55 protein-coding genes (1 of these 55 only partly in view) are annotated in these 56,283 nt (G+C 70.6%); 25 read left to right on the forward strand and 30 right to left on the reverse strand.

The window, feature by feature from the left end:
• Positions 1-410: VOC family protein (locus tag Mth01_RS20845; RefSeq protein ID WP_308440824.1), on the forward strand; the 410-nt coding region annotated here is incomplete at its 5' end.
• Here the strand turns inward: Mth01_RS20845 and Mth01_RS20850 are convergent.
• Positions 403-1,116: a helix-turn-helix domain-containing protein gene (locus Mth01_RS20850; RefSeq protein ID WP_204017593.1), complete on the reverse strand. Its 714-nt coding sequence runs from the start codon at positions 1,114-1,116 to the stop codon at positions 403-405. The two genes, Mth01_RS20845 and Mth01_RS20850, sit on opposite strands and share 8 nt — an antisense overlap.
• Before the next feature lie 171 nt (positions 1,117-1,287).
• Here Mth01_RS20850 and Mth01_RS20855 point away from each other — a divergent pair, with 171 nt between their 5' ends.
• Both Mth01_RS20855 and Mth01_RS20860 read left to right on the forward strand, forming a co-directional pair.
• Positions 1,288-3,588: a nitric-oxide reductase large subunit gene (locus Mth01_RS20855; protein ID WP_204017594.1), complete on the forward strand. Its 2,301-nt coding sequence runs from the start codon at positions 1,288-1,290 to the stop codon at positions 3,586-3,588.
• 7 nt (positions 3,589-3,595) lie between these two features.
• The gene (locus tag Mth01_RS20860) at positions 3,596-4,177 is read left to right on the forward strand and encodes a hypothetical protein (RefSeq protein WP_204017595.1); all 582 of its coding nucleotides are present in this window, start codon (positions 3,596-3,598) and stop codon (positions 4,175-4,177) included.
• 20 nt (positions 4,178-4,197) lie between these two features.
• Here Mth01_RS20860 and Mth01_RS20865 read toward each other — a convergent pair whose 3' ends face one another.
• The 6 genes from Mth01_RS20865 to Mth01_RS20890 all read right to left on the reverse strand — a co-directional run bounded on the left by Mth01_RS20865 (position 4,198) and on the right by Mth01_RS20890 (position 9,356).
• The gene (locus Mth01_RS20865; protein ID WP_204017596.1) at positions 4,198-5,016 is read right to left on the reverse strand and encodes an ABC transporter permease; all 819 of its coding nucleotides are present in this window, start codon (positions 5,014-5,016) and stop codon (positions 4,198-4,200) included.
• A complete protein-coding gene (locus Mth01_RS20870) occupies positions 5,016-5,786 on the reverse strand; it encodes an ABC transporter permease (protein ID WP_204017597.1) in 771 nt (256 codons plus the stop codon). The genes Mth01_RS20865 and Mth01_RS20870 overlap by 1 nt, the downstream gene beginning before the upstream one ends.
• Before the next feature lies 1 nt (position 5,787).
• Entirely contained in the window at positions 5,788-6,687 is a 900-nt protein-coding gene (locus Mth01_RS20875; RefSeq protein WP_239089862.1) for an ABC transporter ATP-binding protein, read from the reverse strand.
• Between the two features lie 175 nt (positions 6,688-6,862).
• Positions 6,863-7,456, reverse strand: a complete 594-nt coding sequence (locus Mth01_RS20880) for a TetR/AcrR family transcriptional regulator (RefSeq protein ID WP_204017599.1) — start codon at positions 7,454-7,456, stop codon at positions 6,863-6,865.
• Between the two features lie 87 nt (positions 7,457-7,543).
• Positions 7,544-8,248 (reverse strand): ATP-binding protein, encoded by a 705-nt coding sequence (locus Mth01_RS20885; RefSeq protein ID WP_204017600.1) that lies wholly within the window; start codon positions 8,246-8,248, stop codon positions 7,544-7,546.
• Between the two features lie 520 nt (positions 8,249-8,768).
• Positions 8,769-9,356, reverse strand: coding sequence for a Uma2 family endonuclease (locus tag Mth01_RS20890; RefSeq protein ID WP_239089871.1), 588 nt, complete (start codon positions 9,354-9,356; stop codon positions 8,769-8,771).
• Between the two features lie 297 nt (positions 9,357-9,653).
• On the opposite strand from Mth01_RS20890, the gene Mth01_RS20895 reads away from it, so the two are divergent.
• The 3 genes from Mth01_RS20895 to Mth01_RS20905 all read left to right on the forward strand — a co-directional run bounded on the left by Mth01_RS20895 (position 9,654) and on the right by Mth01_RS20905 (position 12,166).
• Positions 9,654-10,148 (forward strand): ribosomal protein L7/L12, encoded by a 495-nt coding sequence (locus Mth01_RS20895; protein ID WP_204017602.1) that lies wholly within the window; start codon positions 9,654-9,656, stop codon positions 10,146-10,148.
• A gap of 182 nt (positions 10,149-10,330) precedes the next feature.
• Positions 10,331-11,404: a tyrosine-type recombinase/integrase gene (locus tag Mth01_RS20900; protein ID WP_204017603.1), complete on the forward strand. Its 1,074-nt coding sequence runs from the start codon at positions 10,331-10,333 to the stop codon at positions 11,402-11,404.
• A gap of 60 nt (positions 11,405-11,464) precedes the next feature.
• The gene (locus Mth01_RS20905; protein ID WP_204017604.1) at positions 11,465-12,166 is read left to right on the forward strand and encodes an HAD family hydrolase; all 702 of its coding nucleotides are present in this window, start codon (positions 11,465-11,467) and stop codon (positions 12,164-12,166) included.
• Here Mth01_RS20905 and Mth01_RS20910 read toward each other — a convergent pair.
• The 3 genes from Mth01_RS20910 to Mth01_RS20920 form a co-directional block, all read right to left on the reverse strand.
• Positions 12,156-12,932, reverse strand: coding sequence for a GNAT family N-acetyltransferase (locus Mth01_RS20910; RefSeq protein WP_204017605.1), 777 nt, complete (start codon positions 12,930-12,932; stop codon positions 12,156-12,158). The two genes, Mth01_RS20905 and Mth01_RS20910, sit on opposite strands and share 11 nt — an antisense overlap.
• Before the next feature lie 7 nt (positions 12,933-12,939).
• Positions 12,940-14,367: an adenylosuccinate lyase gene (gene purB / locus Mth01_RS20915; protein WP_204017606.1), complete on the reverse strand. Its 1,428-nt coding sequence runs from the start codon at positions 14,365-14,367 to the stop codon at positions 12,940-12,942.
• 129 nt (positions 14,368-14,496) lie between these two features.
• The gene (locus tag Mth01_RS20920; protein ID WP_204017607.1) at positions 14,497-17,670 is read right to left on the reverse strand and encodes an efflux RND transporter permease subunit; all 3,174 of its coding nucleotides are present in this window, start codon (positions 17,668-17,670) and stop codon (positions 14,497-14,499) included.
• A gap of 63 nt (positions 17,671-17,733) precedes the next feature.
• On the opposite strand from Mth01_RS20920, the gene Mth01_RS20925 reads away from it, so the two are divergent.
• A complete protein-coding gene (locus Mth01_RS20925) occupies positions 17,734-18,507 on the forward strand; it encodes an SDR family NAD(P)-dependent oxidoreductase (RefSeq protein ID WP_204017608.1) in 774 nt (257 codons plus the stop codon).
• A gap of 15 nt (positions 18,508-18,522) precedes the next feature.
• Here the strand turns inward: Mth01_RS20925 and Mth01_RS20930 are convergent, their stop codons facing one another.
• The 6 genes from Mth01_RS20930 to Mth01_RS20955 all read right to left on the reverse strand — a co-directional run bounded on the left by Mth01_RS20930 (position 18,523) and on the right by Mth01_RS20955 (position 23,303).
• A complete protein-coding gene (locus Mth01_RS20930) occupies positions 18,523-19,002 on the reverse strand; it encodes a pyridoxamine 5'-phosphate oxidase family protein (RefSeq protein WP_204017609.1) in 480 nt (159 codons plus the stop codon).
• 43 nt (positions 19,003-19,045) lie between these two features.
• Entirely contained in the window at positions 19,046-19,435 is a 390-nt protein-coding gene (locus tag Mth01_RS20935; RefSeq protein WP_239089863.1) for an NUDIX domain-containing protein, read from the reverse strand.
• Between the two features lie 89 nt (positions 19,436-19,524).
• Positions 19,525-20,277, reverse strand: a complete 753-nt coding sequence (locus Mth01_RS20940; protein WP_204017611.1) for an alpha/beta fold hydrolase — start codon at positions 20,275-20,277, stop codon at positions 19,525-19,527.
• Entirely contained in the window at positions 20,274-20,753 is a 480-nt protein-coding gene (locus Mth01_RS20945; protein ID WP_239089864.1) for a LysE family translocator, read from the reverse strand. Before Mth01_RS20945 ends, Mth01_RS20940 begins: the two co-directional genes overlap by 4 nt.
• Positions 20,754-20,998: 245 nt before the next feature.
• Positions 20,999-22,225, reverse strand: a complete 1,227-nt coding sequence (locus Mth01_RS20950) for a hypothetical protein (protein ID WP_204017612.1) — start codon at positions 22,223-22,225, stop codon at positions 20,999-21,001.
• 112 nt (positions 22,226-22,337) lie between these two features.
• Positions 22,338-23,303 (reverse strand): helix-turn-helix transcriptional regulator, encoded by a 966-nt coding sequence (locus tag Mth01_RS20955; protein WP_204017613.1) that lies wholly within the window; start codon positions 23,301-23,303, stop codon positions 22,338-22,340.
• Between the two features lie 72 nt (positions 23,304-23,375).
• Here Mth01_RS20955 and Mth01_RS20960 point away from each other — a divergent pair, with 72 nt between their 5' ends.
• From Mth01_RS20960 to Mth01_RS20980, 5 genes are all read left to right on the forward strand, one after another.
• Entirely contained in the window at positions 23,376-24,155 is a 780-nt protein-coding gene (locus Mth01_RS20960; RefSeq protein WP_239089865.1) for a DeoR/GlpR family DNA-binding transcription regulator, read from the forward strand.
• Positions 24,152-25,348: an MFS transporter gene (locus Mth01_RS20965; RefSeq protein ID WP_204017614.1), complete on the forward strand. Its 1,197-nt coding sequence runs from the start codon at positions 24,152-24,154 to the stop codon at positions 25,346-25,348. The genes Mth01_RS20960 and Mth01_RS20965 overlap by 4 nt, the downstream gene beginning before the upstream one ends.
• A 352-nt stretch (positions 25,349-25,700) precedes the next feature.
• A complete protein-coding gene (locus Mth01_RS20970; RefSeq protein ID WP_204017615.1) occupies positions 25,701-26,846 on the forward strand; it encodes a SagB/ThcOx family dehydrogenase in 1,146 nt (381 codons plus the stop codon).
• On the forward strand, positions 26,843-27,841 hold the full coding sequence (locus tag Mth01_RS20975; RefSeq protein ID WP_204017616.1) for an alanine racemase: 999 nt from the start codon (positions 26,843-26,845) through the stop codon (positions 27,839-27,841). Before Mth01_RS20970 ends, Mth01_RS20975 begins: the two co-directional genes overlap by 4 nt.
• Positions 27,838-29,088: an MFS transporter gene (locus tag Mth01_RS20980; protein WP_204017617.1), complete on the forward strand. Its 1,251-nt coding sequence runs from the start codon at positions 27,838-27,840 to the stop codon at positions 29,086-29,088. The genes Mth01_RS20975 and Mth01_RS20980 overlap by 4 nt, the downstream gene beginning before the upstream one ends.
• Positions 29,089-29,108: 20 nt before the next feature.
• Here the strand turns inward: Mth01_RS20980 and Mth01_RS20985 are convergent, their stop codons facing one another.
• On the reverse strand, positions 29,109-29,876 hold the full coding sequence (locus Mth01_RS20985; RefSeq protein ID WP_204017618.1) for a sulfite exporter TauE/SafE family protein: 768 nt from the start codon (positions 29,874-29,876) through the stop codon (positions 29,109-29,111).
• Between the two features lie 37 nt (positions 29,877-29,913).
• Positions 29,914-30,543, reverse strand: coding sequence for an AmiS/UreI family transporter (locus Mth01_RS20990; protein WP_204017619.1), 630 nt, complete (start codon positions 30,541-30,543; stop codon positions 29,914-29,916).
• A 241-nt stretch (positions 30,544-30,784) separates the two neighbouring features.
• Here Mth01_RS20990 and Mth01_RS20995 point away from each other — a divergent pair, with 241 nt between their 5' ends.
• Positions 30,785-31,390 carry a class I SAM-dependent methyltransferase gene (locus Mth01_RS20995; RefSeq protein ID WP_204017620.1) on the forward strand — a complete coding sequence of 202 codons (606 nt, stop codon included), beginning with the start codon at positions 30,785-30,787 and terminating at the stop codon, positions 31,388-31,390.
• A 51-nt stretch (positions 31,391-31,441) separates the two neighbouring features.
• On the opposite strand, the gene Mth01_RS21000 is transcribed toward Mth01_RS20995, so the two are convergent.
• A complete protein-coding gene (locus Mth01_RS21000) occupies positions 31,442-32,155 on the reverse strand; it encodes a hypothetical protein (RefSeq protein ID WP_239089866.1) in 714 nt (237 codons plus the stop codon).
• A 94-nt stretch (positions 32,156-32,249) separates the two neighbouring features.
• Between Mth01_RS21000 and Mth01_RS21005 the strand changes: the two genes are divergently transcribed.
• The 6 genes from Mth01_RS21005 to Mth01_RS21030 are packed head-to-tail and all read left to right on the forward strand — an operon-like array spanning position 32,250 to position 37,224.
• Positions 32,250-33,314: an AAA family ATPase gene (locus Mth01_RS21005; protein ID WP_204017622.1), complete on the forward strand. Its 1,065-nt coding sequence runs from the start codon at positions 32,250-32,252 to the stop codon at positions 33,312-33,314.
• Between the two features lie 4 nt (positions 33,315-33,318).
• Positions 33,319-34,248, forward strand: a complete 930-nt coding sequence (locus tag Mth01_RS21010; protein WP_204017623.1) for a DUF58 domain-containing protein — start codon at positions 33,319-33,321, stop codon at positions 34,246-34,248.
• On the forward strand, positions 34,245-35,192 hold the full coding sequence (locus tag Mth01_RS21015; RefSeq protein WP_204017624.1) for a VWA domain-containing protein: 948 nt from the start codon (positions 34,245-34,247) through the stop codon (positions 35,190-35,192). The genes Mth01_RS21010 and Mth01_RS21015 overlap by 4 nt, the downstream gene beginning before the upstream one ends.
• A gap of 18 nt (positions 35,193-35,210) precedes the next feature.
• Positions 35,211-35,819 (forward strand): class I SAM-dependent methyltransferase, encoded by a 609-nt coding sequence (locus Mth01_RS21020; RefSeq protein ID WP_204017625.1) that lies wholly within the window; start codon positions 35,211-35,213, stop codon positions 35,817-35,819.
• The gene (locus Mth01_RS21025) at positions 35,816-36,430 is read left to right on the forward strand and encodes a TrmH family RNA methyltransferase (RefSeq protein WP_204017626.1); all 615 of its coding nucleotides are present in this window, start codon (positions 35,816-35,818) and stop codon (positions 36,428-36,430) included. Before Mth01_RS21020 ends, Mth01_RS21025 begins: the two co-directional genes overlap by 4 nt.
• Positions 36,430-37,224 (forward strand): glycerophosphodiester phosphodiesterase, encoded by a 795-nt coding sequence (locus tag Mth01_RS21030; RefSeq protein ID WP_204017627.1) that lies wholly within the window; start codon positions 36,430-36,432, stop codon positions 37,222-37,224. The genes Mth01_RS21025 and Mth01_RS21030 overlap by 1 nt, the downstream gene beginning before the upstream one ends.
• 71 nt (positions 37,225-37,295) lie before the next feature.
• Here Mth01_RS21030 and Mth01_RS21035 read toward each other — a convergent pair whose 3' ends face one another.
• The 8 genes from Mth01_RS21035 to Mth01_RS21070 all read right to left on the reverse strand — a co-directional run bounded on the left by Mth01_RS21035 (position 37,296) and on the right by Mth01_RS21070 (position 46,944).
• The gene (locus tag Mth01_RS21035) at positions 37,296-38,531 is read right to left on the reverse strand and encodes a hypothetical protein (RefSeq protein WP_204017628.1); all 1,236 of its coding nucleotides are present in this window, start codon (positions 38,529-38,531) and stop codon (positions 37,296-37,298) included.
• 252 nt (positions 38,532-38,783) lie between these two features.
• Entirely contained in the window at positions 38,784-40,028 is a 1,245-nt protein-coding gene (locus Mth01_RS21040) for a multidrug effflux MFS transporter (protein ID WP_204017629.1), read from the reverse strand.
• 141 nt (positions 40,029-40,169) lie between these two features.
• On the reverse strand, positions 40,170-41,138 hold the full coding sequence (locus Mth01_RS21045) for an aldo/keto reductase (protein WP_204017630.1): 969 nt from the start codon (positions 41,136-41,138) through the stop codon (positions 40,170-40,172).
• Positions 41,139-41,169: 31 nt separating this feature from the next.
• Positions 41,170-42,279: a zinc-binding dehydrogenase gene (locus tag Mth01_RS21050; RefSeq protein ID WP_204017631.1), complete on the reverse strand. Its 1,110-nt coding sequence runs from the start codon at positions 42,277-42,279 to the stop codon at positions 41,170-41,172.
• A gap of 22 nt (positions 42,280-42,301) precedes the next feature.
• Positions 42,302-43,174: a branched-chain amino acid ABC transporter permease gene (locus Mth01_RS21055; RefSeq protein ID WP_204017632.1), complete on the reverse strand. Its 873-nt coding sequence runs from the start codon at positions 43,172-43,174 to the stop codon at positions 42,302-42,304.
• A 28-nt stretch (positions 43,175-43,202) separates the two neighbouring features.
• Positions 43,203-44,366 (reverse strand): ABC transporter substrate-binding protein, encoded by a 1,164-nt coding sequence (locus tag Mth01_RS21060; RefSeq protein ID WP_204017633.1) that lies wholly within the window; start codon positions 44,364-44,366, stop codon positions 43,203-43,205.
• 56 nt (positions 44,367-44,422) lie between these two features.
• Complete coding sequence (locus Mth01_RS21065) at positions 44,423-46,225, reverse strand: branched-chain amino acid ABC transporter ATP-binding protein/permease (RefSeq protein ID WP_204017634.1); 1,803 nt, start codon at positions 46,223-46,225, stop codon at positions 44,423-44,425.
• A complete protein-coding gene (locus tag Mth01_RS21070) occupies positions 46,222-46,944 on the reverse strand; it encodes an ABC transporter ATP-binding protein (protein ID WP_204017635.1) in 723 nt (240 codons plus the stop codon). Before Mth01_RS21070 ends, Mth01_RS21065 begins: the two co-directional genes overlap by 4 nt.
• Positions 46,945-47,118: 174 nt before the next feature.
• On the opposite strand from Mth01_RS21070, the gene Mth01_RS21075 reads away from it, so the two are divergent.
• From Mth01_RS21075 to Mth01_RS21090, 4 genes are read left to right on the forward strand one after another with little or no spacing between them, the layout of a single operon-like run.
• Positions 47,119-48,633: an amidohydrolase gene (locus Mth01_RS21075; RefSeq protein WP_239089867.1), complete on the forward strand. Its 1,515-nt coding sequence runs from the start codon at positions 47,119-47,121 to the stop codon at positions 48,631-48,633.
• A 6-nt stretch (positions 48,634-48,639) separates the two neighbouring features.
• A complete protein-coding gene (locus Mth01_RS21080; RefSeq protein ID WP_204017636.1) occupies positions 48,640-49,746 on the forward strand; it encodes a phosphotriesterase family protein in 1,107 nt (368 codons plus the stop codon).
• Positions 49,743-50,813, forward strand: a complete 1,071-nt coding sequence (locus tag Mth01_RS21085; protein WP_204017637.1) for a phosphotriesterase family protein — start codon at positions 49,743-49,745, stop codon at positions 50,811-50,813. Before Mth01_RS21080 ends, Mth01_RS21085 begins: the two co-directional genes overlap by 4 nt.
• Before the next feature lie 52 nt (positions 50,814-50,865).
• A complete protein-coding gene (locus Mth01_RS21090) occupies positions 50,866-51,888 on the forward strand; it encodes an alpha/beta hydrolase (protein WP_239089868.1) in 1,023 nt (340 codons plus the stop codon).
• A 140-nt stretch (positions 51,889-52,028) separates the two neighbouring features.
• On the opposite strand, the gene Mth01_RS21095 is transcribed toward Mth01_RS21090, so the two are convergent.
• A complete protein-coding gene (locus Mth01_RS21095; protein ID WP_204017638.1) occupies positions 52,029-53,015 on the reverse strand; it encodes an alpha/beta hydrolase in 987 nt (328 codons plus the stop codon).
• A 3-nt stretch (positions 53,016-53,018) separates the two neighbouring features.
• Positions 53,019-54,008 (reverse strand): aldo/keto reductase, encoded by a 990-nt coding sequence (locus tag Mth01_RS21100; protein WP_204017639.1) that lies wholly within the window; start codon positions 54,006-54,008, stop codon positions 53,019-53,021.
• Between the two features lie 75 nt (positions 54,009-54,083).
• Here Mth01_RS21100 and Mth01_RS21105 point away from each other — a divergent pair, with 75 nt between their 5' ends.
• Together Mth01_RS21105 and Mth01_RS21110 are read left to right on the forward strand one after the other, a co-directional pair.
• Positions 54,084-55,076 (forward strand): methyltransferase, encoded by a 993-nt coding sequence (locus Mth01_RS21105; protein WP_204017640.1) that lies wholly within the window; start codon positions 54,084-54,086, stop codon positions 55,074-55,076.
• Positions 55,073-55,822, forward strand: a complete 750-nt coding sequence (locus Mth01_RS21110) for an SDR family NAD(P)-dependent oxidoreductase (protein ID WP_204017641.1) — start codon at positions 55,073-55,075, stop codon at positions 55,820-55,822. The genes Mth01_RS21105 and Mth01_RS21110 overlap by 4 nt, the downstream gene beginning before the upstream one ends.
• Positions 55,823-55,919: 97 nt before the next feature.
• Here the strand turns inward: Mth01_RS21110 and Mth01_RS21115 are convergent, their stop codons facing one another.
• A protein-coding gene (locus tag Mth01_RS21115; protein ID WP_204017642.1) for a GntR family transcriptional regulator crosses the window boundary here: on the reverse strand, positions 55,920-56,283 show its 3' portion. 341 nt of this gene lie beyond the right edge of the window; only the last 364 of its 705 coding nucleotides appear in the window; its start codon lies beyond the right edge, outside the window; it ends in the stop codon at positions 55,920-55,922.

The raw sequence follows: 56,283 nt of genomic DNA on the forward strand, positions 1-56,283 counted from the left end.
GCGTGACCGCCATGGCACCTGCTTTCGACCTGGTCGGCCTCGTCGTGGCCGACATGGGCAAGTCCCTCGCGTTCTACCGGCGGCTCGGTCTCGACATCCCCGCCACGGCCGACACCGAGCCACATGTAGAGGTGACCCTGCCCGGCGGGCTCCGCCTGGCCTGGGACACCATCGAGACGATCCGCTCCTTCGACACCTGGACGCCGCCCACCGGCGACCCCCGGATCAGCCTCGCCTTCCGCTGCGCGGGTCCGGAAGAGGTCGACCAGACCTACGCCGATCTGGTCGACGCCGGACACGAAGGGCACCGCCCGCCCTGGGACGCGTTCTGGGGGCAGCGCTACGCGGTCGTGCACGACCCGGACGGCAACGGAGTCGACCTCTTCGCGCCGCTGACGCCCGCTACCTGACCAGTACGGTGAGCGGCGCTCCGGCCAGGGAGCGCACTTCGCGGGCGAGGTGAGCCTGGTCGGCGTACCCAGCGGTCGCCGCCACGGCCGCGAAAGCGGTGCCGGCGCGAGCCATGTCCAACGCCCGGTTCATCCGCAGGATGCGGCCCAGTGTCCGGGGTCCGTAACCGAAGGCGCTCAGGCACCGCCGGTGCAACTGGCGCTCACTGAGACCTGCGCCGCCGGCGATCTCGGCGACCGGAGCGCCGGCACGCACCCGGGCCACGATCCAGGCCGACATCGGATCCGGACCATCAGACAGGGACAGGCGGCGCAGCGACATCTCTTCCAGCGCCACGCCGAGCGAGGCGGACACCCCTTGGCCCAGTCGGCTCGGCTGGTCGGCGTTCAGCCGGTCGGCCAGCCGCCGCACCTCCCCGGACGGCCACAGGTCGGCCAGGGGGATCCGCCGATCACGCAACTCGTGCGCGGGCACCCCGAAGACGGCGGGGCCCGTGCCGGGCGCGAAGCGCAGCCCGACAAAGCAGTCCACCCGGTCCCGCGTCAGATGCGCCCGCGTGTCCGGTCCGGCCACCAGCAGCTCGCCGTCGGCCCAGATCACGTCGGTGCATCCGTCGGGGAGCACCCGCTGCACACCGTGGGGCACTGGTGGGATCCGCCACCACAGCACCGCTCCAGGCACTCGCGACGCCTTTTCCCGGTACATGCCCTGCAGTATCCCGCGGATCTCCATCAGCCAGCGCCCCGTACGCTTCTGGCCCGGACAGGTGCCGACAAGATGACCGACTTATGACTGAGATCCCCTTATCCCCATAAACCTCGCTGGTCGACGCTGAGTTAAACGCCTCTCGTCGCACGCTGGAGCGAGGTGAGTCAGATGACCGCACCACCTTCCACGGATGCCGTGCCCCACGGTCGGTTACTGATCCACAAAGCCTGGGTCCAAGTCGCCGTCCTCGTCATCCTGTTCGGATTCCTCGTCCTGGGCGTGCTGGCCTACCTCACCTACCGGGACGAACCGCCCATCCCGCGGCAGGTCGTCGACGACAAGGGACAGGTCCTGTTCACCGGCGAGGACGTCACCGCGGGCCAGCAGGTGTTCCTGCGCGCCGGCCTGATGGAGTACGGATCGATCTTCGGCCACGGCGCCTACCTCGGCCCCGACTTCACCGCCGACTACCTGCACCGCGCGGCCACCATCGCACGGCCGAACGAACCCGGTGGCGACGCCGCCCTCATCGCCGACTTCCAGGCCAACCGCTACGACCCCGCCACCCAGACCCTGACCTTCAGCGGCCCCCAGACCACCGCCTACCTCGCCAACGAACGGCACTACGCCGACTTCTTCGGCGACCCGACCACCGGCAAGGGCCTGCTGCCCCATGCCATCACCGACTCCGCCGAGATCCACCAGCTCACCTCCTACTTCGCCTGGTCGGCCTGGGCCGCCGCCGCCCACCGACCCGGAGCCGACCACTCCTACACCAACTCCTGGCCCCCAGAACCACTGGTCGGCAACAAACCCACCGCCGAGAACATCGTCTGGAGCGTGCTGTCCCTCATCGCGCTGCTGGGCGGCATCGGCGCCCTGTTCGGCGTCTACGGCCGCTACGGCGACCGGCTCGGCTGGCGCGGCCGGCAGGCCGACACCCTGTCGTTCCGTCAACCCGGCGAGGTCGCGCTCACCCCCGCCCAGCGGGTCACCGCACTCTTCTTCTTCGTGGTCGCCGCACTGTTCGTGGCGCAGTCGCTCCTCGGCGGCGCCTCCGAACACTACCGCGCCGACCTCGGCAGCTTCTTCGGAATCGACCTGGCCCAACTCCTGCCGTACAACCTCACCCGGACCTGGCACCTGCAGATGGCGCTGTTCTGGGTGGCGGCCGCCTTCCTGGCCGCCGGCATCTTCCTGGCGCCCATCATCGCCAGGCGGGAACCCCGCGGCCAGGACCGCCTCTCGCTGATCCTGCTCGGCGCGCTGGTCATCGTGGTCGTCGGCAGCCTGCTGGGGGAGTTCTTCAGCATCCGCGGCATGGTGCCTCCCAGTGCCCAGTTCATCGGCGCCAACCAGTACGAATACCTCGACCTGGCCCGCCTCTGGCAGATCCTGCTCACCGCCGGCATGGGCCTGTGGGCCTTCATCCTGTGGCGGGGCCTGCGCGGCCGGCTGCGCGGCGAGCACCGCGGCAACCTGCCCTGGATGTTCTTCTGGGCCGCCCTCGCCATCCCGGTCATCTACGCCGTCGGCCTCCTCAGCCGTACGCAGGACACCTTCACCTCCGCCGACTTCTGGCGCTTCTGGGTGGTGCACCTGTGGGTGGAGGACTTCCTGGAACTGTTCACCACCGTGATGGTCGCCTACATCTTCGTGCTACTCGGCGTCGTCCGCGAGAAGGTCGCCCTCACCGTCGTCTACCTCGACATCGTGCTGTACTCCGTCGGCGGCGTCATCGGCACCATGCACCACCTCTACTTCAGCGGCGAACCGGCCCAGCACATGGCCCTGGGCGCCTTCTTCTCCGCGGCCGAGGTCATCCCACTCACCTTCCTCACCGTCGAGGCGTGGAGCTTCCTGCAGCTCGGCGCCCGCCAGGAGTCCACCTCACCCACGCCGTTCCCGCACCGCTGGGCCGTGATGTTCCTCGTGGCCGTCGGCTTCTGGAACTTCCTCGGCGCGGGCATCTTCGGTTTCCTGGTCAACCTGCCCATCGTGTCGTACTACGAGATCGGCACCGGTCTCACCGCCAACCACGCCCACGGCTCCATGATGGGCGTGTACGGCATGCTCGCCATCGCGATGGCACTGTTCTGCCTGCGCTACATGATCCCGCCCCGGCTCTGGCCGGACCGCCTGGCCAAGATCTCCTTCTGGTCCCTGAACATCGGCCTGGCCTGGATGTGCTTCGCCACCCTCCTGCCGGTCGGCATCCTGCAGCTCTACCACGCCGTCCACACCGGCTACTGGCACGCACGCAGCCTCAAATACCTCACCAACCCGACGAACAGCCTGATCGAGTGGCTCCGCCTGCCCGGCGACGCGCTGTTCATCGTCGGCGGGGCACTGCCGTTCCTCTACATCACCTGGCTCGGCCTGCGCCACGCCGCCAAGGCCAAACCCGCCACCCCCGGAGAGCCGGAAGACCGACTCTTCACCGAGATCACCGGACCGGCCGGCAGGTGAGGCGGCCATGACCGAAATCACGACGATCGGCATCACGACCGAAGTCCTGCTCGCCGGCGGCTACGCCGCCCTGCTCATCGTCATCGCCTACGGCCTGGACCTGCTGGCCCGGCACGCTCACGGCCGGACCGAACGCTTCCGCACCGGGGGATTCCGCTACGACCCCGACCACGACCACTGGACCTGCCCGCAAGACCAACTGTTGCGGCCGCACGCATACGACCACCATCGGCGACTGGTCCGCTACCGCGCCCCCGCGGCCGCCTGCGCCGACTGCCCGGCCAGGATGCTGTGCACCGACTCCGACGACGGCCGCGAGATCACCCGCACGGTCGACCCCTGGCCCCACTCCGAGGCGGGACGGTTCCACCGCGGCATCGCCCTGACCCTCGTCACGCTCGCCACCGTGATCGTGCTGGCCGAACTGCTCCGCCACCACCACCCCGCAGAACTGATCACGCTCGGCGCCCTGCTGACCGCATGCCTGGCCACCGGCTGGCGGCTCACCGACCACCTGCGCGCCACCCCCGACGGCTTCCCCACTCCCGCCCACTACCAGGGCCTGCCGCCCACCCTCAAAGGCGATTAGGCGGTGAAACGATTAGGCGGTTAAACGCAGAGCATCCTGGTCAGGCGGCGAGAGGCCAACCACAACCCGCCGACGACCATCGCCGCCAGGTAGGCCGCGTGCCCGAGCGACCCCAGGCCGACCACCCCGAGACACAGCCCGCGCACCAACTCCACCGCGTGGTACAGCGGAGTGACCTGGATCAGGACCTCCATGACCAGCGGATAGTCCTGCACAGGGGAGAAGGTCCCCGAGAACAGGAACAACGCGAACTGACCGACGCTCATCAGGTCGAAGTCCTGCCAGCCGCGCATCAGCGTGCTGATCGCCATGCCGACCGCACCGAACGCCAACCCGACCAGCACGGACGCCGGGAACGCGGCCAGCGCCCCGCCGGGCGTGGTCAGCCCCATCGCCACCATCACGACCAGGAAAGCCGCCGTGTACACCGCGCCGCGGACGACTGCCCACACCAGCTCACCCACCGCGAGCTCGATCGGCCGCACCGGCGTCGCCAGCACCGCCTCGAAGGTCTTGGCGTACTTGAACTTGTGGAAGAAGTTGAACGTCGTCTCAGCAAGGACCCCCGTCATCGCCGACACCGCCAGCATCGCCGGAGCGACGAACGCCGCGTACGACATGCTCCGCCCGCCGACCGTGATGTCCCCGACCAGCGCGCCCACTCCGACACCGATCGACAGCAGATACAGCACCGGCTCGAAGAAACCCGACAGCAACACGACCCAGTACGACGGGCCGGACCGCAGCGCGCCCACATTGCGGTTGATCACCGCACCCACCCGGCCGGGGGAGACCCGGCCGACGGCCCTCGCGGGGGACGCCACGAACGTGGTCAGCATCAGTCCTCCAGCCTGCGCCGGAACGCGAGCACCGCCAGGGCCACGCCACCGACCGCCCACACCAGCAGATATCCCACATGCACGGCCAGCGGCCACGCGGTCGCCCGGCCGAGCGTCGCCGCCCGGCACATCTCGACCCCATGCCACATCGGCGACGCGTACGCCAGGGGCCGCACCACCGCGGGCAACTGCTCCACGGGAAAGAACACCCCGGCGAACAGCGTCGACGGGATCATCACGAGGCGGAACAACAGCGAGAAATAGCTGTCATGGTCGATCCGGGCGGCGAACGCCGTCACCGGCGCAGCGGTCGCCGCGATCAGCAACCCGCACACCACCGGGGTGGCCAGCGACCACGGCGAGTGCAGCCCGCCGAAGAACACCACGACCACCAGGAAGGCGAGCACCGCGGCCTCAGCCCGCAACACCAGGTAGAGCAGGTGCCCGCAGACCATGTCCACCGGCCGCACCGGTGTCGCACGCATCGCGTGATAGGCCCGGACGTACTTGAAGTCGCCCAGCACCGCGTACGTCGACTCACCCAGCGCGATCTGGAAGGCCGTCGAGGCGAGCACCCCCGGCACGATCCACGACAGGTAGTCGACGCCCTCGACCGAACCGACATAGCGCCCGACCCCGATGCCGATGCTGATCAGGAACAGCACCGGCAGGACGAAGGACGAGAAGATCGAAGCCTGCCACAGCCGGCGGTACAGCGTCAGTTGCCGGTTCAGCACGGCCAGCGTGGGATGCAGGGTTCCAGCCGTCATGTCAATCCACCAACGTCCGACCGGTCAGCTGGAGGAACACGTCCTCCAGGGTGGAGCGCCGCACCAGCACAGTGGACGGCGTCAGACCCCGCCGGTGCACCTCGGCCAGCGCCGCGTCCCCGTCGTCGGCGTAGACCAGCACCCGGTCGGGCAGCGGATCGATCCGCTCCCCGACGCCCGCCAGCTTCGCCGCGTAATCGGCGTTGAAATCCAACCCGTCGGGAAAGCGCAACTCGACCACCTCGGCCGTGGAGTAGGTCTCGATCAGCGAACGCGGCGACCCCTCCGCGATGATCTTCCCGCCGTCCATCACCACCAGCCGGTCGCACAGCTGCTCGGCCTCGTCCATGTAGTGCGTCGTCAACACCAGCGTCGTGCCACGCTGCTTCAGCCGGAACAGCCGCTCCCACAACAGGTGCCGGGCCTGCGGGTCCAGCCCCGTCGTGGGCTCGTCCAGCAGCACCAGGTCGGGCTCGTTGACCAGCGCCCGCGCGATCGTCAGCCGCCGCTTCATGCCACCCGACAGCGGCTCCACCTTGCCCTTCGCCCGGTCCGACAACCGCACGAACTCCAGCAGCTCATCGGCCCGGCGGTGACTCTCCGACCGCGACAGCCCGAAATACCGCGCGTACGTCGTCAGGTTCTCCCGCACCGTCAGATCGGGATCGAGATTGTCCAACTGCGGGCAGACCCCCAGCCGCGCCCGGATCGCGGTGCCGTCCCGCACCGGGTCCATGCCCAGGATGCGCAGCTCCCCGGAGGTCGGCACGGACACACACCCGATCATGCGCATGGTCGAGGACTTGCCGGCCCCGTTCGGCCCCAGGAAGCCGAACGCCTCGCCGGGAGCCACCTCCAGGTCGATCCCGTCGACCGCGGTGAAATCACCGAAACGTTTCACCAGGTCACGAGCGAAAATCAAGGGTTGATCAGCCACATCTGCCGACCCTAGCCAACGCCCCCGACAATTCCGCAACAGGTTTTCCCGCACCGCTGCCGACCCCCCTCGCAGGCCAACGCGGACGAGTTCACGCCCACGGCCTCCGCTTCGGCCCGAAGCGACGTCTGCCCTGCCATCACCCGCGCGCGATTCCCTCCCTGGAGGAGGACGGCCAGTTCTCCAGGGCGATATGGAGGGCATCCAGCCCCCGCTCCCAGGACGTCCGTACCGGACGGGAATGCCGGAACCCCGCAGACGCCTCGATGACGACGTAGCCGTGAAACGCACTGCGCAGCAGACGCACCGCATCGGTGAGGTCCGGCTCGGCCAGACCGTACGCGCGCAGCATCGCGGGCGGCGCCTCGATGAGGCTCCGGTGGCCCGGCGACCGGGCGAGCACCTCGGGAGAGATCTCCATCTGCGTCGCCGCGTAGCGACCGGGATGCTTCAGCGCGAACTCCCGGTAGGCGTGCGCGAAAGCGGTCAGCGCGTCCCTGCCGGCCCGGCCCGCGATCGCGGCGTTGATCCGCTCGGCGAAGTCGCGTGCGGCCAGCACCGCGACCCGCGTCCGAAGGTCCTGAACGCTCTTCACATGGGAGTACAGACTGGCGTCCTTCACCCCGAAACGCCGCGCCAGCGCCGAGATGGTGATGTTGCCGAACCCGACCTCATCGGCCAGATCCGCCGCCGCCTCCACCACCCGGTCAGCCGTCAACCCGGCCCGCGCCACCCCCCACCTCCGACAATCCTCAGTTTTCTAGGTAAATTCCTAATATACCTAGGCAGGGTGGGAAGGAGGAAATGCTCGCCTCTTGGCTCAGTCCAGGTCGCGCAGCCCCTGCAGGACCCGCAACAACGTATCCCGATCGGGCCCCTCCGCCCGTTCGGCCCGATGATGCCGCCGCACCCGCCGGGGCAGCGCCTGCGCCGGTACGGCGAGAGCCGCGGCCGGGGGAGAACCGACCGTTGCGACGGCCCGCACCGGAACAGAAACCTCCGGGGGAGCGCCCTCCCCGGCAGAAGCAGAATCGGCGGCGACCACAGGGGATGTCGGCAGCTCACACCACACGATCTTGCCCCGGTCCCGCGCCGTGTGATACCCCCAGCGCGTCGCCAGACAGTCCACGAGCTCGAGCCCGCGGCCGCCCTCCTCGAGTCCTCCATCGCCCGGACCGCCGTCACGGCGGGGGACCGGCGCGCCCGCGCTCGCGTCCCACACCTCGATGAACAGGCTGCGCGACCGCGCCGACAGACGCAGCCGTACCGCGACGCTGCGCAGCGTCACGGGGAACATCGACGACACGATCGGTGGACTGGACACCGCGTTGGTCGCCCGAACCGCGTTCGTCACCAACTCCGACACCAGCAACTCGGCCGTCTCGACCAGATGCGGCAACCCCCACAGCCCGAGCTGAGCGCACGCGAAGGCACGGGCACGGCGGGGTGCGGTCCAGCCGGAACCGAGCACCTTGTGCGCGGACCCGCCACCGTCGTCCCCCTTGGGGAAAGGAGATGTCAGCATGCCCGCGAAGGCATCCGGATGGCCCGGCCGCAGGCGGCCCGAGCGGCAAGCGTCGGAAATCGCATGGCTCCGATAATCCGCCATCAACCCGCGTGAGGTGACCGGGTTGACTCGATTGGACGGTATTTTCTTCCCGCGCTGTTAACTGTATTTCTCCTCGGAATGGGTTTCTTCCGCCCGCACGTCACCCCCCGGCTGGAGAGGCTCGCAAACCGTCGAAAACGATGTCGAGAAGCCGGCCGATCCAGGTATTCCAACGCTGACAGCGGTCCGTCCCGGGTGACCCGCCCGCGGCCGACGACTTCGAGGACCTCAGCGTGGACGACGTATCGTCGAATGGCCGTTCAACCCTCCCGGCACCTCACGCAAGGCGGCAAGACGCAGCGGGGGAGCGGCTTCACAGGCGCGGTGCCACCTCCAACTCAGACCTCGGATGTTGTTCAGCCTCATCGTCCGCCCGAACCGCGGGCCGGCTTCCAACAGCCCCACGACAGCCTGATCAACGCCATCCCGTGGCAACTCACGCGCCCGACAGGGAATCGAACCCGACATCAACCGGAACCGGGCCGTCCAGCGACAATCGGCGGGTGTGGAGGCACACCAGGTGGTACCTGCCTTCCGACAGGCGGTACTCCTCGATCAACTCCACTCCGTCGAGGGCCTCGTTCAGAAACACGATCAGATACACCGGGATCCCCGCCGCGGCGTAGGCGGCCTTCTTGTCGACCGTATCCGTCCGAAACGAGCTCTCCGGTGACACGATCTCCACAACCAGCACCACGTCACTGGCATACAAGCGTCGATCATCCGGCAGGCATCGATAGACGGTCACATCCGGACGTCGCAGATTCAACGGAACGTCACTGATCCGCACGTCGACGTCCGTCTCCACCATCAGGCACGGCTGAGGTTTACGTCCCTGCTCCAGCACCGCCGCCAAGCGTCGTCCCACACGGTTGTGCAGCCGCGAGGGACTCTCACACTTGACGATGTGACCGTCGATCACCTCGATGGTCCGGCAGAAGTCCTCCGGCAGCGCCGCGTACTCCTCCGCCGAGATCTGCGCCGGAATCCACCGGTACCAATCTTCAGGAGCGCCGCTCGACATCGTTATCACCGCCACCCAACTCCCAGACCACGCCCACCGAAGGAGAGCGGATCAGACCTCTTCCAACCCTTAAACGTTGCGACCACCGGCGAGGCTCCGGCCGTGAAAAGCCCCGGTCAGCCGAAGACAGCCTAACTCAGCGACACCGGACAGAACGATCACAGCCGACGGAGGGGGAGCGCCCGCGAACAGACTACTTGACATAATGTCCATTATCGCGCATCGCGTGATGCCTCCGGGAGAGGGGAGAAACCCGGTCCTGCGCCCGGTTCGGCCCAGACGTCAATCCGTTCATCTTTGGCCACCCGATGGGCGGAGTCGTACGATCACAGAGTGGTTGGATTAGGGACCTTTGAAGTTCTTTTCCTGTTACTCGGCGGCCTCGTGCTCGGAGCGGTGATCTTTGTGATCTTCGCCGCCGTCCGAGCGGGGGCACGGCCCGGCGGGCAGCTCGCCTGGCGGACGCCGGGCCTGTTGCCGCCCATTCCGGCCCACGTACAGCACGAGGTGCGGGAAATGTGGGCGGCCGGCCGGAAGATCGAGGCGATCAAGCTCATCCGGGAACGCACCGGGCTCGGCCTCAAAGAGGCGAAGATGATCGCGGAAACCCTGGGAGCCGGCCAGGCCGTGCCCGTCCACCCGGCAGGGTCCGCCCACCTCGCCGCACCCGATCTGGCGACGCGGGTACGCGAGCTCAAGGCGGCCGGCCGCATCGAACAGGCCGTGTTCCTGGTGCGCGGCGAAACCGGAATGGGACAAACCGAGGCTGAAGCATTCGTAAACACGCTCTAGACGTCATATCGGACAGAAGGTGAATTCTGTCGGGTATCGGGCACTTCTCCTCACTGGCGGCGCAGCATGCCAGCTGCACAAGCCCTGTTGTCCATCACCCGAGCGTCCATCTGCCCTCAAAGGTGAACGGTTCACCGCACACCGGGGGCTTACTGTCGGTCGTGATCGGTACTGTGTAGATCATGCTGCCCGCCCAGATGAACCGACTGACCGTGCAGGAGGCCGCCGACCGCTACGTGGAGCTGGTCCGGGCCAGGACACTGACCGGGGCCCTCTCCCCCGCCACCGCCGAAGTGTACGCACGGGACGTCGCCACGTTCGTACGCCTGGCCGGCCCGGAGCGGGTGCTCGACGACCTGACCGGTGAGGACATCGACGCAGCCCTGCTGGCCTTCGCCCGCAAACCAGACGAAAGACGCACAACAACGGCCCAACCACCCAGGCGCGACGCACCCGGAAAAGGGCTGCAGAGCGCGGCGTCGCAGGCGCGGTTCCGCCGATCGGTGTCCGCGCTTTTCAAACATGCGGCGGTCGCGGGGTGGGTGCATCTCAACCCGATGGCGGCCTCGTCTGTGACGGCACGGGAACGCGGCGGGCTGCGCCCGGAGCGCCGCGCCCTGACCAGGGAGCAGGCCGAGGGGTTGATCCAGGCTGCCCGATCCCCCGCCGCCGAGGCCGGCCCGGCGAAGCCGAAGCGGCGGGACCAGCGGACCGAGGTGCGCGACGCGCTGATCGTACTGCTGCTGGTCACGCTCGGACCGAGGGTGTCGGAGCTGGTCCGGGCCAACGTGGAGGACTTCTACACCAACGACGGGGTGCGCTACTGGCGGATCTTCGGCAAGGGCGGGCGGACGAGGGACGTCCCCCTCCCACAGGACGTCGCCCTGCTACTCGACGCCTACCTTCAGGCACGGCCGGGCGGCGGGGACGACAAGGCGCTGCTGCTGTCGTGGCGCGGACGCAGGCTGGCACGCGGTGACGTACAGGCGGTGATCGACCGGGTGCAGCAGCGGGTGGAGCCCGGGCAGCGCCGCGATGTGACCCCGCACGGCTTACGGCACACGACCGCCACGCACCTGCTGGCCGACGGCACCGACATGGACGCGGTGCGCCGGGTGCTGGGCCACAGCGACCTGTCGACTCTCGGCCGCTACCGCGACGAGTTGCCCGGTGAACTGGAGGCGGCGATGAACTTCCACCCCCTGCTCCGCCGCAACGCCACCCGGCCAGGCGCGGACGATTCCGGCGAGAGCTGAAAGCCGCGCGTGCGGCGAACGTTTCCGCCGGCTCCGTCCGGCCTGAGAGAATCGCTGCTTGTGATCAGGGCAATTCTGTTCGACCTCGACGAGACCCTCTTCGACCACCGCGATGCGGTTGCCCACGGCGTCACCTGCTGGACCGAGTCGATCTCCCCCGGCCATAAACTGCTGGCGCAGACCCCCTCGCTGTGGCGGGAACTGGAGGACAAGCACCTGCCTGCCTGGCATTCCGGGGAGTGCTCCTTCGAGGAGCAGCGGCGCAGGCGCCTGCGGGAGTTCTGCGTACGGCTCGGCCTGCCCGTGCCGCCGAATCTGGATGCGGCGTTCGCTGACTTCCTCACGCATTATGAGACCGCCTGGGCGGCCTTCCCCGACGCCGCGCCGGTGCTGGACGTCCTCCGCGACAGCGGCCGGGGGCTGACGCTGGCCGTGCTGACCAACGGGGTGCCCGTGCAGCAGGAGGCCAAGCTGCGCCGCCTCGGGTTGCTGGACCGGCTCGACCCGGTGCTGACGCCCGACTCGCTCGGCGGCCGTTTCAAGCCGGAGCCGGAGTGCTACCTGCGGGCTGCCGCGAAGTTGGGCCTGCGCCCGGATGAGGTGCTGCTCGTGGGCGACAATCTCGAACTCGACGCGATCGGCCCGACCCGGGTCGGCATGCACGGCGTCTGGCTGGACCGCCACCGCACCGGCCTGCGCGTGCCCGCTCCGGTCGTCACGATTGGCACGCTGACCGAACTGCCGGGCGTCGTCAATCGGTGACGACCCTGGATGACGCGACGCGCCGACGGGCGAAACCGAGCCGCTCATAGACGCCGATGGCGGTGTCGTTCCAGTCGTCCACCATCAGCGCCGCCCTGCCGTGCTCGGCCAGCAGCGCCTCGGTGACGAACCGGCAGACCCGCTCCCCCAGGCCACGCCGGCGGGCCCGTACGGCCGTCGCCACCCCGGCGATCAGGCCGACGCCCGGCGCGGACCAGGCATCGGCCGCGACGGCGAGCAGTTCGCCCCCGCTGCCGCGGATACCCGCCCAGCGGTGCACCCCGGCCAGGCCCGGAACGGCATAAGAGTCGGGATGGGCCGTTGTGAGCAGGTCCGCCACGCCGGGTTCGTCGTCGCCGTCCAACCATCCCGCCCGCTCGTACGGCTCCCGGGCGGACGGCTCCCGGGCGGGCGGTCCGAGTGCGTACGGCTCGGGCGGCTTGCGCGTCACCATCCAGGAGAAATTGGCTGAAAAGTGGATCTTCTCGATCTTCTGTGTCACTTCACGGACGACATCGGCGTCACCGAACGGCCGGAACGACGGACCCACCTCGGCCAGGGCATGCCGTACCAGCGGGATGGCGTGGGCGGCGCCGCCCCGGATGGCGAGCCGGTCGCCGCGAGCGATCTGTGGGCCGGCCACGGCGACGGCGTCGCCGTACGCCCAGGCCCGAACGCCGGGTTTCATGCCCTGGGCCGCCCACACGATCAGGTCATCGTCATCGGAGGCGGCCACGACATCCTCGATGCCCGTCAACTCCCGCACCGCGGGCTCAGAGGATGGCGCCGGGGGTGTAGGCGGCGGCCTCGGGATGGCGTGCGGCGATCTCGCCGATTCGCCCGGTGAGCTCGGCCACCTGGGCGGCGGCGCCGCCGGTGAAGGAGATCCGGTCGGCGAGCAGGGCGTCCAGCTCGGCCCGGCCGAGGGGGAAGCGGGAGTCGGCCGCGAGCCGGTCCAGCAGTTCGTTGGCGGCGCCCCGTGACCGCATGGCCAGCGCCGAGGCGACGGCGTGCTCCTTGATGATCTCGTGGGCGGTCTCCCGGCCGACGCCGGCCCGCACCGCTGCCATCAGCATCTTGGTGGTGGCCAGGAACGGCAGGTAGCGGTTCAGCTCGGCCTCGATGACGGCGGGGAACGCGCCGAACTCGTCGAGCACGGTCAGCATCGTCTCGATCAGGCCGTCGAAGGCGAAGAACGCGTCGGGCAGGGCGACCCGGCGGACCACCGAGCAGGACACGTCACCCTCGTTCCACTGGTCTCCGGCGAGTTCCCCGGCCATCGAGGCGTACCCGCGCAGGACGACGGTCAGGCCGTTGACACGCTCGCAGGAGCGGGTGTTCATCTTGTGCGGCATCGCCGACGAGCCGACCTGGCCCTCGGCGAACCCCTCGGTGACCAGCTCGTGCCCGGCCATCAGCCGGATCGTCTTGGCCAGCGACGACGGCGCGGCGGCCAGTTGCACCAGCAGCGTGAGTACGTCGTAGTCGAGCGAACGCGGGTAGACCTGTCCGACGCTGGTGAAGCGCCGGGCGAAGCCGAGATGGGCGGCGACCCGGTCCTCCAGCTGCGCCAGCCGCTCCTGTGAGCCGAGCAGGTCCAGCATGTCCTGGGCGGTGCCGACCGGGCCCTTGATCCCGCGCAGGGGGTAGCGCTCCAGCAGGCCTTCCAGCCGCGCGTACGCCACCAGCAGCTCGTCGGCCGCGGTCGCGAAGCGCTTGCCGAGGGTGGTCGCCTGCGCGGCGACGTTATGGGAGCGGCCGGCCATGACGGTGGCGGCGTGCTCGCCGGCCAGCCTGCCGAGCCGGGCGAGCAGCGCGACGACCCGGTCGCGGACCAGCAGCAGGCTGTCGCGGATCTGCAGTTGCTCGACGTTCTCGGTCAGGTCGCGGGAGGTCATGCCCTTGTGCACGTGTTCGTGGCCGGCGAGCGCGTTGAACTCCTCGATGCGGGCCTTCACGTCGTGCCGGGTGACGCGTTCGCGTTCGGCGATGGCGGCCAGGTCGACGAGGTCGGCGACCTTCTCGTAGTCGGCGATCGCCTGGCCGGGCACGGCGATCCCGAGGTCGGCCTGGACCTTGAGCACCGCGAGCCACAGCCTGCGCTCCAGCACGATCTTGTGCTGCGGGGACCACAGGCGGGCCAGCTCCGGCGAGGCGTAGCGGGCGGCCAGGACATTCGGGATACGCGGCTTGACACTCACGTTGGCACAGTCTATTGGCCGCCCTCTCACTGCTGTCATCGGGCGTTCCCCGGATGAGAACGCCCACGATCCGCGACCGCGCCGACCGCTCCTGACAGAGCGATGCGGTCAGCGCGGTCGCGGCGGTTGTCACTTGACCGGGGTGAGGGATTTCTCGTCGTAGATCGTCACCTCGGGGCCGTCCGCCCGGGTCTTGGGCGTACGGCGCTTCCGCAGCCGTTCCTTGGTGCGCTCGACCATCGTGTACAGGGTCGGCACCAGGACCAGCGTGAGCAGGGTCGAGGAGATCAGGCCGCCGATGACGACGATGGCCAGCGGCTGGGAGATGAAACCGCCGGAACCGGTCACGCCGAGCGCCATCGGGGTCAGCGCGCAGATCGTCGCGATCGCGGTCATCAGGATCGGGCGCAGCCGTCGCCGGCCACCCTCCATGACGGCCTCCACGATGCCCATCCCCTTGTCCCGGTACTGGTTGACCAGGTCGATCAGCACGATCGCGTTGGTGACCACGATGCCGATGAGCATCAGCATGCCGATCAGCGCCGGCACGCCGAGAGCGGTGTCGGTGACCAGCAGCAGCCCGAGCGCGCCGGTCGCCGCGAACGGGATCGACACCAACAGGATCAACGGTTGCACCAGGCTGCGGAACGTCGCCACCATGATCAGGAAGACGATCGCGACGGCCAGCAGCATGGCCAGACCGAGATCGGCGAACGCGTCCTCCTGATCGGCGCTGGCACCGCCGATCTCGTAGTGCACCCCGGCCGGCAGCTTCATCCCCTTGAGCTTGGCGTCCACCTCCGCGGTGATCGCGCCGAGATCCGCGGCCTCGGCCCTGCCGGAGACGGTCGCGGTCCGTGTCCCGTCCTGGCGGGTGATCTGCGTCGGGCCCGCGGCCTCCACCACGTCGGCGACGTCACTCAGCTTGGCCATGCCGGTCGCCGTCGGCACCTGGACGGCGCGGATCGCGGCCAGGTCGGTGGGCGCGTCACCGCCGCGCAGCACGATGTCGCTGGAGCGGCCGTCGACGTCGATCTGGCCGATCGGCGCGCCACGGAAGGCCTGCGCGACGACCTGGCCGATGCCGGCCTCGGTCAGGCCCAGGGCCGCCGCCTTCTCCCGGTCGACGTGGACCTCCACCCTCGGCGTGCTGTCTTCCAGGTTTGAGGCGACATCACGCAGGCCTTCGATGCCGGTGAGCGCGTCGCGGACGGAGACGGCCGCGGCCTTCAGCACGGCGGTGTCGGAACCCCGCAGGATGACCTGGACCTGGTCGGAGTTGAAGCCTCCGCCTCCCCCGCCGACGGTGATGTCGCCGACGCCCGGCACACCCTTGAGCCGGTCGCGCAGCGTCTGCTCCAGCACCGGGGTGTCGGTCCCTTCGGCGACCGTCACGGAGTACGTCGCGCGGTCGGCGGAGCCGCCCAGTCCGCCGAGCATCCGGTTTCCGCCGCCGACGGTCACCTGGTAGGACTCCACCCCTGTGAGGGACCCGAGGACCGCTTCGACCTTCTTGGCCGCCGAGTCCGTGGTGGCCAGATCCGTCCCGGTGGGCATCCGCTGGGTGATCTGCGTGGTGTCCATGCCGGAAGAGTCGAGGAAGTTCGTCTTCAGGTGCGGCGCCAGCGCCATCGTCCCGGCGAACACCACCAGGCCGATCAGCAGCGTGACCAGCCGCCTGCTGGTGGCGAACCGCAGCACCGGCAGATAGGCCCGTTGCAGGGGGTTGCGCAGCTCCCGGCGTTCGGCGTCCTCCCGCACCGCCTCGATCTCCTGCGCGGACATCGCGGGCGCCTTCAGGAACCAGTACGCCAGGACCGGGATCACGGTCAGCGCGACCAGCAGCGAGGCCAGCAGCGCCACGGTCACCGTGACCGCGAACGGGTTGAACAGCTCCCCCACCATGTCGCCGACGAACGCGATCGGCAGGAACACCGCGACCGTGGTCAACGTCGAGGCCGTCACCGCGCCGGACACCTCGCGCACCGCGGTGAGGATGGCGCGGCGTTTCTCCTCGCCGTAGGCGAGGTGCCGCTTGATGTTCTCCAGCACCACGATCGAGTCGTCGACGACGCGGCCGATGGCGATCGTCAACGCGCCGAGCGTCAGCATGTTGAGCGAGTAGTCGCCCAGCCACAACGCGATCAGCGCGATGATCACCGACAGTGGGATCGACACCGCGGTGACCAGCGTCGACCGCACCGACAGCAGGAACACCAGGATGACCAGCACGGCGAACGCCAGGCCGAGCAGGCCCTCGGTGGTGAGGTCCCCGATCGACCGCTCGATGTAGGGGGCCTGGTCGAACACCACGGTCAGCTCGGCCGCGTCGCCCAGGTCACGGGTCAGGTCGGGAACGGCGTCTCGTACCGCGTGGGAGATCCGTACGGCGTTGCCGTCCGGGGTCATCGTGATCGACACGCCCATGCTGGGGCGGCCGTTGGTGCGGGTCAGCGACGTGACCGGGGCGTCCTGCACGGCGACCGTGGCGACGTCGCCGAGCTTGACCGGCTTGCTCGGTTTGGCGGGCTTGGCGCGGGTGCCCGGCTGGGCGGGGGCGGCGGCCGGTGTCAGATACAGGTTCTTCAGGTCGTCGACACTGCCGATGCGGTCTCCGGTCTGCACGGTCAGCGACTTACCGTCGTCGGTCAGCGTGCCCGCCGGGATCGTCACGCCGTTGGCGCGCAGCAGATCCGGGATCGCCGCCGGTGACACGCTGGCCAGGACCATCTTGACCGGATCGGGCGTGATCACGACCTGCTTCTCGTGAGCGCCGCTGACGGCGACGTCGCGGACCCCCTCGATCGTCTGCAGCCGCGGCACCACGGTCTTGTCGATTTTTCCGGCCGTGCCCTGCTCGTCGCCGCCGTCGCTCACCGCGATGACCATGACCGGGATGTCGTCGGTGCTCCCGGCCACGATCTGCGGGTCGACACCGGCCGGAAGCTGAGCCTTGACCCGGCTCACCGCCTGCTGCATCTTGCCGATCACGGCGTCGACGTCGGTGCCGTACTCGTATTTCACCTGGATCTGGGCCAGGCCCTCCTTTGAGGTGGAGGTGATGCCGGTGAGCCCCGGGATGCCCTGGAAGCCGTTCTCGATCGGCTTGGTGACCCGCTCTTCGACGATCTCCGGGGCGGCGCCGGGGTAACTCGCCACCGCGAAAGCGGCGGGGAACTCCAGCGACGGGAAAAGCTGCTGCTTCAGGGAGGGGATCGCGAGAGCGCCGAACACGCCCAGCACGAGTGTGATCAATATCACGAGAGTGCGGTTGGCGAGGCTCAGCCTGGCCAGGGAGGTCATCGCGGGGAGCTCCTGAGTCGACGACGGGGGACGGCCAAACCCTAACTGCTAAGTTCCCGCGGTATGTCGTCCTACGTCGAGAAGCTGTTCACGCTCAACGGCCGGGTGGCGCTGGTGACCGGCGGCAGCTCGGGCATCGGGTACGCGATGGCGGAGGCGATCGGTCTGGCCGGGGCGGCCGTGATCCTGGTGGCCCGGCGTGCCGAAGCACTCGCCAAGGCCGTGAAGACGCTGGAAAAGCAGGGTGTGCGGGCCGCCGCCATCAGCGCCGACCTCGGCGACCGCGACGCCGTGGCCCGCGTGTGCGCGGAGGCTCCGCGCGTGTTCGGCGAGATCGACATCCTGGTCAACGACGCGGCCAACAACATCCGCAAGCCCATGGCCGAGCTCACTCCCGACGACTACGACCGGACCATCGCCGTCAACCTGACCGCGCCGTTCCTGCTCGGCCGGCACTTCGGGCCGCGCATGGCCGACCGCGGTTGGGGACGCATCATCAACATCGGTTCCCAGCAGTCGATCAGCGCGTTCGGTGACAGCGGTGTCTACGGCGCCTCCAAGGCCGGCATCTGCGGACTCACCCGCTCCCAGGCGGAGGCGTGGTCTCGGCACGGAGTGACCAGCAACACGATCATCCCCGGGTTCGTGCTCACCCCGCTGACCGCACCCGCCCGGGCCGTGCCCGGGCGGGTCGAGGCCCTCGCCGCGCGATCCATGACCGGCCGCAACGGCATCCCCGCCGACTTCGCCGGCACCGCCGTGTTCCTGGCCGGGGACGCCTGTGCGTACGTCACCGGCCAGACCATCTGCGTGGACGGCGGCTTCAGCGTCCACTGAGGCAACCGTTCACGCTCATTTGCGGTGGAGCACGCGGTGGCCGGCGCCCTCGTGCCACATCTCGATCACCAGGTGTTCCCCCGCCTCGTCCACGCCGGTGACCACCACCTCGCGCACGTCAACCCGGAAGAGGTGGAAGTCCTGCCCGCCCGGAGCATCGGTTCCCTCTTTGACCTCCGGGTCGGTGACCTCGACCGCCCGGCCGGCGAGCTTCGCGTCGCCGATCCACCTGCCCGGACTCGCCTCGTCGGGCTCCTCCGATGCGCTGTGGATCGCCAGCCTGGGGTCACGGCGCAGGTCGAGCGCCTTCATCGCGCCCGGCATCGAGCCCAGCCAGACCTCGCCGTCCTTGAACTCGACCTCGGTGCCGCTGATCCTCGGGGAGCCGTCCTTGCGGAGCGTCGCCATGGTCTTGTGCTTGGTCCTCCCCATGATCGCCAGCACGCGGGCGGCCAACTCGGGGATCTCCTTCTCGATGTCCTGCCACGTCGCCATGACGGGCATCCTGCCGTCCGCCACCGACATTTCCGGGAAGGCACTACACCGCTGAGGCGCCGAAGAGTTCGAGGGTCGCGGGAAGTTGGGAGTGCAGCGGATGCGGCAGCGCGTCCAGCGTGAACCAGGCGAGTTCGTCGAGCTTGTGCGGCTCCCCGAGCTCGACCGCGGCGGGATCCACCCTGACCGCGAAGACCACCGCGACCCAGTGGGAGGGCGGATCCCGCCGGACCACGTTGCGCACACCGATCTGGTGAAGCTCCAGCACGTCGGCTGAGTACTCCTCGCGGACCTCGCGGGCGACCGCCGCCTCGAACGTCTCGCCGAACTCCAGCGCGCCCGCCCCGCTGTCCCAGCTCCCCGGCTCGTCGCGTGCCCCTGCCCCGCGACGAGCCAGCAGGACCCGTCCCTGACCGTCATGGCAGACGAACACGCAGGAAACCCTGGGCACTGGTGATGGTTTGTCTGTTGTTTGAGTAGTTATGTTCTGCATAAACCGCCAACCTTTACAAAGTAGACTCATTAGAGGAGCTTGAGCAGCAGGGAGGTGACCTCGTCGGGACGCTCCAGGTTCGGCAGATGGCCGGCCCAGTCCAGCTCGACCAAGGTCGCGTCCGCCATGCTGCCCGCGATGTGCCGGGCGCTCTCTCGGAAGTACGGAAGGTCGCGCCCGCCGGCGACGACGAGGGCGGGTGCGCCGAGCAGCGACAGGTCGATGCGGCCGCGACGCCGTTCGGGCAGGGGGTCGGCCGCGAGCTGCGTCTCGAACGCGTGGCGCTGCATCTCGGCCAGTTGCTTGCGTGTCTCGTCGTCCGCCTCCGGGCCGAGCCAGGTCCGTACGTTCAGCTCGACCGCTCCCCCGATGTCGCCCGCCTCGATCAGGCGGTCCTCCTCCGCGTCGAACGCCTCCAGGTCGGGTGTCGGGGGCAGGTCGCAGCCCGCGTTGAACAGCACAAGCCGGGACACCAGATCGGGGTGCTCGGTCGCCAGCTCCAGCGCCACCCGGCCGCCGTAGGAGGATCCGACCAGCGTGACCCCGGTCAGGTCCAGCGTGGCCAGCACGGCCGCGACGTCCCCGGCGTCGGAGTAGGGACCGTCCGCCCGGCACGGCGTACGCCCGTGGCCGCGGAAGTCCATCCGCACCACGTGGAACGCGCCGGTCAGCGCCGCCCACTGCGGGTCCCACATCCGGGCGTCGGCGACACTGGAGTGCAGCAGCACCACCGGGTCGCCCGCTCCCCCATGCTGATACCAGAGCTCATGCGAGGTCGTCATCGTGCCTCCAAGGCGACGCGCACGCCGAGACCGATCAGCACCATCCCCGACACCTGCTCAATGCGGCGCCGTACGGCTGGCCGGCTGAAGACGGCCCCGACCCGGCCCACGAACCAGATCACGGCGAGGTACCACACCGTGTCGACCACGACCCAGATCACCGCCAGCAGCGTCAGCGTCGCCGGGACGTCCGCCCCGGCCGGGACGAACTGCGGGAGGAAGGACATGGCGAACACGGCGGCCTTCGGGTTGGCGCCGCAGGTCGCCAACCCCAGGACATACGAGCGCCGCCAGCCCCGCGCCGCCTCCGGCTCCTGCTGGCCCGGTCCGGCGTCTCGTACGGCACGGGCGCGCCGCGCCTTCCGCAGCGGGTGGGCCTGCCACAGCGACTGGACACCCATCACGACCAAGAGGACGGCGCCGACCGCTTTCATCACCGCGTACGCCACCTCCGAGGCCAGCACCAGCGCCGACAATCCGAAATCCGAAAACGGCCGCCATCGCCCACAGGAAGATGCCGGTCTCGTTGCCGAGGGTCGCGGCGACGCCGGAGGCGCGGCCCGCCCGGATCGTCTGACGCAGGATCACGGCTGTGCTGACACCGGGGACCATCGCGAGCAGGACGCAGGCACCTGCGAAGGCCAAAAGGAACACCCGCTCAGCCTGTCGATCTCGGTACCGGCGGCGCAACCGGTTTAACGGGTGGCCGTACGGCCGCCGGTCACGCCTCGCCGGGGCCGGTGACGATCAGCCGGTCGGTGGAGTTGTACGACGGCAGCATGGTTTGCGGACTGATCACCTTGCCCTCGATCGGAACGGATGAGGCGCCCACCCGGACGATCCGGGTGGTTCCGGGGATGAGCGTGGCATCTCCGGAGACCGTCCCGGTGAAATCCCCGAACGTCCGCCCGGCGGGGAGCTCTGGTGGTGCGGTCCCGGTCCACTTTCCGCCGCGGTGGTGCCACATCGGGCGGGACAGACCGTAGTCGAACCAGGCGCCTCCCCGGCCGTCGGGGATGATGCGCTCCAGCAGTGAGCGGTCTGGTTCTGTGAGCTTGCGCCACTTGCCCGCGTGCCGGTACAGCACGCCCCTGAACGACCCGTCGGTGACGTCATCGCAGGTCAGCCAGAGATCACCGCCCTTGCCGACGACGATGCCGGTGACGTTGAGGGCCTTGTAGTGGCGCGGCATGGCACGTTCGGGGACGGGCACCCGCTTGAGCGACCGGCCGTCCCAGCGCAGCACGGCGGGGACGCCACCGGTTGTGTCGTCGTAAACGGCTTTGCCGGAGTCGTACCGGCCGACCACCCACACGTCGTTCTTCCCGCGTGCGACGATCGTGGATATTTCCAGGTTCTTCGGAGTGGGCACAGTACGCCACCGGGTGCCGGTGTATCGGAGCAGCCCGTCGCGGGTCCTGCCGTTGGAGGTTCGGGTCGTCGTGGCCAGCCAGGCGCCGCCATCCCCTGTGGCGGCCATCGACTTGAGCGCGGAGCCGGAACCGGAACCGGAACCGGCGTGCATGGTCGTCCAGCGCCTTCCATCCCAGCGCACCGCGCGGAACGACGGCTTACGCGGGTTCGACCCGTGCCTGGTGATGGCCCACACGTTGCCCGGACCCGATGCCGACAACTCCAGGATGCCCCCGGGCGGCCCGGCGACCCGCCGCCATGCCGTGCCGTCGAAGTGTTCGAGGATCTGGGTGGCGGTGCCGCGGAGGACCTTCGGGGGCGTGGTCATGGCCGCGTCCTGTGCCCCGACCGCCCAGATGTCCGATGGACCCGCGGCGGCCACGACGTGGAAGACGTCATAGCCGTCGTGTGGGGACAGCTCGGCATATGACCAGGTCGACGGGGACTGCCGGGCCGGCGCGGCCGAGGCCGGCGCAGCGACCGCCATCCCTAACACGGCCGCCAGCAGCAGCGTGGCGCCTTTCCTTGGCAGCATGCTTCACTCCGGTCTCGTACGGCAGGCAGAAAGGATCATCGTAGCCAGCGCCATCCGCCGGACAGGTCGCTTATGTCTGCCAAGACGCCGCAGGTCGTGCCGAGGAGCACCCCTACCCGTACAGGCGGGACAGCTCGCTGATCGTGTCGGCCATGAGCGTGCGCAACTCGGCGGGCTCCACGACCTCGACCGAGGCCCCCAGGCGCAGCAGTTGCCAGCGCGCGTGGTTGAGCGATTCGACGGGCAGCGTCACGCGGGTCCAGCCGTCGGGGTCGGTGAGGCCGCCGGCCAGGGCCTTGTCGACGACGTCGCGGCCGAGCGTGTAGCGCAGCAGGTCCTCGATGCCGGGCTGGAGCCGTACGACCGCGTGGCCGGTGTACATGCGTGCGGCGAAGTCGGCGGCGAACCGTCTCCAGAACCCGGCGAGGTCGAAGTCCGGCGGCCGTTCGAAGCACTCGTCGAGGACCTCGGCCTCGAGGATCCGGCTGACGCGGTAGGTGCGGACGCTGCCGGAGCAGGCCGCCGCCAGATACCACGCGCCGCCCTTGAGGATCAGGCCATAGGGGTGCAGCGTCCGCTCCACCTCGGCCGGTCCCCATCTGCGGTAGCGCATCCGTACGACCCGGTCGTCCCAGACCGCCTCGGCGATGTCCGTCAGGAAGGGCGCCTCGTCGTTGCCCTGGTACCAGCCCGGGACGTCGAAATGGAACCGCTCGCGCATCCTGGCCGCCTGGGAGCGCGGCTCCGGCGGCAGCGCCGCCAGCAGCTTCAGCTCGGCCGCCGCGGCGAGATCGGCCAGGCCCAGCTCCGCGGCGGGGCCGGGCAGCCCGGCCAGGAACAGCGAGGACGCCTCGGCGGGGGTCAGGCCGTTCAGCCGGGTGCGGTACCCGTCGAGCAGCCGATATCCGCCGAGTGGTCCGCGTTCGGCGTACACCGGCACCCCGGCCGCCGACAGTTCCTCCACGTCGCGGTAGACAGTGCGTACGGAGACCTCCAGCTCGGCGGCGATCTGCGTGGCCGTCATGTCGCCGCGGGTCTGCAGCAGAAGCAGCAGGGACAGTAACCGGCTCGCGCGCACGCGATCCAGTCTGCCAGGTTTACGATGTAGATTTTGTTGCCTATAGCACATGTCATATGTTCGAATGCACACATGGAAAGTTCCGATCGCATTCGCGCGATCATGAACGCGTTACGCACGTCCGACAGCGTGTCGGTGACCCACCTGGCCGCCGAGCACGGCGTCTCCGAGATGACGATCCGCCGGGACCTGGACGAGCTCGCCCAGCAGGGCGTGGTGCGGCGCGTGCGCGGCGGCGCGCTGAGCCTGCTGCTGCGCGGTGAGGAACCGCCGTTCGGGGTCAGGGAGCGCGAGGCCGTCGAGGCCAAACGCCTGATCGGCGCGGAGGTCGCGAGCCTGCTCGCCGATGGTGAGGCCGTGCTGCTGGACGGCGGCACCACCACGCTCGAGGTCGCCCGGGCCGTGCGCGACCGGCGCCTCACCGTGCTGCCGCTGGCGATGCAGGCGGCGCAGGAACTGGCCGGCGCACCCCGCATCCGCCTCGTGCTGCCCGGAGGCGAGGTGCGGCCCGGCGAGATGAACTTCGTGGGGCCGCTCACCGAGACCTCGATCAGGGCGCTGCGCTTCGACACCGCGGTGATCGGCTGCTGCGGGCTGTCGGCCGAGCACGGGCTCACCGCGCACGATCTGCCCGAGGTCGCCGTCAAGCAGGCCGCGATCGCCTCGGCCCGGCGCGTGGTGATCGCCTGCGACTCCGGCAAGTTCGGCCGCACCGCCTTCGGCGCGGTATGCCCGTTGGACCGGCTGGACGTGGTGGTGACCGACGAGGCGATCCCCCGCGACCAGCACGACGCGCTCACCGCCGCCGGCGTCACCGTACGCGCCGTCGCCGTCCGGGCCGCCACCTCGTGAACGTCACGCTCGCGCCGTCCGCGCTGCTGCGCGCCCGCGTCGCCGTCTACGGGCTGTTCCTGCTGTCCGGGGCGGCCATGGGCGCCTGGACCGCCCGCATTCCGGCCATCAAGTCGGGCCTTCGGCTGAGCAACGGCGAGCTGAGCCTGGGGCTGCTCGCGATCGCCGCCGGCGCCATCACCGGCATGCAGCTCGTCGGCCGCCTGGTGGACCGGTACGGCAGCCGCGGCGTCGCGGTCCCGCTGGCCCTCGTCATGGGGGTCGTGCTGGTGTTCCCCGCCTACGCCCCCAACCTGGCGGCACTCGCTCTGGCGCTGTTCGCGTTCGGCGCGGTCTACGGCACCCTCGATGTCGCGATGAACGCCAACGCGGTCGTCGTCGAGCGTGCGTACGGCAGGCCGCTCATGTCGTCCTTCCACGCGGTGTTCAGCGTGGGCGGGTTCGCCGGCGCGTCGGCGGGTGGCCTGTTCGCCCATTACGAGGTGAGCCCGGGGATGACGTTCGCCGCGGTCGGAGCCGTGATCCTGGCCGTCGCGCTGCTCTGCGCCGGCTGGGCCGTACGGGACGAGCCGGACCGGCGGCCCGCCGCATCCGGGACAGGGAAACGGCCGAAGCGGCCGCCCATCGGCAGGGGTGTGCTGTTGCTGGGCGTCCTCGGTTTCTGCTGCATGATCGGCGAGGGTGCGGCCGCCGACTGGAGCTCGGTCTACCTGCGCGACAACCTCGGCTCCTCCCCCGGCTTCGCGGCCGCCGCATACGCCACCTTCTCGATCACGATGACCGCGGGACGCTTCGCCGGAGACGGGCTGGTCGCCCGGCTGGGCCCGGTCGCGCTCGTCCGCGGCTGCGGGGTCCTGGCCGGGGCGGGGCTCGGGATCTCACTCCTGATCGACCACCCGGTGGCCGGGGTGATCGGTTTCGGCCTGTTCGGGGCGGGGTTGTCGTGCATCGTCCCCCAGGTGTTCTCGGCGGCGGGCCATCGCGATCCCGCCCAGGCGGGACGGGCCCTGGCCGCCGTCGCCAGCCTCGGTTACGCCGGATTCCTCACCGGGCCCGTCCTGATCGGGGCCCTGGCCGAGCTGGTCGGTCTTCCCCGCGCCCTGTTCGCGCCGGCCGTGCTGGCGCTGTTCGTCGCTTTCGCGGCGACGTCGCTGCGGCCCCGGACACCCCTCGCCGCGAACCGGCCGACGTAGCGACGACCGGGCCCGCTTCTCATCCGCGAGGGACCCACGGGATGGGGCGGCGACCGCATGGACAGCGGTCGCGCGACCTGCCGTCCCCGAGTCGACATGCCCATTGACACGAACTATCTCCGAGTTTTACCTTCTATTCGGATAAATCCCCGACCGGCTCTTCAAATACGGAGGTCACCGCCATGTCTGCTGCGGAAACGAGCAAGTCAGAGACTCCTCTGGTGGCGTTCGAAGAACTCGGCGAGGACGAGTACTCGGCGCCGCAGACCTGCCTGAAGCCGGCCTTCTAGGGAATGTCGGGGAACCCTTCCACGCGATGTGGAAATCGTGTGCGGGAGGGCGTTTCTCCACGATGACGCGCGTCCGTGTGTCCCGCCTCGTCTTCTTCCACTGGCGAAATGGCCAAATGGTATGCGACGATCCGCTGAGACATCGCCAGTTCGCGCTGAGCGCGGCCGCGGAATCCCTGCTGCGGCCGCTTTCCCACTGGACCGATCTGCGCGAGCTGGACGGCGAACTCTCGGAGCTGGCACAGCGACTGCTCGCCGCGCATGTCCTCGTCGCCGAGGGATCCCCTGAGCATCTCCTCGAGGAAAGGGAAAGCCCGTGGTCCACCTGGGGCTCAGCGGCGACGTATTACCATCTCGCCACCCGCACCCGCCGCGATGACGCGTTCCTGACCGCGGCCGAGGACACCGCCGAGATCCGCCGCCGGGCCACGGCCCGGCCCTCGCCCTCCCCGTTCAAGACCCATGGCGGGCAGGTGGTCCGCCTGCCGGAGGGCGGGTCGCCCGACGGCGCCGACTTCGGGGCCGACTTCGGGCACGTCCTGCGGGCGCGCCGGACCACCCGCCGGTTCAGCGCGGCCGATCCCGTGAGCGCCGAGCAGCTGAGCGGCCTGCTGCGCTGGGTGGCCGGTCCGTTCCACCGGATAGACGTGCCGGGGGTCGGATCGGTCGTGCTGAAGACCAGCCCCTCGGGAGGAGCCCGGCACGCCATCGAGGTCTACCCCGTCGTGCTCAGCGTCTCCGGCGTGCCGCCGGGCGTTTACCACTACCGGGCCCAGGACCACTGTCTGGAGACCGTCAGACCGGGCAGACCTGACTCCGGCGAGCTCGTCCACTGGTGCGGCGGTCAACTCTACGCGGACACCGCGGGGGTTCTGCTGCTCTACACGGCCGTGCTCCGCCGGTCGGCCTGGAAATATCGAACAGGCCGGACGTACCGAACGCTCTTCATGGACCTGGGGCATCTCAGTCAGACCGCGTACCTCGTCGCCACCGCGCTGGGGCTCGGCGCGTTCTTCACCGCCGCCACCCGCGACGAGGCGATCGAAGAGGTCCTGGGCCTCACCTGGGAAGAAGAGATCTTCCTGGGGCTGACCGGGGTGGGCGTCCCGGACGAAACAGAGTCGCGGCGCCAGCGTGAGATGCTGGCGGGCGGCCCGGCCGGCTTCTCCTTCGCGATGGACGCGTGGGACGGGCTGGGAACCACATGACGGCGACCGCGCTGTTGGACGTCTCCCGGCTTGACGCGAACATCCGCCGATTCCATGCGAAAGCCGCTGCCGCGGGGGTCGGGGTCCGGGCGCATGTGAAGGCGCACCGCATGGTGGAGGTGACCCGGCGTCAGGCCGCGGCCGGCGCCGCCGGGATCGCGGTCACCTACGTGCGGGAGGCCCGGCGCCACCTCGCGGCGGGCCTGAGGGACGTCGTCATGACCTGGCCCTGGCTCGAGGAGTGGCGGTGGCCCCTCCTCGCCGAGCTGGGCCGCGACTGTGACCTGTCGGTACACGTCGATCGGGCGGACGGCGTGGCCGCGCTGGCGGCGGCGGCACGCGAGGCGGGCACCGTGATCGGGGTCCGGATAGAAGTCGGCGAACGTACCGGCGACCGGTCGATGACCCGTGACGAGGTACTGGCGCTGGCGGGAGCGGTGGAGGAACGACCGGAGTTGCGGCTCGACGGCGTCACCGGCTATCGCGCGCTGATGACTCCCGCGGAGGTGCGAAAGCGGCACGACATCGGACGCGGCCTCGCCCGGCTGCTGGTCGACCGTGCCGAGCATCTGCGCGCGCATCGGATCTCCTGCCCCGTGGTGGCGGTGGGCGGGACCCCCACGGCGGACGGAGCCCTCGAAGTCGACGGGGTGACCGAGATCTGCGGCGGAGCCTACCCCCTGTTGGACGCCGGCATGGCGGCCGCCGGCATGTGCGGCTTCGACGACGTGGCCCTGAGCGTCGGCGCCACGCTGCTGGGCGGGGGCCGTACCGACGCCGACGAGCTGCTGCGGGGTGCCGCGCAGCCCTGGGCGTCCCCGGAGGAGGTGGCGACGCTCGCTGACGGGACGCCGATCCCCGCGACCGCGGAGCCCGGCACGGTCGTTACGCTGCTCCCCGCCCACATCTGCCCGCTGATCGTGCGACTGCCCGGCGTGGACACCGCCGAAGGCCGGTGGAACGTGCACCACCTGCCAGACGAGGGGCCCCCTTGAACAAGCTCAACGTGCTCAAGGATGGCGGTTTCCGCTGGTTCTTCCTGGCCCAGTGCGCGTCGCTCCTCGGCGACCGCATGGTCGGCCCGGCCCTCGCCCTCGCCGTCCTCGGCCTGACCGGATCGGCGGCGGATCTCGGTTGGGTGCTTGCGGCGGCAGCGGTGCCCGAGGTCGTCTTCATGCTGGCGGGAGGCGTCATCGGAGATCGCTTTCCCCGGCAGACCGTAATGCTCAGCAGCGACCTCGTCCGCGCCGTCGTCCAGGCGGCGACGGCCTTCCTGCTGCTCACCGGCCGGGCCCAGGTCTGGCAGCTCATCTGTCTGCAGGTGGTGCACGGCACCGCCTCGGCGCTGTTCACTCCCGCGATCAGCGGGCTCGTGCAGGCGACCACACATCCCGGCAACCGTCAGGCGGCCAACGCGCTGCGCGGCATCGCCCAGTCGGCCTCCATGGTCGGCGGACCCGTGCTGGCGGGCCTGCTGGTGTCGCTGAGCAATCCCGGCTGGGCCGTCGCGATCGACTCGGCCACGTTCCTGCTCAGCGCCGTCTTCCTCTCCCTGGTGAGGCTGCCGCCGGGCGACCGCCGCATGCGGGCACGCCCCTTCCTGCGTGACCTCCTCGACGGGTGGCGGGCGTTCCGCAGCCGACGGTGGGTATGGGCCGTCATCATCGCGGCGTCGCTCATCAACATGCTCTACGCGGCCTTCATCGTGCTCGGGCCGATGGTGAGCAGGTCCTCCCTCGGCGGGAACCACGCGTGGGCGGTCCTTCTCACCGCCTTCGGCCTCGGCAGCCTGATCGGCGGGACGGTCTCGCTGTACGTCCGCGCCCGGTTCCCCCTGCGCAGCGGACTCGTCGTGGTCACATTGTTCGCCTTCCCCACCCTGGCGCTGGCCACCGGGATGCCGCTCGCTGTCGCCGCCGCGGGAGCTTTCTGCGGCGGGATCGGGCTGATGGTGTTCAACACCCTGTGGGAGACGACGCTGCAGCGGCACGTGCCCGCGGAGTCCCTGTCCCGCGTGAGCGCCTATGAGTGGTTCGGTGCCATGGCGTGCCAGCCGATCGGTCTCGCGCTCGTCGCCCCCGCCGCGGCGCGCTTCGGTCTCGCGCCGACCCTGTGGGCGGCCGGTCTGGCGCAGGTTCTGATCAGCCTGCTTCCGCTGGCGCTGCGCGACGTCCGTCTCATCCCCGCCGAGCCTCTGCCCGGCCCCGAGCCGGAGCCCGTCCCCCAACCCGGCCCGGTCTGATGAAACGGTCGGCGGCCCGGCTACGGGACGGCGAACTGGTCGTAGGCGAGTTTCGCGATCAGGGCGGTGACGACGCACAACAGGACGATCCGCACGAAACCTGAGCCGCGGTTGAGTGCCATCCGGGCGCCGATCTGGGCGCCGGCGATGTTGCAGGCGGCCATGCCGAGGCCCAGGGCCCACATGACGTGGCCCTGCAGTCCGAAGACGATCAACGCGCCGAGATTGGTCCCGGTGTTTATGATCTTCGCGGTGGCCGAGGCGTGGACGAAGTCGGCGCCCAGGATCGAGGTGAACGCGATGAGCAGGAACGTCCCGGTGCCGGGCCCGAGGATGCCGTCGTAGTAGGCGATCAGCACGCCGGCGGCGACGATCGCGGTGAGCACCCGCCGGCGGGTGCGCAGGTGCGGATGCGGCAGGCGTCCGAAGTCGGGGCGCAGCGTGACGAACGCGGCGACGCCCAGCAGCACGACCATGATCAGCGGGTTCAGCACCGCCCTGTCGAGCAGGGCGGCCGAGGCCGCGCCCAGGCCGGCGAAGGCCACCGCCAGCGCCCCGGCCGGTACGGCGACCGCCCGGTCGAGCTTCGTCCTCCGGGCGTAGGTGACGGCGGCGGAGGCCGTGCCGAAGATGGCGGCGGACTTGTTGGTGGCGAGCGCCTGCACCGGCGACAGCCCGGCCAGCAGCAGCGCGGGAAGCTGGAGCAGACCTCCCCCGCCGACGACGGCGTCCACCCAGCCCGCCGACAGCGCCGCAAGAAGCAGCACCACGATCTGGCCCGCCTCCACGCGGCGCGCCCTCCTTTACGTCGGCTTGCCCCAGAGCCTATCCGGCCACCGCGCGTGCGGCCTCCTCCCGCGCCGGCCGTACGGGAGTGCGTGCCGCCACCAGCCACAGCACGACGAGTGCGACGACCGCGAGCACCGCGGCGGCCAGCGCCGCCTCCGCCGAGTCGCGCCAGAGACCGGTGATCGCCAAGGCTGCCGGCAGCGCGGCCGTGAGCACCCCCTCGGTGATCGCGACCCAGCCGGTGAAGCGGGTGAGCCCGGTGCGGCCGAGCCCGAGCACGAGGAAGAACAGGAGCCACAGCAGCGCCCATGTGAGCCAGATGACCACGAACACCCGCTCGCCGGTCTGCCACAGGTAGGCGGCGTAGCCCACGGCGGTGAACGCGACGAACAGGGAGAACCAGCCGAGCCCCTCCCCCGGCCAGCCGGTCACGGCGTTGATGCCCGACCACAGGTAGGTGAAGCCGAACAGGTAGATCCCCGCGGCGCCGGCGATGATCGCCCTGTCGCCGGCGGAGGTCATGATGAGGAAGGTCGGCGTCACCACCTGCAGCGTGCCGACGAAGAAGTTGAGCGGGGCGGTTCCCTTGGGCGTGATCTTCCCGAGGAGCCCGAGACCGTTGATGATCAGCACCGCACCGACGTAGAACAGTCCCACGTCACTCATGCCATGTCCCTCTTTCCATGAAGGCGTCCCGGCGCGGAGTCGATGGTCGCGGAAGTCTCGGGACGCCCGGGTCGTCCGTGGGGACGCGGCGGAGACGATGCTATAGGCCCGCCCGGACTTCCCCCACCGTTCTTCCTGATGACTCTCACGAGTGGGACCAGGCGGTTCATCGACGTCCGCGGCTGGTCACCGAAGCCTGGCCGGGGCACGTACGGTTCCTCCGCTCCGGGAGAATGCAGGCATGGTTGAACAGAGCATCTGGATGCAGAAGGTCGCCGCCGACCCCGGTCACTCCGCCTGGTTCATCGAGCGCTTCCGTTCCATGGCTCGTGCCGGTGACGACCTCGCCGGGGAAGCCCGCCTCGTGGACGCCATGGTGCCGCGCCGAGCCCGCATCCTCGACGCCGGCTGCGGATCCGGCCGGGTCGGCGGCGTGTTGGCCGAGGCCGGCCACGACGTCGTCGGGGTCGACGTCGACCCGGCGCTGATCGAGGCCGCCGGGCACGACCACCCCGGGCCGCGATGGATGGTCGGCGACCTGGCCGAACTCGACCTGCCCGCGCAGGGCGTCACCGCGCCGTTCGACGCCATCGTCTGCGCCGGGAACGTGATGACGTTCCTCGCGCCGAGCACCCGTCGTGAGGTGCTGAAACGGTTCCGTGCGCACCTCGCGCCGGACGGCCGGGCCGCGATCGGCTTCGGCGTCGGCCGCGGCTACGAGTTCGGCGAGTTCCTGGCGGACGCCGCGGCCGGCGCGCTCGAACCCGACCTGCTGCTGTCCGCGTGGGACCTGCGTCCGTTCAGGGACGACTCGAGCTTCCTGGTCGCCCTCCTCCGCCCCGCGTGACCGAGCGGCCGAGCCCGGCGACCCCGGCCCCTCAAGGGTGACCCTGCCCCCTCAGATGGGTTCACCCTCGTCGTCGGGGCCGCCGGGCCTGGGGGAGGTGGCGGGCGACGGCTGCCCGGGCCGGGGCGTGGTCGACTCCCGCGGTGCCTGCGGTTCCGGCTCGGTGGGCTGGGGCGGCGGCGTGGGCACGAAGTTGGTCGCCGGCAGCGGCGGCCGCGGCTGCGGGTCGTGGCCGCCGCGGAACAGCAACTGCCACACCACGGCCGCCAGCGTGAGCGTGAGCGCGGCCAGCAGTGCCGACGCCAGCACCACGGACCTGCGGGTGGCGATCGGCGGCGGCGGAGGCCCCAGAGGGGCGGGCAGCGCCGGGGCTTCGTCGCCCAGCCAGTACGGCGCGAAGTCGGGCCCGCTCCACCGGCCGGTCAGCATGCCCGAGACCAGGATCCGGTCGAGGAACCGTTCGGCGCCGGGGCCGCCCGGGACGTACGGCACGGCCACCCAGGGGGCCTGACCGTCGTGCATGGCCACGACCGGCGGCAGGTCACCGCCGCCGCGCCGGCGGGCCGCGGCCCTGATGACGGTGACGAACCGGTCCCTGGCCGCGGCGTCGAGCGCGGCGCCGGTCGTGAGGACCGCCACCGACACCGCCCGGCCGTCCGGTCCCTGTCCGAGGTAGACCAGCCCGGCCGGCGCCCTGCCCAGGCGGGCCTGCAGCACGAACGGCCCCAGGCGGGGCGGGTCGTGGTGCTGCAGCGGCCTGCTCACCACCTCATCAAAACACAGCGGGTGTGGTCGTCCGGCGGTGTGGGCAGATGGGAGAGGATGGAACCTCGCACCCAGTCACGATTGAATAACCTTCATGACCGTTGCCAGTGAGCGTCCCGAGCCCGGCAGGGCCTCGGGTGGACGGGACGATGCCGCGGGGGCCGATCTGGAGTCGCTGCGCAGAACCGATCTGGAGTCGCTTCACAACGCGCTGGTCCAGGTCAGACGGGTGATCGTCGGGCAGGATCACATGGTCGAGCGGCTGCTGGCGGCGCTGCTGGCCCGGGGTCACTGCCTGCTGGAGGGCGTTCCGGGGGTCGCCAAGACGCTGGCGGCCTCGACGCTGGCCACGGTGGTGGGGGGCACGTTCGCCCGGGTCCAGTTCACCCCGGACCTGGTGCCGAGCGACATCGTCGGCACGCGTGTCTACCATCCGGGCACCGAGCGGTTCGACGTCGAGCTCGGGCCGGTGTTCGTCAACTTCCTGCTGGCCGACGAGATCAACCGGGCTCCGGCGAAGGTGCAGTCGGCGCTGCTGGAGGTGATGGCCGAGCGGCAGGTGACGCTCGCGGGGCGCACGCATCCGCTGCCCAGGCCGTTCGTCGTGCTGGCCACGCAGAACCCGATCGAGTCCGAGGGCGTCTACCCGCTGCCGGAGGTGCAGCGCGACCGGTTTCTGTTCCGGGTCAGGGTGGCCCATCCCAGTGCCCACGAAGAGCTGGAGATCCTGCACCGGATGAGCGTCCGGCCGCCGGTGCCCGAGCCGGTGCTCGACCCCGGGCGGCTGCTGCGGCTGCAGGACATGGCCGAGGAGGTCTCGGTGCACCAGCTCGTCGCCGACTATGTCGTACGGCTGGTCATGGCCACGCGGATGCCCGCGGAGTACGGCCTGGCGGAGCTGGCGGAGACGATCGAGATCGGCGTGAGCCCGCGGGCGACGCTGGGGTTGATCGCCGCGGGCCGGGCGCTGGCGCTGCTGCGGGGGCGTGACTACCTGCTGCCCGACGACGTGCGCGACGTGGCCGTCGACGTGATGGCCCATCGGCTGATGCTGACCTTCGACGCGCTGGCCGACGAGATCGATCCCGCGGAGGTGGTGCGCCGGATTCTGCAGGTCGTGCCGCCTCCCCTCGTCGTGTGGAACCGGGAGCGGCGGTGAGCCGATGAGTGGCGGGGTGAGTCCGGAGCGGGCGCTGCGGCGGCTGGAGCTCACCGTGCTGCGCCGCCTCGACGGGCTGCTGCAGGGCCGCCACCAGGGGCTGATCCCGGGGCCCGGCAGTGAGCCGGGCGACACCCGGGTCTACGTTCCCGGCGAGGACGACGTGCGCCGGATGGACTGGGCGGTGACGGCGCGCACCACCGTGCCGCACGTGCGGGATCTGATCGCCGACCGGGAGCTGGAGACCTGGGCTCTGGCGGATCTGTCGGCGAGCATGGACTTCGGGACGGCCGACATGACCAAGCGTGACCTGGTGGTGTCGGCCGTGGGCGCGATCGGGTTCCTGGCCGGTCGCGTCGGCGACCGGTTCGGCGCCTATGTCCTGCACGGCCACGACGTCCATCGCTATCCGGCGCGGCCCGGCCGGTCCGCGCTGTACGGGCTGCTGCACACGCTGCTGGCCGCCCCCGAGGCGGTGGGGGCGGCGGATCTGGGGCAGGCGATCGAGGTGATGTCGGCGGCGCACCGCAAGCGGGGCCTGCGGGTGATCGTTTCTGACTTCCTGAGCGGTTCCTCCCCCGAGGCCCCGGGGTGGGAGCGGCCGCTGCGCCGGCTGGCCGCCCGCCAGCAGGTGCTCGCCGTGGAGGTGATCGACCCGCGGGAGCTCGACCTGCCCGACGTCGGGCTGGTCACGTTCACCGATCCGGAGACCGGGCACTCCCGCGACGTCCACCTGTCGCGGCGGCTGCGGGAGCGGTACGCGGCCGCGGCGGCCGCGCAGCGTGCGGCCACCCGGGTCGCGCTGCGCCGCGCCGGGGCCGGGCATCTGGTCCTGCGCACCGACCGCGACTGGGTGGCCGACATCGCGCGGTTCGTGCTGGGGCAGTCGCGTGCCTCGCGGGGGCTGTCCGCGAGGCGGGGGGTGGTGCGGTGAAGTTCCTGTCGCCCGGCTGGCTGTGGCTGTTCGCGCTGCTCGCCGCGCTCGTGGCGGGGTATGTGGCGGTGCAGTTCCGGCGCCGCCGCTACACGGTGCGGTTCACCAACCTCGCCCTGCTGTCGCTGGTCGCCCCCGAACGGCCGGCGTGGCGGCGGCATGTCCCGGCCGCGCTGTTCCTGGTGATGATGAGTCTGCTGATCGTCGGTGCGGCGCGGCCGACCGGCGAGGTGCGGGTGCCCCGCGACCGTGCCACGATCATCATCGCGGTGGACATCTCGCTGTCGATGGACGCCGACGACGTCCCGCCGAGCCGGCTGGTCGCGGCCAAGCAGGCCGCCCAGCAGTTCGTCTCCGACCTGCCCGAACGGTTCAACGTGGGCGTGGTGACCTTCGCCCGGTCGGCCGCGGTGGTCGTCTCCCCCACCACCGACCACGCGGCGGTCACGGCGGCGATCTCCAACCTGACCACCCGGCCGGGCACCGCGATCGGCGAGGCGGTGTTCAACTCGCTCGACTCGATCAGGTCGTTCGACCAGCGGGCGGTGACCGATCCGCCGCCGTCGGCGATCGTGCTGCTGTCCGACGGGGACAACACCTCGGGCAGATCGGTCGGCGACGCGGTGGAGGCGGCGGTGGGGGCGAAGGTGCCGGTCTCCACGATCGCGTACGGCACGCCGGAGGGGACCGTGAACATCGAGAACCGGCCGGTGCTGGTGCCGGTGAACAAGGCCACGCTGAAGTCGCTGGCCGAGGGGACGGGCGGCCGGGCCTACACGGCGGAGTCCAGCAGCCAGTTGCGGGAGGTGTACGCGCAGATCGGGACATCGCTGGGCTACCGGCTGGTGCATCAGGAGATCACTCAGCGGTTCATCCTGGGGGCGGCCGCGGCCGGGCTGCTGCTGGCCGGGGCGGCCATGCTGTTGGGCTCTCGCATTCCGTAGCGTTGGTACGTTTGCCCCGTGGCGCATTACTTCGAGGAGAGTCCGGAGGCGGCCCGCCGGCCCGGCGTGGTCACGCTGGTCCTGCCGGACCTGCATCTTCGGCTGGAGACCGACAGCGGGGTGTTCTCCCCGGACCGGGTCGATCCCGGCACCCGGGTGCTGCTGGAGACCGTGCCGCCGCCGCCCGAGGAGGGCGACCTGCTCGATCTGGGCTGCGGCTACGGCCCGATCGCGCTCACCATGGCTTCGCGCGCGCCGCGGGCGACCGTGTGGGCGGTTGACGTGAACCGCCGATCGGTCGATCTGTGTGAGCGCAATGCGCGAAGCGCCGGCCTTGACAAAGTAAGGTCGATGCACGTGGACGAGGTTCCCGACGACGTCCGGTTCCGGGTCATCTGGTCCAACCCGGCGATCCGGATCGGCAAGCAGGCCCTGCGGGAGATGCTCACCCGGTGGCTGGACCGGCTCACCCCCGACGGCGCCGCCTTCCTGGTCGTACAGAAGCATCTGGGCTCCGACTCGCTGCAGCGGTGGCTGACCGACCAGGGCTGGCCCGTCGTGCGGCTGGCCTCCCGCTCCGCCTACCGCGTGCTGCGGGCGGGCGCCCGGCCGGTGGATGCGCGATGACGGCCAAACCGACCACCGGCAAATCGGGCACAGGCAAGGCGGGCACCGGGCGCAGGCAGCTTCGGCCGACCGACGTGAAGCGGCTCAACCGGGCCTGGCGGCGCGACACCCGCAGCCGGCTCACGCTGATCCTGGAGTCGGTGACCGGACCGTTCAACATCGGGTCGATCTTCCGTACGGCCGCGGCCCTCGGTGTGGAGACGATCTGGCTGGCGGGCAACGCCACCCCGCCCACCAACCCCAAGGCGCAGAAGACCGCCCTCGGCACCGACCGGCTGGTCGACTGGCACGAGGCGGTCCCGGTCCAGGAGGCGATCGGCGCCGCCAAGGAGCAGGGCTTCCGGGTCGTCGCCGTGGAGTTGACCGGTGACGCCGTACCGCTGCCCGAGGCCGTGCTGGGCGGCGACGTGTGCCTGCTGCTGGGCGGGGAGGACCACGGCTGCTCCCCCGCCGCACTGGAGGCGGCCGACGCGGTGGTCTACATCCCGCAGGTGGGCCGGGTCGGGTCGGTCAACGTGTCCATCGCGGCGGGGATCGTGATGGCCGAGGCCCGGCGCCAGGAGTGGGCCCAGAGGCGTGTGTCGCCGGAGACCTCGGCGGAGACCTCGTAATGCGGAAGTTCGACTTCCTCAACCATCCGGGGCCGCTCGCGTTCGCGCACCGCGGCGGAGCCGACGACGGCCGCGAGAACACGATGTCGGCCTTCGCCAGGGCCGTGGAGCTCGGCTACACCTATCTGGAGACCGACGCGCACGCGACGGCCGACGGGGTGCTGCTGGCCTTCCACGACCACACCCTCGACCGGGTCACCGATCGCAGGGGCCGGATCTCCGCGCTGCCCTACCGGGACGTGCGCCGGGCGCGGATCGACGGCCGGGAGGAGATCCCGCTGATCGAGGATCTCCTGGGGACCTGGTCGCACGTCAGGTTCAACATCGACGTCAAGGAGAGTCCGGCGATCGTGCCGCTGGCTCGGGCCATCCGCCGTACACGCGCCTATGATCGTGTCTGCCTGACGTCCTTCTCCGACCTGCGGCTCGCCCAGGCGCGTGGCGCGATCGGCCGGGAGGTGTGCTCGTCGCTCGGGCCGCGGGGGATCGTCGCGCTGCGCGCCGCCTCGGTCGGCAGCGGGTACGGCCGGCTGCTCTCCCGGCTCGCCCGGGCGGGCGTGCCGTGCGCGCAGGTCCCCCTCGGGCTGTTCGGCCTGCGGTTCATCACCCGGCCCCTGGTGCGTACGGCTCACGCCATCGGCATGCAGGTGCACGTGTGGACGGTGAACGACCCGGTCATCATGGGACGCCTGCTGGACCTGGGCGTCGACGGGGTGATGACCGACAACATCACCGGCCTGCGCGAGGTGCTCAGGTCGCGCGGCCAGTGGCATCCGAGCGCGGACGGCGGCTGACCAGGCCGCCGATCAGCGGCGGAGGTCAGCGGCGGAGGTCAGGGGCGGAGGCGGGCATTCGCCGAAACCGGTCACCGAGGCGGGCCGGCCGCGCCGTCGCCTCCGGCGGAGATGTAGATCACGGAGCTGGACGTGTAGCCGTTGCCGTTGTTCCTCTCGCCGGCGATTTCCACCTCGCCGAACACCATCACCTCGTCCGTCCCGGGAACCACCGCCAGGCCGCGCAGCCGGGCGGCCGTCCCCTGCGGCACGGGGATCGTGGAGACCTCCCAGCGGCCATCCGGGTAACGGGAGAGCACGACGGCGGACTCCGGTGAGTCGAAGAGCATGGGTGAGGCGATCACGTGGATCCGGCCGCGGGAATCCACGCAGGCCTGGCCGAACCGCCGCCCGGCCGGCACCGCGACCCGCTCCCAGCGACGACCGTTCCAGTGCGCCGCGAGGGGGTAGGGCTCGTTGGTCTCGCCCCGCTCCCCGAACAGCCAGACGTCGTCATCCGCGAGGGCGAGCATGCTCGTGATCGTGTACGTCCGCGTCTCGTCGTCGGGAGGCAGCGCGCCGTCGGTCGACACCTCGCGCCATTTCGCGCCGTCGAGGCGGGCGACCCTGTTCCCGCCGTAGGCCCACATCCCCGGCCCGGACACCGGGGCGACCCACCTGAGGTAACCGACTGGCAACCGCGTCTTCCGCCAGGGACCCCCGCCGGAGCGCGCGGCGGTCTCTGAGAGCCATGCGTTGGTGGGTTTCCCGACGTCATTCCCCATCAGCCACACCCCCCGGCGGCCGAGTGTGCGGACGGCGAAGATCTCAGCCGCCGGTGCCCGCACCTGGGACCACCGGTGCCCGTCGTAGCGCAGCACGTAGGTGTCGACATCTCCATGCACGGTGACCCAGATGTCATCGGGGGCGGACGCGCTCATGCTGCTGATCACGCCTTGGAGGCGCGGCAGGACGTTCACCTGCCGCCAGGACCGCCCGTTCCACCGCAGCGCGATCGGGAAGACCTCGCCCTCGTCGAGCGAGTTGGTCTCCCCGAACGCCCACCCGTCCGCCGGGCCGAACAGGATCGCCCCTTCCATCGCATCAAAATCGCCGTAGTCGAACATGTGCGTCAGCCGCCAGGACCGACGGCTGGGAACGGCCTGTGCCCAGCCAGGATTCGCGGGATCGGCCTGCGCCCAGCTGGGCGGCGCCGAAGGGGACGGGGCCGCCCGGCCGCCGGAATCACAACCACTCGCCGTGAACCCCACCGTGATGGCCATCGCCGCGAGCACTGCCGCGGTCGGCCTCCGCTCCTGAAAAGCCATGCCGGCCCCCGTCACTTCATCCCCTGCCCGTCCGTACGGACATCCCCGTGTCCGTACGGACGGTACGGTAGACCGGGCGACGACACCGGCGAAATGATCGAAATCGCTGGATATCGGAGGGAATCGTCTATCGTCCGCTATCGCGAGGAAGCGACGGGCACGCTGGACGAAGCGCGACCGCACACGCTCGAGGAACGACTGCGCGAGCTGAAGCTCTGTGAGGGGACCCGTTCTCCGGAGCGAGTGGACCGGTCACCGCACCACTCGCATGGCGACCAGCGCGACCAGCGCGGCGGCCGTGATCGTGAGTGTCATCGACAACGCGGTGGCCCCGCCCATGGAGACCAGCGGGGGCACCACCGCGCCGGCGAGGAACTGCAGCACGCCGAGGAAGGCCGAGGCGGTGCCCGCCCGCTCTCCGTGCGGGATCAGCGCCAGCGCGCTGGCGTTGGGCGCGACCAGTCCACCGCTGGAGACCATGAGGAACAGCCCGGACAGCAGCACGGGCAGCCCCCAGCCGGCCGCCACGCCGCCGAGGGCGATCACGCTCCCGGCCACGCAGACGACCAGGCCTGTCACCAGCATCGGGCGGGGCCCGTACCGGCCCACGAGCAGACCGTTGAGGTTGCCGGCCAGGACGATCCCCACAGAGTTCACCGCGAAGATCACGGAGAAGGCCTGCGGGCCGACCTGGTACTCGTGCTGCAGCACGAACGAGCTGAGTCCGATGTAGGTGAACAGGGTGCACGCGGCCAGCGAGAGCATCAGGCAGTAGCCGGTGAAGCTCCGGTCGCGGGCGAGCACCGCGAACTGACGCCCCGTCGCGCGTACGCCTCCGGAGTGGCGCTCGGCGGGATCGAGGGTCTCCGGCACGCCCAGCGCCGCCAGGACCAGCAGGACGCCGATGCCGGCAAGCACGACGAACAGCCCGCGCCAGTCCATGAACCGGGACAGCTGGGCCCCGGCGAGCGGCGCCGCGATCGGGGCCAGGCCACTGACGATCATGAGCATCGAGTACACCCGGGCCGCGGCGGCGCCGTCGAACAGGTCGCGGACGATCGCCCGGGCGATCACCAGCCCGGCCGCGCCGGCGAGCCCCTGGACCAGCCGAACACCGATCAGCGACCAGATGCCGGGCGCGAACGCGCACAGCAGCGAGGTCGCCGCGTAGGCCGCCACCCCGATGAGCAGCGGCTTTCGGCGGCCGACCCGGTCGCTCAGCGGGCCCGCCACGAGCTGGCCGAGCGCCAGCCCGACCAGGCACATCGACATGGTGAGCTGGGCGAGCGCGTCACCGGCGGCGAGGTCTCGCCCGAGCTGCGGCAGCACCGGGAGGTAGAGGTCCAGCGACAGCGGGCCGAACGCGGACAGGGCGCCGAGTGTGGCCAGCAGGCGCAGGCGCCGTGCCCCGGTCAGCACCGGACGCGCAACCTCTCGTGGTTGCTCGGCGCACCTCGTCCCGCTGTCGCCGCCGCTCAGGTCATCGCCCGGCTTCACCCTGTCCCCCGTTCCTCGAGTCCCCCGCCCTCGAGGTCCCCGCCCTCGAGGTCCCCACCCCTCGGGCCTCCGTTCGTCACGTTCGTCACGGAGGCCCGTCTGCTTCGCCGCATGGCCGGTGAGCATTCGCTCACCGGGCGGTCACGGCCCTTCGGGGTCGATCACGTCCTTGTCCACCCAGAACGGCTCCAGCAGCGACCTGAGGTGCTCGGCGCCGACCCGCTCCAGCAGCGCCAGCGCGCCGACGTTGTCGACCAGCTGCTCCATGCGGCTGGCGCCGAACAACACGGTGCAGGTGGCCGGGTGCGTCAGCGTGAAGGCGACGCACACCTGGGCCGGGGTGGCGTCCAGGTCTGCGGCGACCTTGGCGATCCCGGCGGCGGCCTCGACGATGCGCTCGCGCACGCCGCCGGGGTCGCGGCCGACCTCCCGGGACGGCTTGATCTTGCCGGCGAGGATGCCGCCCTCCATGATGTCGGAGGCCTCCAGCGAGACCCCCTGGGCGAACACCTCGGCGAAGGGCGCGCCGTCCGGGATCGACCGCCGGCACGGGCTGTATTTCAGCTGGGCCAGCTGCGGGCCGGGCGAACCCGCGGCCAGCGCGTGCCGCCGGATCGTCGTGATGGCGGTGGCCGACCAGTTGTTCACGCCCCAGCAGCCGATGAGTCCGTCGGCCTCCAGCTCGGCGAGGTCGCCGGCGAGCCGCTCCAGGTCCAGATCGTCGCGCCGGATGTCGCCGAGGACGGCGACGTCGGCCCGGTCGGTCCCGACGCGGAACAGCGCGCGCTCCATCTGCTCGCGCAGCGACATCTCGGGGTAGCCCTCCAGCCAGAGCTTCTCCGACAGCAGGTACTCGTCCCTGCCGACGCCGGCGGCACGGATGATCGCCGAGAACAGCACGTCGGTGAAGACCGGCGGGTGCCCGGGAAAGCCGTACACGCCGACGTCGAACAGGTTCACGCCCAGGTCGACGGCGTGGCGCACCATCGCCACGGCGTCGGCGAAGTCCATCCGGTCATAGGTGTGCCAGGACCCCAGGGACAGCACGGAGGCCTCAGGCCCGTGGGTGCCGATCCGACGCCGGGGGACGATCTTGTTATCCGCGGTCATCTGACTCCTCAATCCGCAATCGATGTGGTACTCAGGGCAGCCACGGGTGGACGACGGCCTTGACCTGCTCGAGCCGGGACATCGACTCGATCGCCGCGCTCGCCCCACCCAGCCCGACAGGCTCGCCGAACATCTCGTCCCAGTCGAAGCGCCCCTGGAAGGTGCGGAGGAACTCCACGGCCCGGTAGTAGTCGCCGACGTCGCCGTTGAGCGACCCGAGCACGGTCAGCTCCTTGCCCATGATCGTGCCCAGGGCGACCGGGTCGGGGCGCGGGCCGGTGCTGCCGCAGACGACGAACCGGCCGCCGAAAGCGGCCATGTCCACGGCCTCGCCGCCGACGCCGGGTGCGCCGGCGAAGTCGAGCACGAGATCGGCGCCGCGGCCGCCGGTGGCGTCCATCACCTGGGCGACGCGGCTCGCCGCGTCGCCGTCCAGCCCGATCGCGATGTCGGCGCCGAACCGGCGGGCCAGCTCGAGCCGGGCGTCGGGCGCGCCGATCGTGACGACGGTGCCGGCGCCGCCCAGGCTCGCCACCGCCGTGGCCACGAGTCCGAGTGCTCCGGCGCCCTGGATCGCCACGGTCGAGCCGGGGCGGATGCCGCCGGCCCGGTCGAAGGCGTGCAGCACGGTCTTGACGGCGCAGCCCGCGCTGGCCGCCCAGGTGTCCTTGACGTCGTCGGGCAGCACGACCTTCAACGCGCCGGGCGTGACGTAGGCGTGCTCGGCCAGGCCGGCCGTGGCGTACGGCCAGCGGTCCGAGCGCTGGAGGAATCCGTACCCGCGGTTGGCGCAGGCGACCGGCGCGCGCAGCACCGTGCAGCCGTAGCAGCGCCCGCAGACCGACTCCGACCAGCCGATGCGGTCGCCCACCTTGACCGGGCGGCCGAGGGCGTCGACGGTGTCGGGGCCGACAGCCTCGACGGTGCCCATCATCTCGTGGCCGAGCACCATCGGCAGCATGCCCGGCCATGACATGCCGCCGCGCCACAGATGGACGTCGGTGGCGCACAGCGTCGCGCAGCCGATCTTGACGAGTGCGGCGCCGGGCTCGCACTCGCTCGGCAGCGGCAACTCCTCCAGGGTCAGCGGCTCCCCGTGGACGCGCAGGACCGCGGCCCGGGTGACGGAAGGCAGTGACATGTACTCGTTTCTCCCGATTCTGCTATCTGCTGTGGGCGGTGTCCCACACCTCGCCGCGGCTGCGCCACCACAGCAGCACCAGCATCACGAGGAAGGGGACGACTCCGGCGTACTTCTGGATCTCGGCCACGGACCCGGCCGCGCCTTCCAGGCAGCCCATGAGCAGGCCACCGACGAGGGTCAGCGGCAGGCTGCGGAACGCACCGATCATGGCCACGGCCAGGGCCGTGGAGATGAGGTTGCCGAGCGTCGCGAAGTCGCCGCCGAGGCGCGGCGCCACCAGCACGATCACCAGGGTGGAGATGGCGCCGATGGCCACCCAGACGCCGATGGCGAGCCGGGGCGCCGGGATGCCGACGACCTGGGCGGTGGTCGGCCGCTCCGACAGCGCCTGCAGCCGCAGGCCGATGAGCGTCTTGCTGAGCAGCAGGCTCACCCCGACCGTGATCAGTACGGCGAAGCCCATCGAGACCAGCACCGCCTGGGGCACCACGACGCTGCCGACGGTGAAGGCGGGCGCGTCGAACGGCGAAGGGAAGCGGTGCGCGCCGGTGGTGTTGCTGCCGAACAGTCGCAGCCCGATCGCGATGATCGCGACGTAGACGGCGACCGTGACGGCGGCCTTGGTCCGCTCGTCATGCTGGCTGAACCAACTGACGAGCGCGGAGCCGAGCAGCGCGGACAGCGCGGCGCCGGCCGCCGCCCCGACCGGCAGCGCGAGCCACCCGGTCAGGCCGGCGTCCATCAGCGTCACCATCACGAAGGCGCCCACCGCTCCGCAGGCCGCCATCGTGAAGTTGACCACGGCGACGAGGCGGTAGGTCAGCACGACGCACAGGCCGAGCAGCGCGTACACTCCGCCGCTGGTCAGGCCGGCGACCACGGAATTCAGCATCGAGCACCTCCGGTACGGACGTCAGGGATCACTTCTTGCCCGGAACGATGAAGCCTTCGGGCAGGACCTCCCACTTGCCGCCGACGGCCTTGACGAAGCGGCTGCCCTCGATCGGGTTGTGGGCGTCGCCGGGGCCGAAGACGTAGGGGGTGCCGACCATCGGGTAGGTGATGGGCTGCATCTCCTTGAACGCCTTGGTCACCGACTCGCGGGTGATGTCACCCTTGATCGTCTTGAGGACCTCGACGAACATGTCGGCGGCCATCACGCCGCCCTGGCTGAACGCCGTCTTCTGGATCTTGTTGGCGTCGATGATCTTCGCCCAGCGGTCGTTGCCGGGCAGGGTCTCGTCGGTGTAGGGCTGCCACTCGGTGCCGGCGTAGACCTTGATGTCGGCGGGGACGACCTCGGCGTTGGCGTCGGTGTAGCTGTTGGCGGCGACGATGAAGTCGACGTCCTGCATGCCCTGGGTCTTGGCCTGGGCGGTCCACGGGCCGACCACACCGTTGTAGAGCACGGCCTGGCAGCCGGCGCTCTTGGCCTGGACCAGGTACTGCGTGGGGTCGCCCTGGCCGACCGCGGTGTTCTTCAGCGCGAGTTGCTTGCCGGTGATGCCCTCCCACTCCTTGATCGCGCTGTCGATGCCGGCGCCGGCGCCGGGCAGCGTGACGAACATCATGCAGACCTTGTCATGCCCCAGCGTCTCGGATGCGTAGTAGAGCATCGCCGTGATCAGCTTGAACGGGCCCGGGTTGACCGGGGCGATGTTCGGACTGGTGAAACAGGCGGGGTCGACGCCGACGGCGGGGATGGAGACGATGTTGTTGTTGGTGTAGGTCGCGCGGTTGAGGCCGCAGTCGACCGCGCTGGAGGAGCCGACCAGCGCCACGACGTTCTCCGACTCGATGAGGTCGATGGCGGCCTCGGTGGCCCGCTGCGGGTTCATCGCGTCGTCCTTGCTGATGAACTCGATCTTGCGGCCGTTGATGCCGCCGGCCGCGTTGACCTCGTCGAAGACCGCCTTGACCGCCTGGGGGACCTCGGGGGTCTGGAAGAGACCGGTCACGCCGTTGATCGCACCGACCTTGATCGGGCCGCTGGTGTCGCCGCCGTCGTCGGAGCAGGCGGTGGCGGCGAGGGCGAGAACCCCGGCGGCCGCGGTGGCCAGGAGGGAACGGTATGCGCGCTTCATGGGAGTTTCCTTTACTGGGGGGGAGGGAGGGGGCCGGACGGTGGTCCGGCGTGGAGTCAGGCTGTCGGTTCGGCTACGGGCTCGGCGCCGGTTTCTGCGCCGGTTTCTGTGCCGGGCACCTCGGCGGTGCCGAGGTAGGCGGCCATGACCGCCGGGTCTTCGAGGACGGCCTCGGTGGGGCCCGACGCGATGACGTGGCCGAAGTCGAGGACGGTCACCTGCGAGCACGCGGCCCGGACCAGTTCCATGTCGTGCTCCACGAGGAGGATCGACACGCCGAACCGTTCGGGCACCTGGGCGAGTCTCCTGCCGAGCAGGAGCGACTCGGCGGCCGACTGACCGGCGGCGGGCTCGTCGAGCAGGGCGACCTTGGGCCGGGCGGCGATGGCGGCGGCCACGTCCAGCAGGCGGCGGGTGCCGACATCGACGATGGAGACCGGGACCTCGCCCGGCGGGCAGCCGAAGAAGTCCAGCAGTTCGTCGGCCTCCGCCTTGGCCAGCCGCCGGCCCGCGCCGATCGTCAGGTACTCGTACTGGGTGAGCTCGGGGGCGATGACGGTGGTCTGGAAGGTGCGGCGCAGCCCGCGGCGCGCCCGGACACTGGGGGTCAGCTTGTCGATGGAGCGGCCGTCCAGCTCGACGGCGCCCTCGTAACCGGAGACGAAGCCGGTGACCGTGGCGATGAAGGTCGACTTGCCGGCGCCGTTGGGACCGATGAGCCCGACCACCGAGCCGGCGGGCACGGTCAGATCGACCGAGTCCAGGGCCACGACCCTGCCGAAGCGGACCGTCAGGTCCCGTACGGCCAGGCACGGCTCACCGGTCGCGGCCACCGGGGTCACCGCCGGGGTCACCGCCTGAGTGACTGCCGGGGCGGGGTCGGCGGGACCGGTCGCGTCCTTCACCTTGTCGAGCAGCCCTCGGGCGGCCCGCTCGCGCTTGCGGGCGCGGACCATGTCGGTCTGGCTGATTCCGCTGCGCAGGGCGAAGATCGCGAGCACGCCGAACAGCATGCCGCCGAGGTCCTGGGGCAGCTTCAGCTTGTCCATGATCGTCGCCATGATGGCGCCCATCACGCCGCCCATGATCGCGCCCTCGATGTTGTGCGGCCCGATCAGGATCGCCATCGCGAACATCGCGAGCGACTGGCCCATCGAGAAGTTGCTCGACACCACGAGCCCGAGCTGGCCGGCCAACAGGCCGCCGCCGATGCCCGCGATGAAGGCGCTGATCGCGAAGGCGGCGAGCTTGCTGCGGGCCACCGAGATGCCGTGCGCGGCGGCGGCCCGCTCCGAGTGGCGCAGCTCCAGCCAGGACATGCCCAGCCGGGTCCGGTTGAGGAGGGCCAGGCCGATCGCCAGGACGGTGAAGACGATGACCGCGAGGATGAAGTACCGCCCGTTGGTGGCGAACATCGACGGCCGCACCACGGTCTTCAGCTCGGAGGTGCCGGGGAACTGGTTGACGTTGAGCACCAGGTCGGCCGAGACGGCGAATCCGAAGGTGATGACGGCGAGGTTGACGCCGCGGATGCGCAGGGCGGGCAGGCCGATGGCCACCCCGACCGGGACGGCCGCCAGACCGCCGAGCAGCAGCCACAGCAGGAAGCCGCCGGGCGCGTCGGACAGGTTGAGCCGCATCACGACCCACGCGCCGATGGCCGCGAAGGACCACTGGCACAGCGACATCACACCGGCCCGGCCGACGATGACGCCGTAGCTCTGCATGATCACGCCGCTGACCACGGCGGTGATCGCAAGGTAGATCCAATAGGACGACAGCAGCGCCGGGACGGCGACGCAGGCCGCCACGGCGAGGCCGAGGCCGATCGCCGTCGAACGCACGTTGATCGCGCTCATCGTGTCTCGCTCTCCGTCGGTGCCTGGCCGAAATAGGCCTCGTGCAGCAGTGCGCTGTCGCCGCGCAGCTGGGAGCAGGGGCCGTCGAACACGACGCGTCCCTTCCGCAGGACGTACGCGTTCGCACCCACATCGAGCGCGAGGTGCGCGAACTGCTCGATGAGCAGCACCGCGATTCCCAGCCCGACGAGGTCGACGACCGCCCGCATCAGGCGCTGCACCACCACCGGCGCCAGGCCCAGGGACATCTCGTCGATGAGCACGACCTTGGGGTCGGCGACCAGCGCCCGGCCCACGACGAGCATCTGCTGCTCGCCGCCGGACAGATGCCCGGCCTGGAGGCCGCGGCGCTTGTCCAACTCGGGGAAGAGCCGGAAGACCGTCGCGGGGTCACCCTTGCCCGCCTGTGCGACCAGCAGGTTCTGCTCGACGGTGAGGGTACGGAACGTCGTACGGGCCTGCTCCACGTAGCCCAGGCCGGCCAGGGCACGCTTGTAGGTCGGCAGCCGCTCGATGGCCTGTCCACCCAGGCTGACCGTGCCTTTGGTCACCGGCGCCAGACCGGCGATGCCGTCCATCAGCGTGGTCTTGCCCGCGCCGTTGGCGCCGAGGACGACGGTGACCGCACCGGGGGTGACGTCGAGTGACACGTCGTGGACGACCTCGACCTCTCCCCGGTTGATGTGGACCCCCGTCAGGCTGAGGATCGGGTCTGACATCACGCGTCCCGCAAGAAGTCGTCGGCGCTGTCGCGTTCGATCATTTTCTGCGCCTCCGGATGCAGGGGCATCGGTAACCTCCGGTTGCCGGCGTGCCCTTCAGGCACTCGCAAATCGTATCTGATTCCATGTACGTTATGCGTGTCCAAACGTGGATGTCCAGAGGTGAAGAGGTTGAGGTTGCGCAACGAAACCAGGGACGACTCCCGCAGGCACCGTGACACCCCCGCGCCGGGAGACGACACCCCCGCCCCGGGAGACGCCGGCCACTCCCCGGCGGACATCGTGCTGACCGGGGGGCGGGTCCACACCATGGACGCCGCCGGCAGCGTCGCCGAGGCGATCGCGATCCGGGCGGGCCGCATCGCCCGCGTCGGCACGGCCGAAGAGGTCACGCCGCTGATCGACCGGCGGACCCGGGTCGTCCAGCTGCGCGGCGGAGCGGTGCTACCCGGCATCAACGACTCCCACCTGCACGGCGTGTGGCTCGGCACGATGTGGCCGAACCTGCTCATGGACCAGTTGGCGGGAGGCGGCGACCACCTCGGGGACCACCACGGGGACCACCACGGCGGACCGCCCCCGGCGCGTCTGGAGACGAGCGCCGACCGGCGGCGGGCGATCCTGCGCACCGCGGAGCTGCTGGCCTCGCTGGGGATCACCAGCTACACCGAGCCGGGCCTCGGCCCCGGCGAGGACGCCGGACCGAGCGGGTGCTTCGGCTCGGCCGCGCTCCGCGACTACGCCGACCTCGCGGCCGAGGGCCTGCTCACCTCGCGCGTCACCGCGCTCATGCTGTTCGGCGAACTCGACGGTCCGAGCTCGCTCGCGGGCCTGCTGGAGGGACTGCGTACGTTCATCCCGCCCGCCGACGTGCCCGGCCGCTTCCGCGTCGCCGGCGTGAAGATCTTCGCCGACGGCATCCCGCCGATGGGCACCGCCTGGACCGACGAGCCGTATGGCGACGGCACGTACGGCGGCCTGCTCATCGAAGGCGACACGGCTGAGCGGCGCGAGGCCGACCTCATCGCGATGGTCGACGCGGCGCACGCCGCCGGCCACCAGATCGGTGTGCACGCGACGGGCAGCCGGACGACGCGCACGGTCACCGACGCGCTGGCCACAGCTCTCCACAGAAACGGACAAATAACCAGTAAACACCCCGCACGACATTACGTCATCCACGGCGACCTGCTGCATCCGAGCACCCTGGCGGCGATGGCCGCGGCCGGGATCGGCCTGAACACCCAGGCCGGGATCCCGGTGGCGACGCAGGACATGCTGACCGCCGTCCTCGGCCAGGACGTACTCCCCCACGCCTGGCCGCTGCGCGACGCGCTGGCCGCCGGGGTCCCGCTCTGCCTGAGCTCGGACGCGCCCGTGCTCACCCCGGACTGGCGGGCCGGGGTCGCGGCGGCGGTGACCCGGCGGGGTCTGGACGGCCGGGTGCGCGGCGAGGCGCAGCGGCTGACGGTGACGCAGGCCCTGCGGGCGTACACGATCACGCCGGCCTGGCAGGACGGCGACGAGGCGTGGAAGGGGTCGCTGGAGCCGGGCAAGGTCGCGGACCTGTGTGTGCTGGAGGCCGACCCACTGGAGACGGAGCCGTCGGCGCTCCCCGAGGTCCCGGTGCGGCTGACCATGATGGACGGCCAGATCGTCTACGAGAACCAGACAAATCTTATATGATGTCCTATGCGCTATAATGATCAGACGTCGGACCCCGAGGCGGTCGCGGGGGCCCTACGCGAACGGATCGTCACGGTCAGGGGTGACATCGCACCGGACCTGCTCGGGGCGGTGCTTCCGCACGAGCATCTCCTCAGCGACTTCACGCCGCCCGGCGAAACCCCCGGGGATCGGTCCGCGAGCGGTCTCCGCATCTACCGCGCACCGCTCACGATGGAGCTGCTCGGCGAGGTCGCCATGGGCGCTCCCAACAGGGACGACCGGCTGCTCGGTGACGGGGAACTCGCCGCGGACGAGGCCGCCTCGTTCAAACACGCCGGAGGCGGCACGCTGGTGGACGTCACGTCCATCGGGCTCGGCCGCGATCCGGCCGGTCTGCGCCGGATCGCCGAGACGACCGGCCTCAACGTCGTCATGGGCTCGGGGTGGTACCACCCGGCGTGGGCCGGAGGACTCGCCGGCCGCGACGTCGGCAGCCTCACCGAAGAGATCGTCCGGGACCTCACCGAGGGGGTGGACGGGGTGCGCGCGGGCATCATCGGCGAGATCGCGCCGCTCGATCCGCGAGAGCCCGCCGAGCGCGCGATCCTCGTCGCGGCGGCACGGGCGTCGGCGGCCACGGGCGCCCCGATCTGTCTTGACCGCTGCGCGGACCCCGTCACACAGCGGCTGGCGCTCGATCTGCTGGCCGAGGAGGGCGCCGACCTCACCCGCGTCGCCGTCGGGCACTGCGACGCGCTCTCCCCGCGTCCCGACGAGCTCGAACCGCTCCTCGATCGCGGCGTGTTCGTACAGTTCGACCGGCTCGGCCGGCTGCCCTCGGTGCGCAGCGTGTCCGACGACCAGGACGTGGCCGCGGCCGTAATCGAGCTCGCCCGCCGGGGCCACGCCGAGCGGATCCTCCTGTCGCACGACGTCTCCGCCAAGTCACAGCTGCTCGCCTACGGCGGCGGCGGCTATGGCTTCGTCCTTCAGCAGTTCGTGCCGTACCTGAAGATGCTCGGCGCGGACGACGCCCTCCTCGAGACCATCACCGTGCGGAACCCGAAACGGCTCCTCACCACCGCCACCCCCGGCCGGAAGCCGTACCCGACTCCGAAGGCAGACTCGTGAGCCGCTATCCCTTCGAGATTCCGAACATCGCCGGCAGGGCTCTCACCGTCGCGGGCCCCGTGGACCCCTCGACGCTCGGGGAGACGCTCATGCACGAGCACGTCTTCGTCGACCTGAGGCGACCGCCGCGGTTTCACCGGCCGGGCGAGGACTCCCCCGCCGCCGCCGAGCCGCTTACGCTCGCCAACCTCGCACGGGTACGCCACGGGAGCCCGAACGCCGACAACGACGTGATGGGCGACTTCGACGAGATGCTGTCGGAGGTGCTCGCCTTCGCCCACGCCGGAGGGCGCACGATGGTCGAGGTCTCCCCCATCGGCCTGGGCAGAGATCCCGAGGCGCTCCTGCGGCTTTCCCTCGCGAGCGGGCTCAACATCGTCATGGGCGGAGGCTGGTACACCGCGGCCTTCCACCCGGCCGACATGGACGAGCGCGGCGTCGACGAGCTGGCCGACGTCATCGTGCGGGACATCGCGGTCGGGGCCGAGGGAACCGGCATTCGCTCGGGCGTCATCGGGGAGGTCGGCGCGGAGTCGGCGCCGCTGACCGACAACGAGCTCAAGAGCGTACGCGCGAGCGGCCGCGCGAGCAGGATCACCGGCGCTCCGATCACCTTCCATGTCGGCGGCGTCGGCGAGGAGAAGTTCCGGGTCCTCGACATCCTCGAGGAGGAGGGCGTCTCCCCGTCGAACGTCGTCTTCGGGCATGCCACGGACGTCCTGATGGACCCGTCGTTCGCCGATCGTCTCCTCTCGCGCGGGGTCTTCGTGGAGTTCGACTTCCTGGCCTCACCCGGCAGCCCGTGGGGCCACCTCTTCCTCATGAGCGATCACAAGGTCGTCCGCGGCATCGCGGAACTGGTCGAACGGGGTTACGCCCGCCAGATCGTGCTGGGCCACGACGTGTGCCAGAAGATCCAGCTCAAGAGGTACGGCGGCAAGGGATACGACTACATCCCGCATCACTTCCTGCCCGCCCTGCGCCGACTCGGTGTGAGCGAGGAGGCCATCCACATGATCATGGTCGAGAACCCGGCCCGCGCGCTCGCCTTCGCCCAGCCACAGTAATGCCGACGCGGTGATCAGGACCGCGTGACCACCAGTTCAATGAGGGAAAACCATGACAGCCACCCCGGACTCCATCAATGAGACCCCCGTCAACGAGACCCCCGTCAACGCGGTCCCCTTCGACCCGGCGCTGAACGAGGTGCTGGAGCGAATGCCCCGGACGGCCGGGCCCGCGCCGTCCCTGGAGAGCATCCCGGCGATGCGCGAGGCCGGCCGGGCCATGTTCATGCCGTCGGTCGCCGAAGTCATCGGCACACGGGAGATCGACGCCGAGGAGCGCACGATTCCCGGGCCGGACGGCGCCCCCGATCTTGAGATCACCGTGCTGCGTCCCCGCGGACTGAGCGCTCCCGTCCCGGGGCTCTACAACATCCACGGCGGCGGCATGATCAGCGGTCACCGCTATATGGACACCGCGCGCCTCGCCGACCTCGTCGCGGAGCTCGGCGTGGTCGCCGTCAACGTCGAGTACCGCCTCGCCCCCGAGAACCCCGATCCGGCCCCGGTGGAGGACTGCTACGCCGGTCTGACGTGGATGTCGCGGAACGCCGCCGAGCTCGGCGTCGACCCCGGGCGCATCGTCGTCATGGGCGGCAGCGCGGGGGGCGGTCTGTCGGCCGGGGTGGCCCTGCTGGCCCGCGACCGCAAGGGGCCGCACCTGGCCGGGCAACTGCTGCTGTGCCCGATGCTCGACGACACCAACACGACCGTCTCAAGTCACCAGTACGACGGCATCGGCACCTGGCCGCGCGCGATGAACCTGCTGGGGTGGCGCGCACTGCTCGGCGAGCAGGCCGGGGACCCGGCGGCCGACGTGTCGATCTATGCGGCGCCCGCGCGGGCGACTGACCTGTCCGGGCTGCCGCCCGCGTTCATCGAGGCGGGCAGCGCCGAGATGTTCCGCGACGAGGACGTGGCGTACGCGACCCGGATCTGGGCGGCGGGCGGACAGGCCGAGCTGCACATCTGGAGCGGAGGTTTCCACGGCTTCGACGTCTTCGCCCCCGATCACGAGCTGACCCGGGCCGCCCTCGCCGCCCGCCTGTCGTGGCTGCGCCGTACCCTCCAAGCCTGACCCCCGCCAAGGCCCCCCGCGTGATCTTGAAGAAACTCGCACACTGCGTGGCTGAGCAGGGCGAACACCATTCGTGATCTTACAGTGCGAGATCACGAATGGTGTGCAAGATCACGGCGGGGGATGGAGGGGTGGGTGGATCAGCGGATGGGGGAAATGGCGAGGATTCGCCGGAGCCAGGAGAGCTTGGCGTCCGCGGCCGCGCGGGAGACCCGGGCACCGGGCGCACTACCGGAGAACCCGTGGTATCCGCCCGCCCACACGTGGAGCTCCGCCTGGCCGCCGGTCGCCCAGACCCGGCCGGCGAACTCGACCGCCTCGTCGCGGAACACCTCGGCCGCCCCGACCTCGACATAGACCGGCGGCAGGCCGGACAGGTCCGCGGCACGCGCCGGAACCTCATGTGGCAGCACGTCGCCGGTGCCCCTTCGGTCGCCCAGCAGCGCGTCCCAGCCGGTGTCGTTGTTGTTGCGGTCCCACGCGCCGATGCCGTCGTACTGGCGGCTGGAGACGGTCGTGTTGCGGTCGTCGATCATGGGGGCTCCCATGTAGAGGCCGGCGGCGGCCGGGCCCCTCCGGTCGCGCGCCATGATGCCGACGGCCGCCGTGAGTCCCCCGCCCGCGCTGAAGCCGGAGACGAGCAGGCGCCGGGGGTCGAACCCGAGCTCCCGCGCGTGCTCCGCCATCCAGACGAAGCCCGCGTAGCAGTCCTCGGCCGCCGCCGGTGCGGGGTTCTCCGGGGCGAGGCGGTATTCGACGCTCACGCCCACGGTCCCGTACTCGAGCGCTGACTGGATCAGGCCCTCGATGCCGAAGAAGCGGGTGCCGAGGATCATGCCGCCGCCGTGGATCTCGTAGATGCCCGCGGCGCCGGGCCGCGGCCCGCCCTTGGGGCGTACGACGGTGACGGTCACGTCGGGGGCGCCCTCGGGACCCGGGACGTCGACGTCCCACCACTCGACGGCTCGGTCACCGACGATCTCCGCCATGGGCGGGGTGATCGCCGCGAAGATCTCGCGGTTGCGGATGATGGTGTCCGCACGCAGCGGCACGGTCTCGACCATGGCGAGGAACGCCGCCAGGCCTTCCTCGAGTTCGGGATCGTAGGGAACGGGAATGTACGACATGGTCTAGTCAGTCCCCCATGACGCTTCGGGCCGCACCACGTCGCGGTCGATCCACAGGTCGGCGACCGCCTCGCGCAGTTCGTCGCCGTGCCGCGCCAGCAGGTCGAGCGCGCCCAGGTTGTCGTCGAACTGGCTCATCCGGCTGGCCCCGAACAGCACGTTGCCCACGGCACGATGGGTGAGGCAGTAGGCGATGGCCAGCTGGGCGGGCGTCGCGCCGAACCGCTCGGCGGCCCTCTCCACCGCGGGGTAGGCCGCCCGGATGCGCTCGCGGATCCCGCCCGGGTCGGCGCCGATCTTGCGCTCGGGGTTCAGTTTGCCCGCGAGGATGCCGCCCTCGAAGACGTCGGAGGCCTGCAGCCCCAGCCCCGCCTCGTCGAACAGGCGCCCGTACGGCTCACCCTCGGGCACCGAGCGTCGCGCCAGGCTGTATTTGAGCTGGGCGAACGAGGGCGGCGTCATTCCCTCGGCGAGCGCGAAGTCACGCGCCAGCCACAGGTCGGCGGCCGACCAGTTGTTCACCCCCCAGGCGTCGAACCGGCCGGCCCGCACCAGTTCGGAGGCGTCGGTCACCACCGACCTGATGTCGAGCTCGCCGAAGAAGTCGCCGGCCACGACGAAGTCGGCGCGGTCGGTGCCGATTCGCTCCAGCGAGACCTCGATCTGCTCGGCGAAGGAGACCTTGGGGTAGTCCCACAGCCAGAGCTTGCCGCACAGCAGGTAGTCTTCCCGGCGAAGGCCGGCCTCCCGTACGACCTTGCCGAAGATGATGTCGGTCACCGCGTTCTCGGCATGCGGGCCGAAGTTGTAGTGGGCGACGTCGAAGAGGTTGACGCCGCGGCCGACGGCGACACGGACCAGTTCGACCGCGTCGTCCGTCTCCATGCGATCCCATGTGTTCCACGAGCCGAGACCGAAGACCGGGACTTCGGGTCCCGCCGCGCCGAGCCTGCGCCGAGGCACCTGGGGTTCGTTCCCCTGATCTGTGGTCATTGAACCTCCTTCTAGCCACCTGCAACGCAAATCGTATATCATCTCCCATACTGTTTTGGTATCCAAGGAGTGCACATGTCGTCTCATCCGGATAGTTCCGGCCCCGAGCGCATCCTCGCCGTCGCCACCGGTTACATGGCGGCCAAGCAACTGTTCGCCGCGAGCGAGAACGGCCTGTTCGCCGCGCTGGCGCAGGGCCCGGCCGGCGTCGCCGACCTGGCCGCCCGCACCGGGCTCCCCGAGCGCACCGCCCGCATCCTCGCCGACGCGATGTCCGGCCTCGGCCTGCTGACCCGGACCGACGGGGTGTACGCCAACTCCCCCACGGTCGCGCGTTATCTCGCCGGCTCCGGCGACGACGTCGACCTGCGCCCGTTCCTGGCCTTCCTCGACGCCATCAGCTACCCACACTGGCTGGCGTTCGGCGAGACCGCGCGCACCGCCAAGCCCGGCGACCTCGACCTCGGCGGCGACCGGATGGGCGTGTTCATGAACGGAGTCATGACCTACAACGCCCTACACGCCAAGATGCTCGCCGAGAACTACGACTTCTCCCGGCACCAGCGGGCCCTGGACCTCGGCGGGCTGTCCGCCGCCTTCCTCACCGAGGCGATGACCGCGGCCCCCGGCCTGCAGGGCACGTTCTTCACCGGCGAGTTCATGATCGAGGGCGCGAAGAGCGCGATCGAGGCCGCCGGCCTGTCCGACCGCTTCGAGGTCGTGGCGGGCGACCCGGTCACCGACGAAACCCCCACCGGCTTCGACCTCGTCCTGCTCGAGCACGTGGCGCACCGCTACGACGCCGAGCAGAACCGGCGCATCATCGAGCGCGCCCGCACCGCCGCCGCACCCGGCGCCACGCTCATCCTGCTCGACTTCTTCCTCGACTCCGACGAAGAGCAGCGGACCATCGACGCGCTGCACGCCGCCGAGTACCTCGTGATCGACGGGACCGTCGTCTACCCCGAGGACGAGGTGCGTGGCTGGCTGCGCGACGCCGGCTGGGAGCCCGTCGAGACCCGTGCGCTGCCGGGCAGCCCGCGCGTCATCATCGCGGAGGCCCGATGAGCACGGCGGAGACCGGCGGCCGGGTCGTCCTGGTCACCGGCGGCGCGAGCGGGATCGGCCGCGCCGTCGCGCAGGCCTTCGCCGAGGCCGGCGACCGGGTCGCGATCGCGGACGTCGACGAGGCGGCGGCGGGCAGGGCCGCGGCCGAGCTGGGCGTGCTGGCGGTGACCGTCGACATCACCGACGCCGAGTCCGTCGCGGCCGGCCTGGCGCGGGTGGCCGATGAGCTGGGGCCGGTCGAGGTCCTGGTCAACAACGCGGGGATCGTCGCCGGCGGCGGCCCGCTCGTGTCGCTGCCCGTCGAGGTCTTCGACCGGGTCCTGGCCGTGAACGTGCGCGGCACCTTCCTCGTCACGCGGGCCGCGGCCGCTCAGATGATCGAGGCCGGCCGGGGCGGCTGCGTCGTCAACATCAGCTCGATCGGCGCCCGCCAGCCCACCCCGGGCCTGGGGCACTACGAGGCGACGAAGGCGGCGGTCGACGCGCTCACCCGCACCGGCGCCATCGAGCTCGCGGGGCACGGCATCCGGGTGAACGGTGTGGCGCCCGGCCCGGTGCACACGCCGATGACCGCCGGGCTGATGGACGATCCGCAGGCGCGCGGCGCGTGGGAGGCCCGCATCCCGCTGGGCCGGATCGCCGTCCCCGGCGACCTCACCCCGCTGGTGATGTTCCTCGCCTCCCCGCAGGCGGGCCACATCACCGGCACCGTCGTCCAGGTGGACGGCGGGCAGCTTCTCACCTGACGGCTCGGCGGACGCCGGCGGCAGACGACACCGGACAACGGAACCGCCCCCTTCGTACGGATGATCCGTACGAAGGGGGCGGTTCCGCGTTGGAAGGTCAGGCGGACAGCGAGGAGGAGGTGTGCGAGGCGGCGGAGGTGTGGGCGTCGTGCAGCGCGTCGGCGGTCGCGACCTTGTGCGCGCAGGCCACGCGCTCGATCTCGCCGGCGTCGGCGCCGGCCTCGATGAGATCCAGCATGAGGTCGTGCTCCTCGACCGAGCGGCGGGCGCGGCCGGGCACGTAGCTGAACGACGAGCGCCGCATGTGGTCCAGCCTGGCCCATTCCGAGCTCAGCAGCGAGCTCAGATGGTCGTCGGGGCAGTGCTGGTAGATGGAGAAGTGGAAGTCCCGGTTGAGCGCGGTGAACGATGTGGGGTCGAACTGGTCGAGTGCCTCGATCATGCGCTTGTTGATCGCACGT

This window comes from Sphaerimonospora thailandensis (genome assembly GCF_016863115.1).
GTDB classification, from domain to species: domain Bacteria; phylum Actinomycetota; class Actinomycetes; order Streptosporangiales; family Streptosporangiaceae; genus Sphaerimonospora; species Sphaerimonospora cavernae.

Excerpts from the sequence above, each read along its gene's own strand:
- Mth01_RS20950 (WP_204017612.1), bottom strand. The coding sequence starts at position 22,225 with ATGCTGCCAAGGAAAGGCGCCACGCTGCTGCTGGCGGCCGTGTTAGGG.
- Mth01_RS21005 (WP_204017622.1), top strand. The coding sequence starts at position 32,250 with ATGACCGTTGCCAGTGAGCGTCCCGAGCCCGGCAGGGCCTCGGGTGGA.
- Mth01_RS21105 (WP_204017640.1), top strand. The coding sequence starts at position 54,084 with ATGTCGTCTCATCCGGATAGTTCCGGCCCCGAGCGCATCCTCGCCGTC.
- Mth01_RS21080 (WP_204017636.1), top strand. The coding sequence starts at position 48,640 with ATGCGCTATAATGATCAGACGTCGGACCCCGAGGCGGTCGCGGGGGCC.
- Mth01_RS20960 (WP_239089865.1), top strand. The coding sequence starts at position 23,376 with ATGGAAAGTTCCGATCGCATTCGCGCGATCATGAACGCGTTACGCACG.
- Mth01_RS21030 (WP_204017627.1), top strand. The coding sequence starts at position 36,430 with ATGCGGAAGTTCGACTTCCTCAACCATCCGGGGCCGCTCGCGTTCGCG.
- Mth01_RS20860 (WP_204017595.1), top strand. The coding sequence starts at position 3,596 with ATGACCGAAATCACGACGATCGGCATCACGACCGAAGTCCTGCTCGCC.
- Mth01_RS21045 (WP_204017630.1), bottom strand. The coding sequence starts at position 41,138 with ATGACCGCGGATAACAAGATCGTCCCCCGGCGTCGGATCGGCACCCAC.
- Mth01_RS20995 (WP_204017620.1), top strand. The coding sequence starts at position 30,785 with ATGGTTGAACAGAGCATCTGGATGCAGAAGGTCGCCGCCGACCCCGGT.
- Mth01_RS21010 (WP_204017623.1), top strand. The coding sequence starts at position 33,319 with ATGAGTGGCGGGGTGAGTCCGGAGCGGGCGCTGCGGCGGCTGGAGCTC.
- Mth01_RS21060 (WP_204017633.1), bottom strand. The coding sequence starts at position 44,366 with ATGAAGCGCGCATACCGTTCCCTCCTGGCCACCGCGGCCGCCGGGGTT.
- Mth01_RS21025 (WP_204017626.1), top strand. The coding sequence starts at position 35,816 with ATGACGGCCAAACCGACCACCGGCAAATCGGGCACAGGCAAGGCGGGC.
- Mth01_RS21110 (WP_204017641.1), top strand. The coding sequence starts at position 55,073 with ATGAGCACGGCGGAGACCGGCGGCCGGGTCGTCCTGGTCACCGGCGGC.
- Mth01_RS20855 (WP_204017594.1), top strand. The coding sequence starts at position 1,288 with ATGACCGCACCACCTTCCACGGATGCCGTGCCCCACGGTCGGTTACTG.
- Mth01_RS20890 (WP_239089871.1), bottom strand. The coding sequence starts at position 9,356 with ATGTCGAGCGGCGCTCCTGAAGATTGGTACCGGTGGATTCCGGCGCAG.
- Mth01_RS20850 (WP_204017593.1), bottom strand. The coding sequence starts at position 1,116 with ATGTACCGGGAAAAGGCGTCGCGAGTGCCTGGAGCGGTGCTGTGGTGG.
- Mth01_RS21095 (WP_204017638.1), bottom strand. The coding sequence starts at position 53,015 with ATGTCGTACATTCCCGTTCCCTACGATCCCGAACTCGAGGAAGGCCTG.
- Mth01_RS20975 (WP_204017616.1), top strand. The coding sequence starts at position 26,843 with ATGACGGCGACCGCGCTGTTGGACGTCTCCCGGCTTGACGCGAACATC.
- Mth01_RS21035 (WP_204017628.1), bottom strand. The coding sequence starts at position 38,531 with ATGGCTTTTCAGGAGCGGAGGCCGACCGCGGCAGTGCTCGCGGCGATG.
- Mth01_RS20940 (WP_204017611.1), bottom strand. The coding sequence starts at position 20,277 with ATGACGACCTCGCATGAGCTCTGGTATCAGCATGGGGGAGCGGGCGAC.
- Mth01_RS20930 (WP_204017609.1), bottom strand. The coding sequence starts at position 19,002 with ATGGCGACGTGGCAGGACATCGAGAAGGAGATCCCCGAGTTGGCCGCC.
- Mth01_RS21090 (WP_239089868.1), top strand. The coding sequence starts at position 50,866 with ATGACAGCCACCCCGGACTCCATCAATGAGACCCCCGTCAACGAGACC.
- Mth01_RS20920 (WP_204017607.1), bottom strand. The coding sequence starts at position 17,670 with ATGACCTCCCTGGCCAGGCTGAGCCTCGCCAACCGCACTCTCGTGATA.
- Mth01_RS20990 (WP_204017619.1), bottom strand. The coding sequence starts at position 30,543 with ATGAGTGACGTGGGACTGTTCTACGTCGGTGCGGTGCTGATCATCAAC.
- Mth01_RS20865 (WP_204017596.1), bottom strand. The coding sequence starts at position 5,016 with ATGCTGACCACGTTCGTGGCGTCCCCCGCGAGGGCCGTCGGCCGGGTC.
- Mth01_RS20870 (WP_204017597.1), bottom strand. The coding sequence starts at position 5,786 with ATGACGGCTGGAACCCTGCATCCCACGCTGGCCGTGCTGAACCGGCAA.
- Mth01_RS21055 (WP_204017632.1), bottom strand. The coding sequence starts at position 43,174 with ATGCTGAATTCCGTGGTCGCCGGCCTGACCAGCGGCGGAGTGTACGCG.
- Mth01_RS21050 (WP_204017631.1), bottom strand. The coding sequence starts at position 42,279 with ATGTCACTGCCTTCCGTCACCCGGGCCGCGGTCCTGCGCGTCCACGGG.
- Mth01_RS21100 (WP_204017639.1), bottom strand. The coding sequence starts at position 54,008 with ATGACCACAGATCAGGGGAACGAACCCCAGGTGCCTCGGCGCAGGCTC.
- Mth01_RS20900 (WP_204017603.1), top strand. The coding sequence starts at position 10,331 with ATGCTGCCCGCCCAGATGAACCGACTGACCGTGCAGGAGGCCGCCGAC.
- Mth01_RS21070 (WP_204017635.1), bottom strand. The coding sequence starts at position 46,944 with ATGTCAGACCCGATCCTCAGCCTGACGGGGGTCCACATCAACCGGGGA.
- Mth01_RS20970 (WP_204017615.1), top strand. The coding sequence starts at position 25,701 with ATGACGCGCGTCCGTGTGTCCCGCCTCGTCTTCTTCCACTGGCGAAAT.
- Mth01_RS20925 (WP_204017608.1), top strand. The coding sequence starts at position 17,734 with ATGTCGTCCTACGTCGAGAAGCTGTTCACGCTCAACGGCCGGGTGGCG.
- Mth01_RS20885 (WP_204017600.1), bottom strand. The coding sequence starts at position 8,248 with ATGCTGACATCTCCTTTCCCCAAGGGGGACGACGGTGGCGGGTCCGCG.
- Mth01_RS21065 (WP_204017634.1), bottom strand. The coding sequence starts at position 46,225 with ATGAGCGCGATCAACGTGCGTTCGACGGCGATCGGCCTCGGCCTCGCC.